This window comes from Amycolatopsis sp. cmx-8-4 (genome assembly GCF_046548675.1).
Classification (GTDB): Bacteria; Actinomycetota; Actinomycetes; order Mycobacteriales; family Pseudonocardiaceae; genus Amycolatopsis.
In genome coordinates this window covers 1-55,826 of record NZ_JAEBDZ010000008.1, presented here as the reverse complement: position 1 = coordinate 55,826, position 55,826 = coordinate 1, and the positions used below count along the sequence as shown (strand labels likewise).

Annotated in this window: 55 protein-coding genes (1 of these 55 running past the window's edge); 23 read left to right on the top strand and 32 right to left on the bottom strand. The window is 71.7% G+C overall.

The annotated features are described in order from the left end of the window. Positions 1 to 731 carry the 5' portion of a ferric reductase-like transmembrane domain-containing protein gene (locus ACLJQZ_RS18620; protein WP_410621247.1) on the bottom strand. 616 nt of this gene lie to the left of the window's left edge, so the window shows 731 of its 1,347 coding nt (coding positions 1–731); it begins with the start codon at positions 729 to 731; its stop codon lies beyond the left edge, outside the window. Positions 732 to 879: 148 nt separating this feature from the next. Between ACLJQZ_RS18620 and ACLJQZ_RS18615 the strand changes: the two genes are divergently transcribed. Further along, complete coding sequence (locus tag ACLJQZ_RS18615) at positions 880 to 1,596, top strand: response regulator transcription factor (protein ID WP_410621507.1); 717 nt, start codon at positions 880 to 882, stop codon at positions 1,594 to 1,596. Next, positions 1,593 to 3,020, top strand: coding sequence for a sensor histidine kinase (locus tag ACLJQZ_RS18610; RefSeq protein ID WP_410621246.1), 1,428 nt, complete (start codon positions 1,593 to 1,595; stop codon positions 3,018 to 3,020). The genes ACLJQZ_RS18615 and ACLJQZ_RS18610 overlap by 4 nt, the downstream gene beginning before the upstream one ends. A 32-nt stretch (positions 3,021 to 3,052) precedes the next feature. On the opposite strand, the gene ACLJQZ_RS18605 is transcribed toward ACLJQZ_RS18610, so the two are convergent. Both ACLJQZ_RS18605 and ACLJQZ_RS18600 read right to left on the bottom strand, forming a co-directional pair. After that, positions 3,053 to 3,646: a dihydrofolate reductase family protein gene (locus ACLJQZ_RS18605; protein ID WP_410621245.1), complete on the bottom strand. Its 594-nt coding sequence runs from the start codon at positions 3,644 to 3,646 to the stop codon at positions 3,053 to 3,055. Positions 3,647 to 3,711: 65 nt separating this feature from the next. Further along, complete coding sequence (locus ACLJQZ_RS18600) at positions 3,712 to 4,356, bottom strand: pyridoxamine 5'-phosphate oxidase family protein (protein ID WP_410621244.1); 645 nt, start codon at positions 4,354 to 4,356, stop codon at positions 3,712 to 3,714. A gap of 81 nt (positions 4,357 to 4,437) precedes the next feature. Between ACLJQZ_RS18600 and ACLJQZ_RS18595 the strand changes: the two genes are divergently transcribed. Continuing rightward, positions 4,438 to 5,811, top strand: coding sequence for a PLP-dependent aminotransferase family protein (locus tag ACLJQZ_RS18595; RefSeq protein WP_410621243.1), 1,374 nt, complete (start codon positions 4,438 to 4,440; stop codon positions 5,809 to 5,811). 278 nt (positions 5,812 to 6,089) lie between these two features. Next, positions 6,090 to 7,184, top strand: coding sequence for a D-alanine--D-alanine ligase family protein (locus tag ACLJQZ_RS18590; protein WP_410621242.1), 1,095 nt, complete (start codon positions 6,090 to 6,092; stop codon positions 7,182 to 7,184). Positions 7,185 to 7,245: 61 nt separating this feature from the next. Here the strand turns inward: ACLJQZ_RS18590 and ACLJQZ_RS18585 are convergent, their stop codons facing one another. Both ACLJQZ_RS18585 and ACLJQZ_RS18580 read right to left on the bottom strand, forming a co-directional pair. Then, positions 7,246 to 7,782 (bottom strand): DUF3515 domain-containing protein, encoded by a 537-nt coding sequence (locus tag ACLJQZ_RS18585; protein ID WP_410621241.1) that lies wholly within the window; start codon positions 7,780 to 7,782, stop codon positions 7,246 to 7,248. A gap of 19 nt (positions 7,783 to 7,801) precedes the next feature. Next, entirely contained in the window at positions 7,802 to 8,035 is a 234-nt protein-coding gene (locus ACLJQZ_RS18580; RefSeq protein ID WP_125306405.1) for an Lrp/AsnC family transcriptional regulator, read from the bottom strand. Between the two features lie 155 nt (positions 8,036 to 8,190). On the opposite strand from ACLJQZ_RS18580, the gene ACLJQZ_RS18575 reads away from it, so the two are divergent. Together ACLJQZ_RS18575 and ACLJQZ_RS18570 are read left to right on the top strand one after the other, a co-directional pair. Then, positions 8,191 to 9,147, top strand: a complete 957-nt coding sequence (locus ACLJQZ_RS18575; protein ID WP_410621240.1) for a thiamine-phosphate kinase — start codon at positions 8,191 to 8,193, stop codon at positions 9,145 to 9,147. 16 nt (positions 9,148 to 9,163) lie between these two features. After that, entirely contained in the window at positions 9,164 to 9,643 is a 480-nt protein-coding gene (locus tag ACLJQZ_RS18570; RefSeq protein WP_410621239.1) for a GNAT family N-acetyltransferase, read from the top strand. Here the strand turns inward: ACLJQZ_RS18570 and ACLJQZ_RS18565 are convergent. Next, positions 9,630 to 10,784, bottom strand: coding sequence for a glycoside hydrolase family 27 protein (locus ACLJQZ_RS18565; protein WP_410621238.1), 1,155 nt, complete (start codon positions 10,782 to 10,784; stop codon positions 9,630 to 9,632). The genes ACLJQZ_RS18570 and ACLJQZ_RS18565 overlap by 14 nt on opposite strands. A 92-nt stretch (positions 10,785 to 10,876) precedes the next feature. On the opposite strand from ACLJQZ_RS18565, the gene ACLJQZ_RS18560 reads away from it, so the two are divergent. From ACLJQZ_RS18560 to ACLJQZ_RS18550, 3 genes are read left to right on the top strand one after another with little or no spacing between them, the layout of a single operon-like run. After that, positions 10,877 to 11,407: a gamma carbonic anhydrase family protein gene (locus tag ACLJQZ_RS18560; RefSeq protein ID WP_410621237.1), complete on the top strand. Its 531-nt coding sequence runs from the start codon at positions 10,877 to 10,879 to the stop codon at positions 11,405 to 11,407. Between the two features lie 30 nt (positions 11,408 to 11,437). Continuing rightward, on the top strand, positions 11,438 to 12,115 hold the full coding sequence (locus ACLJQZ_RS18555; RefSeq protein WP_410621236.1) for a uracil-DNA glycosylase: 678 nt from the start codon (positions 11,438 to 11,440) through the stop codon (positions 12,113 to 12,115). Positions 12,116 to 12,171: 56 nt separating this feature from the next. Beyond that, complete coding sequence (locus ACLJQZ_RS18550; RefSeq protein WP_410621235.1) at positions 12,172 to 12,942, top strand: alpha/beta fold hydrolase; 771 nt, start codon at positions 12,172 to 12,174, stop codon at positions 12,940 to 12,942. 177 nt (positions 12,943 to 13,119) lie between these two features. On the opposite strand, the gene rpmB is transcribed toward ACLJQZ_RS18550, so the two are convergent. Continuing rightward, positions 13,120 to 13,311 carry a 50S ribosomal protein L28 gene (gene rpmB, locus ACLJQZ_RS18545; RefSeq protein ID WP_247062089.1) on the bottom strand — a complete coding sequence of 64 codons (192 nt, stop codon included), beginning with the start codon at positions 13,309 to 13,311 and terminating at the stop codon, positions 13,120 to 13,122. A gap of 135 nt (positions 13,312 to 13,446) precedes the next feature. On the opposite strand from rpmB, the gene ACLJQZ_RS18540 reads away from it, so the two are divergent. The 3 genes from ACLJQZ_RS18540 (at position 13,447) to ACLJQZ_RS18530 (ending at position 17,673) form a co-directional block, all read left to right on the top strand. Then, complete coding sequence (locus tag ACLJQZ_RS18540) at positions 13,447 to 15,021, top strand: DAK2 domain-containing protein (protein WP_410621234.1); 1,575 nt, start codon at positions 13,447 to 13,449, stop codon at positions 15,019 to 15,021. A gap of 2 nt (positions 15,022 to 15,023) precedes the next feature. Next, a complete protein-coding gene (recG, locus tag ACLJQZ_RS18535) occupies positions 15,024 to 17,177 on the top strand; it encodes an ATP-dependent DNA helicase RecG (RefSeq protein WP_410621233.1) in 2,154 nt (717 codons plus the stop codon). Between the two features lie 193 nt (positions 17,178 to 17,370). Beyond that, entirely contained in the window at positions 17,371 to 17,673 is a 303-nt protein-coding gene (locus ACLJQZ_RS18530) for a GNAT family N-acetyltransferase (RefSeq protein WP_410621232.1), read from the top strand. Here the strand turns inward: ACLJQZ_RS18530 and ACLJQZ_RS18525 are convergent. Beyond that, entirely contained in the window at positions 17,654 to 18,265 is a 612-nt protein-coding gene (locus ACLJQZ_RS18525; protein ID WP_410621231.1) for a TetR/AcrR family transcriptional regulator, read from the bottom strand. The two genes, ACLJQZ_RS18530 and ACLJQZ_RS18525, sit on opposite strands and share 20 nt — an antisense overlap. A gap of 98 nt (positions 18,266 to 18,363) precedes the next feature. Between ACLJQZ_RS18525 and ACLJQZ_RS18520 the strand changes: the two genes are divergently transcribed. The 3 genes from ACLJQZ_RS18520 (at position 18,364) to ACLJQZ_RS18510 (ending at position 24,071) form a co-directional block, all read left to right on the top strand. Further along, entirely contained in the window at positions 18,364 to 19,275 is a 912-nt protein-coding gene (locus ACLJQZ_RS18520) for a S8 family peptidase (RefSeq protein ID WP_410621230.1), read from the top strand. A 624-nt stretch (positions 19,276 to 19,899) separates the two neighbouring features. Continuing rightward, positions 19,900 to 23,277 (top strand): pyruvate carboxylase, encoded by a 3,378-nt coding sequence (locus ACLJQZ_RS18515; protein ID WP_410621229.1) that lies wholly within the window; start codon positions 19,900 to 19,902, stop codon positions 23,275 to 23,277. Positions 23,278 to 23,279: 2 nt separating this feature from the next. Further along, positions 23,280 to 24,071 (top strand): arginase family protein, encoded by a 792-nt coding sequence (locus ACLJQZ_RS18510; RefSeq protein ID WP_410621506.1) that lies wholly within the window; start codon positions 23,280 to 23,282, stop codon positions 24,069 to 24,071. A gap of 21 nt (positions 24,072 to 24,092) precedes the next feature. On the opposite strand, the gene ACLJQZ_RS18505 is transcribed toward ACLJQZ_RS18510, so the two are convergent. Together ACLJQZ_RS18505 and ACLJQZ_RS18500 are read right to left on the bottom strand one after the other, a co-directional pair. Then, a complete protein-coding gene (locus ACLJQZ_RS18505) occupies positions 24,093 to 24,455 on the bottom strand; it encodes a GntR family transcriptional regulator (RefSeq protein WP_410621228.1) in 363 nt (120 codons plus the stop codon). Next, positions 24,452 to 25,150, bottom strand: coding sequence for a hypothetical protein (locus ACLJQZ_RS18500; protein WP_410621227.1), 699 nt, complete (start codon positions 25,148 to 25,150; stop codon positions 24,452 to 24,454). The genes ACLJQZ_RS18505 and ACLJQZ_RS18500 overlap by 4 nt, the downstream gene beginning before the upstream one ends. Positions 25,151 to 25,445: 295 nt before the next feature. On the opposite strand from ACLJQZ_RS18500, the gene ACLJQZ_RS18495 reads away from it, so the two are divergent. Then, positions 25,446 to 26,723, top strand: coding sequence for a PucR family transcriptional regulator (locus ACLJQZ_RS18495; RefSeq protein ID WP_410621226.1), 1,278 nt, complete (start codon positions 25,446 to 25,448; stop codon positions 26,721 to 26,723). Here the strand turns inward: ACLJQZ_RS18495 and ACLJQZ_RS18490 are convergent. The 4 genes from ACLJQZ_RS18490 to ACLJQZ_RS18475 form a co-directional block, all read right to left on the bottom strand. After that, a complete protein-coding gene (locus tag ACLJQZ_RS18490; protein ID WP_410621225.1) occupies positions 26,720 to 27,094 on the bottom strand; it encodes a hypothetical protein in 375 nt (124 codons plus the stop codon). The genes ACLJQZ_RS18495 and ACLJQZ_RS18490 overlap by 4 nt on opposite strands. Positions 27,095 to 27,163: 69 nt before the next feature. Continuing rightward, on the bottom strand, positions 27,164 to 27,727 hold the full coding sequence (locus tag ACLJQZ_RS18485) for a hypothetical protein (protein WP_410621224.1): 564 nt from the start codon (positions 27,725 to 27,727) through the stop codon (positions 27,164 to 27,166). 8 nt (positions 27,728 to 27,735) lie between these two features. Then, on the bottom strand, positions 27,736 to 29,181 hold the full coding sequence (locus ACLJQZ_RS18480; RefSeq protein ID WP_410621223.1) for a DUF6801 domain-containing protein: 1,446 nt from the start codon (positions 29,179 to 29,181) through the stop codon (positions 27,736 to 27,738). 83 nt (positions 29,182 to 29,264) lie between these two features. Next, positions 29,265 to 29,903 (bottom strand): DUF6801 domain-containing protein, encoded by a 639-nt coding sequence (locus tag ACLJQZ_RS18475; RefSeq protein ID WP_410621222.1) that lies wholly within the window; start codon positions 29,901 to 29,903, stop codon positions 29,265 to 29,267. Positions 29,904 to 30,336: 433 nt separating this feature from the next. On the opposite strand from ACLJQZ_RS18475, the gene ACLJQZ_RS18470 reads away from it, so the two are divergent. Beyond that, positions 30,337 to 31,215 (top strand): RCC1 domain-containing protein, encoded by an 879-nt coding sequence (locus ACLJQZ_RS18470; RefSeq protein ID WP_410621505.1) that lies wholly within the window; start codon positions 30,337 to 30,339, stop codon positions 31,213 to 31,215. Between the two features lie 43 nt (positions 31,216 to 31,258). Here the strand turns inward: ACLJQZ_RS18470 and ACLJQZ_RS18465 are convergent, their stop codons facing one another. The 13 genes from ACLJQZ_RS18465 to ACLJQZ_RS18405 all read right to left on the bottom strand — a co-directional run bounded on the left by ACLJQZ_RS18465 (position 31,259) and on the right by ACLJQZ_RS18405 (position 44,426). Next, entirely contained in the window at positions 31,259 to 31,903 is a 645-nt protein-coding gene (locus ACLJQZ_RS18465; RefSeq protein ID WP_410621221.1) for a hypothetical protein, read from the bottom strand. An 80-nt stretch (positions 31,904 to 31,983) separates the two neighbouring features. Beyond that, entirely contained in the window at positions 31,984 to 32,709 is a 726-nt protein-coding gene (locus tag ACLJQZ_RS18460) for a hypothetical protein (protein ID WP_410621220.1), read from the bottom strand. Then, positions 32,709 to 33,215: a hypothetical protein gene (locus ACLJQZ_RS18455; protein WP_410621219.1), complete on the bottom strand. Its 507-nt coding sequence runs from the start codon at positions 33,213 to 33,215 to the stop codon at positions 32,709 to 32,711. Before ACLJQZ_RS18455 ends, ACLJQZ_RS18460 begins: the two co-directional genes overlap by 1 nt. Then, a complete protein-coding gene (locus ACLJQZ_RS18450) occupies positions 33,203 to 34,411 on the bottom strand; it encodes an MCE family protein (protein ID WP_410621218.1) in 1,209 nt (402 codons plus the stop codon). Before ACLJQZ_RS18450 ends, ACLJQZ_RS18455 begins: the two co-directional genes overlap by 13 nt. After that, the gene (locus ACLJQZ_RS18445) at positions 34,411 to 35,490 is read right to left on the bottom strand and encodes an MCE family protein (protein ID WP_410621217.1); all 1,080 of its coding nucleotides are present in this window, start codon (positions 35,488 to 35,490) and stop codon (positions 34,411 to 34,413) included. The genes ACLJQZ_RS18450 and ACLJQZ_RS18445 overlap by 1 nt, the downstream gene beginning before the upstream one ends. Then, entirely contained in the window at positions 35,487 to 36,518 is a 1,032-nt protein-coding gene (locus tag ACLJQZ_RS18440) for an MCE family protein (protein ID WP_410621216.1), read from the bottom strand. The genes ACLJQZ_RS18445 and ACLJQZ_RS18440 overlap by 4 nt, the downstream gene beginning before the upstream one ends. Continuing rightward, entirely contained in the window at positions 36,515 to 37,507 is a 993-nt protein-coding gene (locus ACLJQZ_RS18435; protein ID WP_410621215.1) for an MCE family protein, read from the bottom strand. Before ACLJQZ_RS18435 ends, ACLJQZ_RS18440 begins: the two co-directional genes overlap by 4 nt. After that, a complete protein-coding gene (locus tag ACLJQZ_RS18430; protein WP_410621214.1) occupies positions 37,504 to 38,508 on the bottom strand; it encodes an MCE family protein in 1,005 nt (334 codons plus the stop codon). The genes ACLJQZ_RS18435 and ACLJQZ_RS18430 overlap by 4 nt, the downstream gene beginning before the upstream one ends. Next, positions 38,505 to 39,779: an MCE family protein gene (locus ACLJQZ_RS18425; protein ID WP_410621213.1), complete on the bottom strand. Its 1,275-nt coding sequence runs from the start codon at positions 39,777 to 39,779 to the stop codon at positions 38,505 to 38,507. Before ACLJQZ_RS18425 ends, ACLJQZ_RS18430 begins: the two co-directional genes overlap by 4 nt. Then, a complete protein-coding gene (locus ACLJQZ_RS18420) occupies positions 39,776 to 40,627 on the bottom strand; it encodes an MlaE family ABC transporter permease (protein WP_410621212.1) in 852 nt (283 codons plus the stop codon). Before ACLJQZ_RS18420 ends, ACLJQZ_RS18425 begins: the two co-directional genes overlap by 4 nt. Positions 40,628 to 40,629: 2 nt before the next feature. Next, entirely contained in the window at positions 40,630 to 41,424 is a 795-nt protein-coding gene (locus ACLJQZ_RS18415; RefSeq protein WP_247062143.1) for an MlaE family ABC transporter permease, read from the bottom strand. A gap of 612 nt (positions 41,425 to 42,036) precedes the next feature. Then, positions 42,037 to 43,029 carry an LLM class flavin-dependent oxidoreductase gene (locus tag ACLJQZ_RS18410; RefSeq protein ID WP_410621211.1) on the bottom strand — a complete coding sequence of 331 codons (993 nt, stop codon included), beginning with the start codon at positions 43,027 to 43,029 and terminating at the stop codon, positions 42,037 to 42,039. A gap of 8 nt (positions 43,030 to 43,037) precedes the next feature. Next, positions 43,038 to 44,426: an FAD-dependent monooxygenase gene (locus ACLJQZ_RS18405; RefSeq protein ID WP_410621210.1), complete on the bottom strand. Its 1,389-nt coding sequence runs from the start codon at positions 44,424 to 44,426 to the stop codon at positions 43,038 to 43,040. Between the two features lie 62 nt (positions 44,427 to 44,488). On the opposite strand from ACLJQZ_RS18405, the gene ACLJQZ_RS18400 reads away from it, so the two are divergent. From ACLJQZ_RS18400 to ACLJQZ_RS18390, 3 genes are all read left to right on the top strand, one after another. Further along, entirely contained in the window at positions 44,489 to 44,692 is a 204-nt protein-coding gene (locus tag ACLJQZ_RS18400) for a hypothetical protein (RefSeq protein ID WP_410621209.1), read from the top strand. Between the two features lie 7 nt (positions 44,693 to 44,699). Then, the gene (locus ACLJQZ_RS18395) at positions 44,700 to 45,140 is read left to right on the top strand and encodes a Clp protease N-terminal domain-containing protein (RefSeq protein WP_410621208.1); all 441 of its coding nucleotides are present in this window, start codon (positions 44,700 to 44,702) and stop codon (positions 45,138 to 45,140) included. A 93-nt stretch (positions 45,141 to 45,233) separates the two neighbouring features. Next, a complete protein-coding gene (locus tag ACLJQZ_RS18390) occupies positions 45,234 to 48,965 on the top strand; it encodes a hypothetical protein (protein ID WP_410621504.1) in 3,732 nt (1,243 codons plus the stop codon). 303 nt (positions 48,966 to 49,268) lie between these two features. On the opposite strand, the gene ACLJQZ_RS18385 is transcribed toward ACLJQZ_RS18390, so the two are convergent. After that, on the bottom strand, positions 49,269 to 49,730 hold the full coding sequence (locus ACLJQZ_RS18385) for a MarR family winged helix-turn-helix transcriptional regulator (RefSeq protein ID WP_410621207.1): 462 nt from the start codon (positions 49,728 to 49,730) through the stop codon (positions 49,269 to 49,271). A gap of 135 nt (positions 49,731 to 49,865) precedes the next feature. Between ACLJQZ_RS18385 and ACLJQZ_RS18380 the strand changes: the two genes are divergently transcribed. Both ACLJQZ_RS18380 and ACLJQZ_RS18375 read left to right on the top strand, forming a co-directional pair. Next, complete coding sequence (locus tag ACLJQZ_RS18380; RefSeq protein WP_410621206.1) at positions 49,866 to 51,050, top strand: MFS transporter; 1,185 nt, start codon at positions 49,866 to 49,868, stop codon at positions 51,048 to 51,050. 23 nt (positions 51,051 to 51,073) lie between these two features. Then, positions 51,074 to 51,907, top strand: coding sequence for an aldo/keto reductase (locus ACLJQZ_RS18375; protein WP_410621205.1), 834 nt, complete (start codon positions 51,074 to 51,076; stop codon positions 51,905 to 51,907). Positions 51,908 to 51,956: 49 nt separating this feature from the next. Here the strand turns inward: ACLJQZ_RS18375 and ACLJQZ_RS18370 are convergent, their stop codons facing one another. The 3 genes from ACLJQZ_RS18370 to ACLJQZ_RS18360 all read right to left on the bottom strand — a co-directional run bounded on the left by ACLJQZ_RS18370 (position 51,957) and on the right by ACLJQZ_RS18360 (position 54,499). Continuing rightward, the gene (locus tag ACLJQZ_RS18370; RefSeq protein WP_410621204.1) at positions 51,957 to 52,796 is read right to left on the bottom strand and encodes an SAM-dependent methyltransferase; all 840 of its coding nucleotides are present in this window, start codon (positions 52,794 to 52,796) and stop codon (positions 51,957 to 51,959) included. Positions 52,797 to 52,930: 134 nt separating this feature from the next. After that, positions 52,931 to 54,028, bottom strand: a complete 1,098-nt coding sequence (locus ACLJQZ_RS18365; RefSeq protein WP_410621203.1) for a hypothetical protein — start codon at positions 54,026 to 54,028, stop codon at positions 52,931 to 52,933. Positions 54,029 to 54,091: 63 nt separating this feature from the next. Then, complete coding sequence (locus tag ACLJQZ_RS18360; protein WP_410621202.1) at positions 54,092 to 54,499, bottom strand: helix-turn-helix domain-containing protein; 408 nt, start codon at positions 54,497 to 54,499, stop codon at positions 54,092 to 54,094. Positions 54,500 to 54,654: 155 nt separating this feature from the next. Here ACLJQZ_RS18360 and ACLJQZ_RS18355 point away from each other — a divergent pair, with 155 nt between their 5' ends. Further along, positions 54,655 to 55,071, top strand: a complete 417-nt coding sequence (locus ACLJQZ_RS18355) for a hypothetical protein (RefSeq protein ID WP_247055397.1) — start codon at positions 54,655 to 54,657, stop codon at positions 55,069 to 55,071. Positions 55,072 to 55,175: 104 nt separating this feature from the next. Here the strand turns inward: ACLJQZ_RS18355 and ACLJQZ_RS18350 are convergent. Further along, positions 55,176 to 55,826, bottom strand: a 651-nt coding sequence (locus ACLJQZ_RS18350; protein WP_410621201.1) for a transposase, incomplete at its 5' end; no start/stop codon positions are given.

Here is a 55,826-nt window from a genome sequence, read left to right as displayed (position 1 = left end):
CCGCTCATGTAGACCGAAACCACGTCCGGGGCCTCGGAAACGACGGCGGTGACGCGCAGCCGGTGGCGCAGGTTCCGCCACAGCGGAAGCAGTACGCGCCCGGCGAGCACCGCGGCGCCGGCGCTGAGCCAGAGCGTCCACCAGTAGCCCTTCGCCATCGGCGAGCCGGCGAACGACGTCCCGAGCGCGATCTGGTGCGTGAACGCGAGGAACACCGCCGCGTAGGTGTAGAGGTGGATGAAGTGCCACGTCTCGTAGGCCAGCCGCCGGCGCGCGAACTTCGCCGACGCCGCCCCGACGATGAGGATCACCGCGAACGCGACCAGCGCGCGCAGGATGCCCTCCAGCTGGTTCGCCATGTCCACCAGCTCGTCGACGACGCCGTGGTGCTCGACCTCGGCGTACCCGAGCACGATGAACACCAGGTGCGCGAGCAGCGTCCACAGGATCGTGAAGCCGGTCCAGCGGTGCCACGTCGTGAGCCGGTCCATGCCGATGCGCCGGTCCAGCCAGGGCAGCCGGGCCACCAGCAGCAGCTGGAACGCCATCGCGAGCGCGCCGTACAGCCCGGCGAGCCTGCCGATGCTGATCAGCACGTCGTCGGAGAGCCCGGCCTGCGCGAACAGGGTGGTCACGGCGGCCACGTTGGCGCCCAGGAGGAGGAAGAGGCCGGATTTCGCGGCGATCCGGGGGCGGATCGCCGGGCGCGTGGCCTCGGCGGTCTGCGTCATGCTGGTCACACGGATCCCTCATCGGTTCGGTTCACGAAGGCCAGCCTCGCCACCGAGCCTGTGGCGAGTCTGGGTGCCGGCTGTCGGGTTCCTGTCGGCCCGCGTCACCGCCTCGCCGCCCGCTCGCGCGCCGGGAGAAGATGGGGTGGTGCAGCCCTCCGAACCCGTGCGCCTGCTCGTCGTCGACGACGAGCCGCACATCGCCGACCTCGTCGCCACCGTCGCCCGGTACGAGGGCTGGCAGGCGGTCACGGCCGGCTCTGGCAGGGCCGCGCTGAGCGAGGCGGCGGCGTTCGCGCCGGACATCGTGGTGCTGGACCTGATGCTGCCCGACTTCGACGGCTTCACCGTGCTCGACCGGCTGCGCGCGAACGGCAGCGCGGTGCCCGTGGTGTTCCTCACGGCCAAGGACGCGACGGCGGACCGGATCGCCGGGCTCACCCGCGGGGGTGACGACTACCTGGTGAAACCGTTTTCCGTCGAGGAGCTGATGGCGCGGCTGCGGGCGGTCCTGCGCCGCAGCACCGGCGCCGCGCTCCCGGCCGCCGCGCGCGGGGCCGTGCTGCGCGTCGGGGACCTGACGCTGGACGAGGACACCCGCGAGGTCCGCCGCGGCGACGGGGCGCCGGCCGAGCTGACGCCGACCGAGTACGAGCTGCTGCGCTACCTGATGCGCCGCTCGCCGTCGGTGCTGACGAAGGCGCAGATCCTCGACCACGTCTGGGAGTACGACTTCGGCGGCCGGTCCAATGTGGTCGAACTCGTCATCTCGCACCTGCGCCGCAAGATCGACGCGGGCGCGGGCGAACCGCTGATCCACACCGTGCGCGGCGTCGGGTACGTCGTGCGTCAGGTCAACCGGTGACGGGCTTCTTCCGCCGGTGGTACGGGGCCTGGCGGCGCACCCGGCTCGGCACCCGCATCACACTCGGCCTCGGCGCGCTCGCCCTGGTGGTGTTCGCCGCCGTCGGCGTCACGACCGTCGGGATCATGCACGGCTACCTCGACCGGCGCCTCGACGAGCAGCTGTCCAAGAGCCAGAACACCCAGGTGCCGACGCTGCGCGAGACGCACGGCTCGCCGCAGTCGGTCTACTCCTGGTACTCGGCGCTGTACTCGGTGCGCGACGGCGTCGCGACGCCCGAGCCGGGCGGGATGCTGCCGGGCGACGGCAAGCAGCTGGCGAAGATCGCCGCCGACGCCGTCGGCGGCGACGTCACCCGCGACATCTACCTCTACGACGACGGCCCCTACCGGGTGCGGGCCTGCCCGGTCGACACCGATTCAGTGCTGCTGAGCGCCGCGCCGCAGGGGGATCTGAACGGGACCGTCCGGCAGCTGGTCTGGGTCGAGGTGGGCGCGTTCGCGCTCGCGCTGGCGGTGCTCGTGGTCGTCGGCCGGCTGGTGCTGCGCCGCGGTCTGCGCCCGCTGGCCGACATGGCCGGCACCGCGCACGACATCGCGGCCCACGACCTCACCGCGAACCCCGACCTGCCGGTGCGCGCGTCGGGTAGCGGCGGCGGCGTCGAGGTGGAGGAGCTGCGGACGGCGTTCAACGTGATGCTGGCGCACATCGACACGTCACTGGCGGCCAAGACCGAGGCGAACGAGCGGCTGCGCCGGTTCGTCGCCGACGCGTCCCACGAGCTGCGCACCCCGCTGACGTCGATCCGCGGTTACGCCGACCTGTTCCGCTACGCGGCCGCGAACGAGCCGGCGGAACGCGAGGCGCACCTGAGCAAGATCCGCGAGGAGACGGCGCGGATGACCGTGCTCGTCGACGACCTCCTGCTGCTGGCCCGCCTAGACGCGCGGGCGGCCGAGACGCCGTTGCGTCCCGAGCGGACGGACCTGGCCGAGCTGGCCGGCGACGCGGCGGACGCGTTCGCCGCCGGCCGGCCCGACCACCCGGTGACTTCCGACCTGGACGCGGCGGTGGTGGACGCCGATCCGGTCCGGCTGCGGCAGGTGCTCGACAACCTGCTGGCCAACGCGGCCGTGCACACCCCGCCGGGGACCGCGGTGCACGTCGCGGTGGTGGTCGAGGGCGCCGAGGCCGTCGCGCGGGTCACCGACGCCGGGCCCGCCGCCATTGCGCCGGCCGACCAGGAGCGGATCTTCGACCGGTTCTTCCGCGTCGACGACTCCCGCACCCGCTCGGGCGGCGGCACGGGCCTGGGGCTCTCGGTGGTGCAGTCCCTGGTGACGGCGCACGGCGGCACGGTCTCGGTGGAGTCCGCCCCGGGCCGCACGACGTTCACGGTCAGGCTGCCGCTCGCCCGGTCGTGAGTGAGAAACAGTGTTCTAACACTGTTTCTCACTCACGAGGACTTGCGCCGATCGTAGTAGGCGATGATCACGCCCTTGGTGGTCGCGACGCTGCGGGTGAGCGTGAACTCGGTGAACGGCGCGTCGGCGTCGAACATGCGCGCGCCGCGGCCGAGCGTCAGCGGGTGGATCAGCAGCGTGTAGCGGTCGACGAGCCCGGCCGCGTGCAGGGCGCGCACGAGCGCGGCGCTGCCGATGACCGACAGGTCGTTGCCGGGCGTGGCCTTCAGCTTGGCCACGGTGCTCGCCGCGTCGCCCCGCAGCAGCACCGAGTTCTGCCACGCGCCGGCGTCGTCCAAAGTGGTCGAGACGACGTACTTGGTGGTGGCGTTCATGTGCGTGGTGAACGGGTTGCCATCGGTCTGCCCGGCCCACGCGCCGATGAAGTCCTCCCAGGTGCGGCGGCCGAACAGCATGTCGCCGGGCTTGCCCATGCCCTGGCTCATCTCCTGGCCCAGGACCTCGTCCTGGTAGCGGCCGCCCCAGCCGCCGTGGGTGAAGCCGCCGCGGGTGTCCTCGTCGGGCCGGCCGAGGCCCTGGACGACGCCGTCGAGGGTGACGTTCATGGTGACGCTGAGCTCGCGCATGGGGTTCCTTCCGCTTCGGTCTGTCGCCGCCTATACGAACGGCCACCGCGCGGATCGACAGCGTGCTACTCCCGATCGGTGACGTGCGGCGGAATCACCCAGCCGGGAGAGAGGTCGGCCGACGGCTCGGGCGCGCCGAAGACGGTCCGCACCGGCAGCACCCCGGCCCACGCGGTGTCCGCGCCGACGTCGTCCGGCTCGTCGTCGGGGCCTTCGGCGCGCATCTTCACCGACGCCTCGGCGAGGTCGAGGGAGAGCACTGACACCGCCGCGAACTCCTTGGCGTTGACCTCCCGCGCGTGCTGCCACGAACCCGGCGCGAGGTGGTCGGTGAGCACCTCGAGGCCGTGCATCTTCGCCTCGGCGTCGGTGACGAGCTTCGCTTTCCCGAGGATGACGGCGCTGCGGTAGTTCATCGAGTGGTTGTTCACCGACCGCGCGTAGACGATGCCGTCGAGCAGCGTGACCGTGACGCAGACGTCGAGGTCCGCCGACGCCGTGCGCAGGCTCGACGCGCCGGTGGAACCGTGCAGGTAGAGCGTGTCGCCGTCGCGGCCGTAGCCGGTGGGCAGGACCAGCGGGACGCCGTCGCGGACGACGCCGAGGTGGCAGATCAGGCCGTCGTCCAGCACGGCGTGCAGCACGGCGCGGTCGGTGACGGCCCGGTTCTTCTTGCGGCCGAGCGTGGTGCGGGGCGTGGTGGAAAGCATGCGACCAGCGTCTCTCCCGGCAGTGGCATCGGAAAACATCCACTTCTCGTACACTTGGGAAGTCCACTTGAGGAGGTCCCCGTGACCCACGCCGACACCGCGCTCCCGGTCAGCCTCGACCGCGCGTCCGTCACGCCGCTCGCCGTCCAGCTCGCGGACGCGCTGCGCGAGGCGGCGGCGTCCGGGCACCTGCGCGGCGGCGACCGGCTGCCGTCGACCCGCGCGCTGGCCGGCCGGCTCGGCGTCAGCCGCACGGTGACGTCGGCCGCGTACGAGCAGCTCCACGCGGAGGGCTGGATCGCCGGGCGGCACGGCTCGGGGACGTACGTGACGACGCCGCCGTCGTTTTCGGCTTCGGAGGTCCCGGCGCCGGGCGTCGCGCCTTCGGCCGAGGTCGAGCCGCCGTCACTGCTGGACCTCGGGCCGGGCACACCGTGGGCGGCCGGGCTGGATCGCGCGGCCTGGCGCCGGGCCTGGCGCGCCGCGGCCGACCCGGACCCGCTGATCCGCGCCCACCGCGCGGGCCTGCCGGAGTACCGCGCGGCGGTGTCGGAGCACCTGCTGCGCCACCGCGGCCTGGCGGCGGGTTCGGTGCTGGCCACCGGCGGGACGACCGCCGCGGTGGTCGAGCTGGCCTCGGCGGTGCTGGAACGCGGCGACGTCGTGGCCGTCGAAGAGCCCGGCTACCAGCGCGCGGTGCAGGCGTTCCTCCGGGCGGGCATGCGGGTCGTCGGCGTCCCGGTGGACGAGGAGGGGCTGCGGCCCGACGCGATCCCGGCCGGCGCGCGGGCGGTGTACTGCTCGCCGGCGCACCAGTACCCGATGGGCAGCCGGCTCAGCGCGGCGCGGCGGGTTTCGCTGGTCGAGCGGGCGCGGGCGTCGTCGATGCTGGTGATCGAGGACGACTACGACGGCGAACTCCGCTTCGACGTCGCGCCGCTGCCGATGCTGGCCTCGCTTGCCCCGGACGTCGTCGCGCACCTCGGGACGACGTCGAAGATCCTCACGCCGACGCTGGGCGCGGGCTGGATGGTGGCGCCGGAGGCGATCACGTCGGCGGTGCTGGCGTACCGCGACCTGACGGGCACGCGGCCGTCGCCGGCGGGGCAGCGGGTGCTGTACGAGTTCGCGCGCAACGGAGATCTGGGAAGGCACCTGCGCAAGATCCGCCGCGAGATGGCGGAGCGCCGAACGCTCTTGGCGGGCGCCTTGGCCACGGCGGGCATCCCCCTCCGCGGCGACGACGCCGGGGCGCACCTGGTGGTCCCGTTCCCGTCGGCCGAGGTGGAGGCGTCGGTGATCGCGACGGCGGAGCGGCGGGGGATCCGGCTGGACGGGCTGGCGCGGCACTTCGCCGGCGTCCCGACGGCGCACGGCGTGGCGATCGGGTACGCGGGGTGCACGCGGGAGGCACTGGTGTCGGCGCTGCCGACGCTGGTCTCGCTGCTGCGCTGAGGCGATGTTGTCCACAGCCCGGCCGTGATGTGGACAACGAGTCCGCGCGGCGGCTGTTTCCGGCGTTTCGTCGGACGGCCCCGGTACGCTGGAAGCGGGGCCGGTCCCCCGGAGAGGGTGGGGGCTGCTTTCCGGAGGTTGTTCGGCGGCGGGCGCACTTGTGCCTCGAAGTACCAGACGTGCCACCGGCTGCCGGGGTTGCGTTCGGCGCTCGGGGCGTCTCGCCCGTCGCACGGGGCTGGGCTGTTCGCCGAGGTCACCGGGTACGGTGGCTCACCATGAGCAAGAAGATCCGGGTGGCGGTCGTGTTCGGCGGGCGCAGCAGCGAGCACACCATCTCCTGCCTGTCCGCGGGCAGTGTCCTGGGGAACCTCGACCCGGAGCGGTTCGAAGCCGTCCCCGTCGGCATCACGCGCGAAGGGCGCTGGGTGCTCGGTACCGGCGACTCCGCGCAGCTCGCCATCCGCGGCCGTGAGCTGCCGTCCGTCGAAGACGGCAAGAACCTCGTGCTCGCCGGGGATCCCTCCAGCCAGGGGCTCGTCGCCGTCGAGCCGGGCCGGGAAAGCGAGCTGCTGTCCCAGGTGGACGTCGTCTTCCCGGTGCTGCACGGCGCCTTCGGCGAAGACGGCACCATCCAGGGCCTGCTCGAGCTCGCCGGCATCCCGTACGTCGGCCCGGGCGTGCTCGCCAGCGCGGCCGCCATGGACAAGGAGACCGCGAAGAAGCTCCTGGCCGCCGAAGGACTTCCGGTCGGCACCTTCGCCGCGCTCCGCCGGGGTCAGTCCACTTTGGACGAGAGCGGCAAGACCAAGCTCGGCCTGCCGGTGTTCGTGAAGCCGTCGCGCGCCGGGTCGTCGGTCGGCATCAGCCGCGTGACGTCCTGGGACGACCTGGACGCCGCCATCGAGCTGGCCCGCGCCACCGACCCGAAGGTCCTCGTCGAGGCGGCCGTCGTCGGCCGCGAGGTCGAGTGCGGTGTCCTGGAGTTCCCGGACGGCCGCGTCGAAGCGTCGCTCCCGGCCGAGATCCGCGTCCTGTCCGAGGACGAAAACGCTTGGTACGACTTCGAAACCAAGTACCTGGGTGACGACGCCGAGCTGGACATCCCGGCCAAGCTCGACGACGCCGTCACCGAGAAGCTCCGCGCGATGGCCGTCGAGGCCTTCCGGGCGCTGGACTGCCAGGGCCTCGCCCGCGTCGACTTCTTCGTGGGCCCCGACGGCGAACCGAGCATCAACGAGGTCAACACGATGCCCGGCTTCACGACGAAGTCCGCCTACCCGAAGATGTGGGAGGTCACCGGCGTCGACTACCCGACCCTGCTGACCACGCTCATCGAGACCGCGATCGCCCGCGGCACCGGCCTCCGCTAGCCCAAAGCCGTGAAGGCCTCCTTACCGGCTCTTATGGCCGGGAAGGAGGCCTTCACGGCTTTCAGGAGAACCGCAGCGGACGCGCGGGCAGCTTCGCGGCCACCGTGTCCGAGATCTGCTGCAGCGGGCCCGTTCCGGCGCTGTCCGGCACCGTGAGGGCCGAGTAGACCTCGCGGTCCACCACATACCACGTCGACGCGCCGTCGCCCGGGACCTGCAGCCACTGGACGCCGTTCACCAGCCTCAGCTGCGCCGTCGGGGTCAGCTCCGGCGGGCGGTCCAGCCCGCACCGGAGCACCAGCGGGTCGGCCGTGCCCCAGGCCACCGTCGCCGGCGGGGCCGGCTCGGCCAGGGCGCGCAGCGACAGCGAAGACCCGTTCGACGTCAGCTCGGTCGGCACCGCGCCCAGCAGCGTCTTGCAGGCCGGGGACGCCGCCGCCGGGGCGGGCACGGAGACCAGCGGCAGCGGGCCGGCCGCGGGATCCGGAGAACGGTGAGTCAGGGCGAAGACGGCCACGGCGACCGCCAGGGCCACGGCGAGCGCGGCCGCGGTGACGAGCACCACCCTGGGTGGGGCGCCGGTGTCGGAGTCAGGCACTGCACCACTACACCACTGCTCAGAGATGCACGACCGGGCAGGTCAGCGTCCGGGTGATGCCTTCCACGTTCTGCACCTTCGCGACCACGAGCTGGCCCAGCTGGTCCACGCTGTCGGCGGCCGCGCGCACGATGACGTCGTACGGGCCGGTGACATCCTCCGAGCTGGTCACACCAGGGATGCTCGAGATCTCGGCCGCCACCGCGGCCGCCTTGCCGACCTCGGTCTGGATGAGGATGTATGCGTGGACCACGGCGCGCCCTTTCGTCGGGATCGATCGGCTCAGGGTAGGAACTTGGGAGCAGGAACGTTCTCAGCCAGCAACGTATCGCCAGCTCACGCAAAAACATAGGGCATCCGACTATCGGTGATCGATCTTTATCCCGGTAGAGAAAGCAGAGGTGACCGGTGTCACCGAACGACGCAACGGTCGCCGAGACCGGGGAGTTCGCGCTCATCCGAGCCGTCACGGAAGGACGCCGCCAGCCCCCGGGCACACTGCTCGGCCCCGGCGACGACGCCGCCGTGATCGCCGCCCCCGACGGGCGCGTGGTCGCCAGCACGGACGTCCTGGTGCAGGGGGTGCACTTCCGGCTCGACTGGTCCGCCCCGGAGCAGGTCGGGCGCAAGGCCGTCGCGGTCAACCTGGCCGACATCGCCGCCATGGGCGCCACGCCGACGTCCGTTCTCGTCGGCATCGCCTGCCCGCCCGACACCCCGCGTGCCGTCGTCACCGCGCTGGCCGACGGCATGTGGGCCGAGGCCGAACGCGCCGGCGTCGGCGTCTCCGGCGGTGACATGGTCCGCGCCGACCAGCTCGTGATCAGCGTCACCGCGCTCGGCGACCTCGGCGACCGCGAACCGGTGACGCGCTCGGGTGCCCGGCCCGGCGACGTCGTCGCGGTCTGCGGGAAGCTCGGCTGGGCCGCCGCGGGCCTGGCCGTGCTCGGCCGCGGCTTCCGCTCCCCGGTCGGCGTCGTCAACGCCCAGCGCGCTCCGGAGCCGCCGTACGAAGCCGGTCCGCGCGCCGCGCTCGCCGGGGCCACGGCCATGATCGACGTCTCCGACGGGCTCCTGGCCGACCTCGGGCACATCGCCGAGGCGTCCGGCGTCGGCATCGACGTCCGCACCGCCGACCTCGACGTCCCCGCCCGGCTCACCGAGGTCGGCGCCGCGCTGGGCGCGGACCCGCTCGACTGGGTCCTCACCGGCGGCGAGGACCACGCCCTGGTGGCCACGTTCCCGTCGTTCGCCGAGCTGCCGGAGGGCTGGCGCACCATCGGCGTCGCGACCATGCCGGACTCGGGGATCACCGTGGACGGCAAGCCTTCTACACGCGAAGGCGGCTGGACGCACTGGCGCTGAAGTAGGCTCCACGGACGTGAGAATCGTTCCGGTCCCCTACGACCACCCCGACGCGGCCAAGCTCATGGCCGCGGTGCAACAGGTTTACGTCGAGCGCTACGGCGACGAAGACGCCACCCCGATGGACCCCGCGCAGTTCGACCCGCCGCAGGGCCTGTTCCTCATCGGCTACCAGGGCGACGAAGCCGTCGCTTGTGGAGCGTGGCGCGCGCACGACGGCCCCGCCCCCGACTTCCAGGACGGCGACGCCGAGTTCAAGCGGATGTACGTCGCCGATTCCGCGCGGGGCCGCGGGTTCGCGCGGATGATCCTGTTCGAGCTCGAGCGCACGGCGGCGCTGTCCGGCCGCAAGCGCGCGGTGCTGGAGACCGGCACCAAGCAGCCGGAGGCGACCGCGCTCTACGCGTCCTCCGGCTACGTCGAGATTCCCGGCTTCGGCATCTACAAGAACGAGCCGGACAACCGTTGTTACGCCAAGGACCTCAGCGGGGCGTGAGCTTCAGCAGGGCCGCGGCGTGCGGCCGCAGGGACGCGGAGATCGCCGTTCCCACGTCCTGATGGGCCCAGAGATCCCGGACGTTCCAGGCGCCCGGGACCGGCGCGGACACGGTCGCGGTGGTGGTGCCGGTGTTGAGCAGCACCACCGCGAACCCGCCGCCGGACAGGGGTTTGCCCCACACCTGGTAGCCCGGCCCGGCCGCGAGCTGCCGGCCCTGGCCGCCCGCGAAGTCCTGGTCGACGGCGATCGCCTCGGGGTTGCCCAGCGTCGCGAGGTCGTCGTCGCCCAGCTTCGCCGGATCGGTCCCGGCGAACAGCGGCGCGTTCAGCACGGCCCAGACGCTGAAGTGCGCGCGGGCCTCGTCGGCGGTCAGCGTGCCGTTGCCGACCTGCAGCATGTCCGGGTCGTTCCAGCCGCCGGGCGAGCCACTGTGGACGGCGACGGCGGCCTGCTGGTCGATCGTCGCGAGCACGGAGTCCCAGGTCGGGGTCAGGTCGTAGGTGGTCCGCCACAGGTTCGCCACCGGCCGCGCCCAGGTCCACGGGCTGGAGACGCCGTATTCGGAGATCGCGTAGACGATCGGGCGGGGGAGCGCGGCCAATGCGTCGCGCATCTTCTCGAACGCCGCCCGCCGGTCGAGGCCGTCGACCGTGTCGGCGTTGCACCAGTCGTACTTGAGGTAGTCGACGCCCCAGCGGCCGAACGTCTCAGCGTCCTGCTGCTCGTGGCCGAGCGAGCCGATGCCGGCCGCGGGGTAGGCGTCGTTGGCCATCGCGCAGGTCCGGCTGCCCGGCACGGCGTAGATCCCGAACAGCAGGCCGCGCGAGTGGACGTAGTCGGCGAGGTCGGCGATGCCGTGCGGGAACCGCGTGGGATCGGCCCGCAGCGAGCCGTCGGCGGCGCGCGCGGGGGCCTGCCAGCAGTCGTCGACGACGACGTAGCGGTACCCGGCGTCGCGCAGGCCGTCGTCCGCGAGCGCGTCGGCGGCCTGCTTGACGACGTCCTCGGTGAGGTCGTAACAGCGGACCTGGTTCCAGCTGTTCCAGCCCATCGGCGGCGTCGTGGCCAGGCCGTTCGCCAGTGCCGGCGACGCGACGGGCGCGCTCAACAGCCAGGTCAGCGCGACGAGCAGGAGCACGAGGAGCGTGCTTCTCGGACGGGTGTGCTGCCTCGGGTCGATGCCGTGATCCAATCGCAGAGCACGTGAAACCGCGGTCACCCGGAGGCGGCATGCCGATCTACGCGCTCGGTTCGCTCGAACCGGCGATCCACCCCGACGCCTACGTCCACCCGGACGCGACGGTCATCGGCGACGTCCGGATCGCCGCCCACGCGTCGGTGTGGCCGCAGACCGTCCTGCGCGGCGACCACGGCCACATCGAGATCGGCGAGCGGTCCAACGTCCAGGACGGCTGCGTCCTGCACTGCACCGAGCAGCACCCGACGATCCTCGGCCCGTCGTCGGCGGTGGGGCACGCGGTGCACATCGAGGGCGCGAAGATCGGCACCGGCTGCCTGATCGCGTCCGGCTCGGTGGTGCTCAACGGCACGGTGATCGAGGACGGCGGCATGGTCGGCGCGGGCGCGGTGCTGTCGTACGGCTCGTACGTCAAGACCGGCGAGATCGCCCTCGGCGTGCCCGCGAAGACGCGGGAGAACAAGTCCTTCGGGCCGGAGAGCATCGCTCTCGTGGTGAATTCGTACGTCGAGCGGGCGCAGCGGTTCCGCGTCGAACTCCGGCGGCTCGACCCGCGCGAGTGACGGTGGCCACGGCCGGTAAGCTCGCCGCCCGTGACCGCACGAGCGCTGCAGGACATCGTCGAGGCAGGCTGGGCGAAAGCCCTCGAACCGGTGGCGCCGCAGGTCGCCGCGATGGGGGAGTTCCTCCGCGCGGAGATCGCCGCGGGCCGGACCTACCTGCCGGCGGGTGAGCACGTGCTGCGGGCGTTCCAGCAGCCGTTCCACGACGTCCGGGTGCTGATCGTCGGCCAGGACCCGTACCCGACGCCTGGGCACGCCGTGGGCCTGAGCTTTTCGGTGGCGCCGGACGTCCGGCCGATCCCGAAGAGCCTGGTCAACATCTACAAGGAGTACGCCGAGGACCTCGGCCACCCGCTGCCGTCGAACGGCGACCTGACGCCGTGGGCCGACCAGGGCGTCCTGCTGCTCAACCGGGCGCTGACGGTACAGCCGGGCAAGTCGAACTCGCACCAGGGAAAGGGCTGGGAAGACGTCACCGAGCAGGCGATCAAGGCCCTCGCGGCCCGGTCGGAGCCGATGGTGGCGATCCTCTGGGGCCGCAACGCCCGCAACCTGCGCCCGATGCTGGGCGAGGTGCCGTGCATCGAGTCGGCGCACCCGAGCCCGCTGTCGGCGCACAACGGCTTCTTCGGGTCGCGCCCGTTCAGCCGCGCCAACCAGCTGCTGGAGCAGCAGGGCGCGGCGCCGGTCGACTGGAAACTCCCGTAGGTTCGGTGTCCGGATCGGGGTGACGGCTCCGACCAGGGGGAAACCTTGGAGGAATCATGAACGTCACATCGGCCGACGGCACGACCATCGCCTACGACCAGCGCGGCACGGGTGCGCCCGTGATCCTGGTCGGCGGCGCGTTCAACGACCGGACCACGGTCGCCGGCCTGGCCGAGGTCCTGGCCGCGGACTTCACGACGATCGCGTACGACCGTCGTGGTCGCGGCGACAGCGGTGACACCGGTCCCTATGCGGTGGAGCGGGAGATCGAGGACATCGCGGCGCTGATCGCCGAGGCCGGTGGGACGGCGTCGGTGTTCGGCCACTCGTCGGGCGCGGTGCTGGCCCTGGAGGCGGCCGGAGCGGGCCTGGCGATCGAGAAGCTGGTGGCGTACGAACCGCCGTACGCGACCGACGCGGAGTCGCGCCCCGACGTCACGGAGAAGGTGGCCGCGCAGATCGCCGCGGGCGACCGCGACGGCGCGGCGGCGACGTTCCTCGAGGTCGCGGGCACCCCGCCCGAGGTGATCGAGGGGATGAAGCGGGCCCCGGTGTGGGACTGGTTCACCTCGCTGGCGCACACGCTCCCGTACGACCTGACGATCTGCGGCCCGGGCGCCCGCCCCCGCAAGGACCACCTGGCCCGGATCACGGCCCCGACGTTGGTCATCGGCGGTGGCGCCAGCCCCGAGAAGCTGCAGTCAGGAGCCCGCGTCGCGGCGTCGGCGGTCCCCGGCGCCCGCCACGAGACCCTCCCGGGCCAGGACCACGGGGTCCTGCAGCACCCGGAGTCCCTGCGCGACCTGCTGGTCGGCTTCCTCAAGTAGCCCCGAGCGCCCCAATGTGGCGTTGGGTGCGTTCAACGCACCCAATGTGGCGTTCGGTGCGTCAGACGCACCCAACGCCACATTGGGGCGCCGGCGACCTGGCAACAGCGGGAGCCGGTCGGGCACAAAAAAATGGCGGGTGCTCCGGAGAGCACCCGCCATTCGAAAATTCTCGCGTCAGCCCCGGACGACCTTGCCCGCCTTGATGCACGAGGTGCACACGTTCAGGCGCTTGCGCTGGGAAATACCCACCTTGGCGTGGACGGTCTGGATGTTCGGGTTCCACCGGCGGTTGGTACGCCGGTGGGAGTGCGAGACCGACTTGCCGAAGCCGGGTCCCTTGCCACAGACGTCGCACACGGCAGCCACGTCGAACTCCTTTGGATCTGGGTCATAGAGATGAGCCCAGACGCACTGGGCAACTCGACCATAGTAACCAGTGGCTCAGCCGGGTTCCGCACGGGGTCGATACGCTCGCCCCGGGAACGGCGAGGAGGTCACGGGGTGCGGGTGCTGGACGCGGCGGCGGTGTCGGCCTGGGCTGCGGGTTGTGTGCGCAGCCTGGCGAGCCTGCGGCCGGCCATCGACGGGATCAACGTCTACCCCGTGGCGGACTCCGACACCGGCTCCAACATGCTCTTCACGATGACCGGCGCGGCCGCCGAACTCGACGTCGCCGCGCCGGAAACCGCCGCCGACGCGCTGAAGGTCCTCGCGCGCGGTGCCGTCGCCTCGGCCAAGGGCAACTCCGGCGTGATCCTCTCCCAGGTCGTGCGCGGGCTGGCCGACCGGGCCGAGGGCGAGCTGGACGGCGCGTGGCTGGCCGCCGCGCTGGGGCACGCCGACGAGGTCGCCACCGGCGCCGTGAGCCGCCCGGTCGCCGGGACCATCCTGACCGTGCTGCACGCCGTCGCCCTCGCCGTCCGCGGCGACACGCGTCACCTCGGTGAAGTGGCGCGAACCGCCGCGAAGGAAGCCGCGCACGCGCTCGAGAAGACGCCGCTCCAGCTGCCCGCGCTCGCCAAGGCCGGGGTCGTCGACGCCGGGGCCCGCGGGCTCGTCGCCGTGCTCGACGCGCTGGTCGGGGTGCTCACCGGCACCGCGGTCGAGCAGGATCACGCGCTCGAAGTGCCGGTGGTGGCGGAAGAGGTCTACGCCTGGGAGGTCATGTACCTGCTGGACGGCGTCGACGAGGAGAGCCTGCCGACCCTGCGCAAGGAGCTGGGCGGCCTCGGCGACAGCGTCACCGTGGCCGGCGACGGCTCGGGCAGCCACGCCGTGCACGTCCACTGCGCCGACATCGGCGCCGCCATCGAAGCCGGGCTGACGCTGGGGCGGCCGCGCCGGATCCGCGTCGAACCGCTGCTCACGCCGACGCCGATCGAGCCGGGCGGCGGGATCGACCGCACGGTCGTCGCCGTCGTGCACGGCGGCGGGCTGGCGGAGGTGCTGCGCGCCGAGAGCATCCCGGTCCTCGAAGTGCCCGAAGGCACCACACCGAGCGTCGAGGACATGATCGGCCTGCTCAACGAGGCCGCCGGGCGGCACGTCACGGTGCTGCCGGGCGGGGTCGCGCTGACCGCGGCGGCCGACGCCGCGGCGGGGCACGCGATGGCCGCCGACCGGGACGTCGTGGTCATCCCGTGCACGTCGCCGGTGCAGGTGCTCGCGGCGCTGGCCGTGCACGACGCCGGGCGCCGCACCAACGACGACGTCGTCGCGATGGCCGAGGCGGCCGCCGCGACCAGGCGTGGCGAACTGCGGATCGCGCAGGAGGAGTCGCTAACCTGGGTGGGCCGGGCCCAGTCCGGCGATGTGGTCGGCCTGGTCGACGACGAGGTGGTGCTCATCGAGGCCGCCCCGGCGTCGGAGACCAACCTCGTCGCGGCGGCGATGAAGGTGCTGAACCGGATGCTGGCGCTGGGCGGGGAACTGGTGACGGTGCTGAGCGGGGCGGCCGCGCCGCCGGGGGTCGCCGAAGAGCTCGCGGAGCAGCTTCGGGTGGAGCACCCCGAGGTGGAGCTGGCCGGGTACGCGGGCGGGCAGGCGGACGCCGTGCTGCTGATGGGAGTCGAATAGCGATGGCCGGACTGCGCGACAAGCTGCCGTTGCTGCTGGGTGCCAAGACGGCGAAGGCGCTCGCCACGGCGTTGGACATCGAGACGGTCAGCGACCTGCTGCGCCACTACCCGCGCCGCTACGCCGAGCGCGGCGAGCTCACCGACATCGCCGGCCTCGAGCTGGGCGAGCACGCGACCGTGCTGGCGCGCATCGAAAAGGTGAGCAAGCGCCGGATGAAGGCCCGCAACGGGACCATCATCGACATGGTGATCACCGACGGGAAGCGCCGGCTCACGTGTGCCTTCTTCAACCAGGCCTGGCGGGAGAAGGACCTGGTGCCGGGCAAGTCCGGCCTGTTCGCCGGCAAGGTCTCGGCGTTCCGCGACACCCTGCAGCTGACCAACCCCGAGTACGAGCTGTTCGAGGCCGACCGCGAAGCCGAGGCGATGGACGACTTCCTGGCCGCCATCATCCCCGTCTACCCGGCGGCGCAGGGCATGCCGACGTGGTCGATCGCCAAGTGCGTGCGCCAGGTGCTCGACGTCCTCGAGGTCGACGAGGACCCGATGCCGCCGGAGCTGCGGCGGCTCTACGCCTTGCCGGACCTCGAAAACGCGCTGCGCGGCATCCACCGCCCGGAGAACTGGGCGCACCTGGAGGCGTCGCGCAAGCGGCTCAAGTGGGACGAAGCGATGGCCGTGCAGCTGATCTTCGCGCAGCGCCGGCATTCCGCGATCTCCCGTCCGGCCAAGGCGAACCCGCACGTCGACGGCGGGATCATGGACGCCTTCGACAAGCGGCTCCCGTTCGACCTCACCGCGGGCCAGCGCGGCATCGGCGACGAGATCGCCACCGACCTGGCGACCGAGCACCCGATGAACCGGCTGCTGCAGGGCGAGGTCGGGTCGGGCAAGACGATCGTCGCGCTGCGGGCGATGCTGCAGGTGGTCGACAACGGGCGGCAGTCCGCGCTGCTGGCACCGACCGAGGTGCTCGCCGCGCAGCACGCGCGGTCGCTGCGCGAGATGCTCGGCGACCTGGCGCAGGCCGGCGAGCTGGGCGCGGCCGAGAAGGCCACCCGCGTCACGCTGCTCACCGGGTCGATGGGCGCGAAGGAACGCAAGAAAGCGTTGCTGGAGGCCATGAGCGGCGAGGCGGGCATCATCGTCGGCACGCACGCGCTCATCCAGGAGACCGTGCAGTTCGCCGACCTCGGCCTGGCCGTCGTCGACGAGCAGCACCGCTTCGGCGTCGAGCAGCGCGACGCCCTGCGCACCCGCGGCAGCGAGGGCACCAGCCCGCACGTGCTGGTGATGACCGCGACGCCGATCCCGCGCACGGTCGCCATGACCGTCTACGGCGACCTGGAGATCTCCGCGCTGCGCGAGATGCCGGTCGGCCGGTCGCCGATCAGCACGACCGTCGTCCCGGTGGCGGAGAAGCCGGCCTGGATGGACCGCGTCTGGCAGCGCGTCACCGAAGAGGTGTCCAAGGGGCACCAGGCCTACATCGTGTGCCCGCGGATCGGTGACGAGCCGCCGTCGGACAAGAGCGACAAGCGGCCGCCGGTCGCGGTGCTCGACATCGCGCCGCAGCTGGTGGAGGGGCCGCTCAAGGGCTTGCGCATCGCCGTGCTGCACGGCCGGATGCCCGCGGACGACAAGGACGCCGTGATGCGCGCCTTCGCCGCCGGGGAGCTGGACGTGCTCGTGGCCACCACCGTGATCGAGGTCGGCGTCAACGTGCCGAACTCGACGGCCATGGTGATCATGGACGCCGACCGGTTCGGGATCAGCCAGCTGCACCAGCTGCGCGGCCGCGTCGGCCGGGGCAGCGTGCCGGGGCTGTGCCTGCTGGTCACGGAAGCCCTCGACGGCACGACGACCCGCGAACGCCTGGCGGCGGTCGAGTCGACCACGGACGGTTTTGAGCTGTCCCGCCTCGACCTGGAGCTGCGCCGCGAGGGTGACATCCTCGGCGCCGCGCAGTCCGGGAAGCGGTCCACGCTCAAGCTGCTTTCCCTGCTGCGGGACGAAGACGTCATCGCGGAATCACGGGCGCGGGCGCAGGAGATCGTCGAGAAGGACCCGGCGATCTCGAAGTTCCCCGGCCTGGCCCAGATGGTCGCCGACGTCGTCGACGTCGAGCGCGCGGAGTACCTGGAGAAGTCGTGACCGCCGTGGTCCGGCCCGCCACCGAGGCGGACGCGGGCGCGATCGGCGAGATCCACGTGCGCTCCTGGCAAGCGGCGTACGACGGCTTGATGCCGGCGGACTTCCTCGCCCGCATCCCGGTCGAGGACCGGACGGCGGGCTGGGCCCGCACCCTGCGCGGCGGCGGCCGTGTGCTGGTGGTGGCCGACCGGAGGTGGTCGGCTTCGCCGCGTTCGGACCGCGCCGCGACGGGCCGGACGAGGGTGAGCTGTACGCGATCTACCTGCACCCGCGGGTGTGGAGCCGCGGCCTGGGCCGGCTGCTGCACGCTTCGGTGCTGACGTCGCTGGCCGCGAGCTGGCCGGCCGCGGTGCTGTGGGTGCTGGCGACGAACGAGCGCGCGAAGTCGTTCTACGAGCGCGCGGGCTGGTCCCTCGACGGCGGTTCGCGCACCGAAACGATCGCCGGTGGCACGGTTTCGCTGGAGGAGCTGCGGTTCAGGCGTCCGTTGCCGTGACGAACACCCCGGCTTTGGCGGCGGCCGCGCCTGCCGCGGCGGCGACGTCGGCGTCTCGCGGGGTCACGCCTTCGCGGGAGACGAACAGGCGGTAGAAGACCGGCCCGCAGGCGACGCGCACGACCTCGACCGCGTCCGTCCCGGCCGGAACCTCGCCGCGGGCCACGGCTCGCTCGACGATCGGGGCCGAGCGCGCGTGGCGGTCGACGTAGAACTCCTCCAGGGCGTCCGCCGCGCGGGTCGAGAGGAACGCCGCCGAGATCGACGCGATCGGCAGCTCGCGCAGGCCCGGCTCGGTGAAGAAGTGCACCAGCTCCCGGTTGACCTCGCGCAGGTCGCCTTCGAGGGACCCGGTGTCCGGCGCGGCCCACTCCTGCTCGGTGCCCATCAGCAGCGCCGCCGCGACCAGGCCTTCGGCGGACTCCCAGCGGCGGTACAGCGTCGTCTTGTGCACGCCGGAGCGGTCGGCCACGGCCTCGACCGTCAGCTCCGCGTACCCGCGCTCGCCGAGCAGTTCCAGGGTCGCGTCGAGGGCGGCGCGACGGGTCCGCTCGGTGCGGCCGCCCGGGCGCTGCGTGCCGATGGTCTCCAAGTGCCACTCCCGTTGCGTTAGTGCCGTCAGTGTAGATCAGCCGATCGGGCGACAGCCCTGAGTTGTCGCGGCTCCGGCTCGCGGGTACCACGCTGATCATGAGGAAACGACGGGGTGTTCTCGCGGCCGTGGCCATCGTGCTCGCCGGGCAGGCGCCGGCGGCCGCCGCCGGTGGAGTGCAGCAGGATCCGCCCAGCTGGGGGCTGGACCGGATCGACCAGCGCACCGGGCTCGACCACGCCTACCGCTACGGCGACGACGCCGCGGGCGTCACGATCTACGTGATCGACAGCGGCGTCGACGCGCAGCACCCCGACTTCCAGGGCCGCGTCGCGCCGGGGCGGGACTTCCTCGGCGGCGGCACCGACACGGCCGACACCAACGGCCACGGCACCCGGCTCGCCGGGATCGCCGCGGGCCAGGCTTACGGCGTCGCGAAGGGTGCGCAGATCGTGCCGGTGCGGGTGCTCGACTCCGGCGGCGGCGGCGCGACCGAGGAGATCATCGCCGGGCTCGACTGGGTCGCGCAGAACGCCCGGCAGCCCGCGGTCGCCGTCCTCGGCATCGGCGGCGTCCCGAACGACCAGCTCGACGCGGCCGTGAAGCGGCTGGCCACGGTGCTGCCGATCGCCGTCCCGGCCGGCAGCGAGACGGCGGACGCGAGCGGCTTCTCGCCGGGCCGGGTGAGCGAGGCGCTGACCGTCGGGGCGATCGACGACCAGGACCACCCGGACAAGGCGTCCAACTTCGGCCAGGACATCGACCTGTACGCGCCGGGCGTCGCCGTCCCGAGCCCGATCGCGGGCGGCACGACGGCGGGCCCGGAGTCGGGCACGTCGGTGGCCGCGGCGTTCGCGGCCGGCGCGGCGGCGATCTACCTGGCCCAGCACCCCGGCTCGACCCCTGCGCAGGTGGACCAAGCCCTGGTGCGGGCCGCGACGCCGGACGCGCTGAAGGGCGTCCCGGAAGGCACGGCCAACCGCCTGCTCTACGTGCCGCCCGCATCCTGACCGGCTGGTTCGAACCGGTGATCCACAGGCTCGCCGAGATGTGGACAACCGGGCCCGGCCCGCGGCTTTCCCGGCTCTTCGCCGGGCACCGCCGATATGCTGGACAGGGGACGCCCCCCCGGAGAGGGTGGGGGCCGCCTGGTGGCGCGGGGGCACGGCCACGGAGAGGGCCAGAGCCCGGGCGAAGTCGTCACCCGGAGCGGGCCGGCGACGACGGCAACGGCCACCACGCCGACCGGAATGGCCACCACAGCGTCGGGAGTGGCCACCATGCCGACCGGAGTGGCCAACACACCGACGGGAGCGGCCACCATGCCGACCGGAGTGGCCAACACACCGACGGGAACGGCCAACACAGCGACTGGAACGGCCAACACGCCGGCAGGCGGGTTCGCCAGCGGGCGCGGTGTGCCGTGGTGGCTACTCCGGGTGGTGTGGTGGCCACGTCCGCCGAGCGGGAGCCGTGCCCTCGGCGTCCTGAAACCTCGCCAGGGAGGTGCCACCAGGGCTGATCGGCCAATCTTTCCACGCGCATGATGTCCATCACCTGGTATGCAGCTCCCGCCCACCGGGAAAAACCGGGTAACGTGCGCTGACTACCGATCCAAACGGGAAGGACCGGGCATGTTCCGCAAGGTGCTGGTGGCCAACCGCGGTGAGATCGCGATCCGCGCGTTCCGCGCCGGCTTCGAACTGGGCGCGGGCACGGTCGCCGTGTTCCCCCACGAAGACCGCAACTCGCTGCACCGGCTGAAGGCCGACGAGGCGTACGAGATCGGCGAGCCCGGTCACCCCGTGCGCGCCTACCTCTCGGTCGACGAGATCGTCGCCGCGGCCAAGAAAGCCGGGGCCGACGCCGTCTACCCGGGTTACGGCTTCCTGTCGGAGAACCCCGATCTCGCGCGCGCGTGCGAGGAAGCGGGGATCACCTTCGTCGGCCCGAGTGCCGACATCCTCGAGCTCACCGGCAACAAGGCCCGCGCGGTCAAGGCCGCGCGCGAGGCCGGCGTCCCGGTGCTCGGCTCGTCCGAGCCGTCCAGCGACATCGACGCGCTGGTCGCGGCGGCCGACGAGCTGGGCTTCCCGGTGTTCGTCAAGGCCGTCGCCGGTGGTGGCGGGCGCGGTATGCGCCGCGTCCTGGAGCCGGCCCAGCTGCGCGAGTCCATCGAGGCCGCGGCGCGTGAGGCGGAGTCCGCCTTCGGCGACCCGACGGTGTTCCTCGAGAAGGCCGTCGTGGAGCCACGGCACATCGAGGTGCAGATCCTCGCCGACGCCGTGGGCAACATCATCCACCTCTACGAGCGCGACTGCTCGGTGCAGCGGCGCCACCAGAAGGTCGTCGAGCTGGCCCCGGCGCCGAACCTCGACCCCGAGCTGCGCGACCGGATCTGCGCCGACGCGGTCAAGTTCGCGAAGCAGATCGGCTACCGCAACGCCGGCACCGTCGAGTTCCTGCTCGACAAGCAGGGCAACCACGTCTTCATCGAGATGAACCCGCGCATCCAGGTCGAGCACACGGTCACCGAAGAGGTCACCGACGTCGACCTCGTGCAGTCGCAGCTGCGGATCGCCTCCGGCCAGACCCTCGACGACCTCGGCCTGAGCCAGGACAAGATCTACCTGCGCGGCGCCGCGCTGCAGTGCCGCATCACCACCGAAGACCCGGCCAACGGCTTCCGCCCGGACACCGGTATGATCTCCGCCTACCGCTCGCCGGGCGGCTCCGGCATCCGGCTCGACGGCGGCACCGCCTTCTCCGGCACCGAGATCAGCGCCCACTTCGACTCGCTGCTGGTGAAGCTCACCTGCCGCGGGCGCGACTTCGAGACCGCCGTCGGCCGCGCGCGCCGCGCCGTCGCCGAGTTCCGGATCCGCGGTGTGGCCACGAACATCCCGTTCCTGCAGGCCGTGCTCGACGACCCGGACTTCCGCGCCGGGCGCGTCACGACGTCGTTCATCGAGGAACGTCCGCACCTGCTCACCGCGCGGCACTCCGCCGACCGCGGCACGCGGCTGCTGACCTACCTCGCCGACCAGACGGTCAACAAGCCGCACGGCGAGCGCCCGAAGACGCCCGACGCGACGCTGAAGCTGCCGAAGCTGGCGAAGGACGCCCAGCCGCCCGCCGGCTCGAAGCAGAAGCTCGTCGAGGTCGGTCCGGAAGGCTTCGCCCGCTGGCTGCGGGAGTCGCCGCACATCGGCGTCACCGACACGACGTTCCGCGACGCGCACCAGTCGCTGCTCGCCACCCGCGTCCGCACGAAGGACCTGCTGGCGGTGGCGCCGATCGTCGCGAACACCGTGCCGCAGCTGCTGTCCCTGGAGTGCTGGGGTGGCGCGACCTACGACGTCGCGCTGCGGTTCCTCGCCGAGGACCCGTGGGAGCGGCTCGCCGCGCTGCGCGAGGCCGTGCCCAACATCTGCCTGCAGATGCTGCTGCGCGGGCGCAACACCGTCGGCTACACGCCGTACCCGACCGAGGTGACCAACGCCTTCGTCCAAGAGGCCACGAAGACCGGCATCGACATCTTCCGGATCTTCGACGCGCTGAACGACGTCGAGCAGATGCGCCCGGCCATCGAAGCCGTGCGCGAGACCGGAACCGCGGTCGCCGAGGTGGCGCTCTGCTACACCTCGGACCTGTCGGACCCGGGCGAGAAGCTCTACACGCTCGACTACTACCTCAAGCTGGCCGAACAGATCGTCGGCGCCGGGGCGCACGTCCTGGCGATCAAGGACATGGCCGGGCTGCTGCGCGCACCCGCGGCGACCCGGCTGGTCACCGCGCTGCGCAAGGAGTTCGACCTGCCGGTGCACATCCACACCCACGACACCGCGGGTGGCCAGCTGGCCACCTACCTCGCGGCGATCAACGCGGGTGCGGACGCCGTCGACGGCGCGGTGTCGTCCATGGCGGGCACGACGTCGCAGCCGTCGCTGTCGTCGATCGTGGCGGCCACCGACCACTCCGACCGCACCACCGGGCTGAGCCTGGACGCGATCGGCGAGCTGGAGCCGTACTGGGAGAGCGTGCGCAAGATCTACGCGCCGTTCGAGGCCGGGCTGGCCTCGCCCACCGGGCGCGTCTACCACCACGAGATCCCCGGCGGGCAGCTGTCGAACCTGCGCACCCAGGCCATCGCGCTGGGCCTGGGCGACCGGTTCGAGGACATCGAGGCGATGTACGCGGCGGCCGACAAGATCCTCGGCCACCTGGTGAAGGTGACGCCGTCGTCGAAGGTCGTCGGCGACCTCGCGCTGCACCTGGTCGGCGCGGGCGTCTCCCCGGCCGACTTCGAGGCGGAGCCGAACAAGTTCGACATCCCCGACTCGGTGATCGGCTTCCTGCGCGGCGAGCTCGGCGACCCGCCGGGCGGCTGGCCGGAGCCGTTCCGCACCAAGGCCCTCGAAGGCCGCGCGGACCCGAAGCCGGTGCAGGAACTGTCCGAAGAGGACCGCAAGGCCCTCGGGGAGAACCCCCGCCGGACGCTGAACCGGCTGCTGTTCCCCGGCCCCACCAAGGAGTTCGAGGCGCACCGCGAGGCCTACGGCGACACCTCGGTGCTGCCCACCAAGGACTTCTTCTACGGCCTGCGCCCGGGGGAGGAGTACGCCGTCGACCTCGAGCCGGGTGTGCGGCTCCTCATCGAGCTGGAGGCGATCGGCGAGGCCGACGAGCGCGGCCTGCGCACGGTGATGTCGACGCTCAACGGCCAGCTGCGCCCGATCCAGGTCCGCGACACCTCGATCGCGTCGGACATCCCGGCGACCGAGAAGGCGGACAAGGGCAACCCGAAGCAGGTCGCGGCGCCGTTCGCCGGCGTGGTCACGCTGCAGGTCAACGAGGGCGACACGGTCGAGGCCGGTGCCACGGTCGCGACGATCGAGGCGATGAAGATGGAGGCCTCGATCACGGCGTCCGCGGGTGGCAAGGTGTCGCGCCGCGCGATCAACGCCGTCCAGCAGGTCGAGGGCGGCGACCTCCTGCTCGTCCTGGAGTGACCCTGCTGATCAACGCGGTACCGCAACGGCAAGGTGCGGTAAGCCCTCGGGCGGGTGACCTGCCCGGGGGCTGCGTCGCCCTCGCGGAGCTGGCCGGGCACGTGCTCGGCCGGCCCGTGCACCACGTCCCGCAGTCCCGTGAACTGTCCGAAGTGGACGCCGGGATCGCCAACCGCGCGGTGCTGACCGGGCCGAACCGCGCGGCGCAGCTGGCCGCGCTGGAGGCCCCGGGCGGCCCGGTCCTGACGATCGGCGGTGACTGCGGCGTCGAGCTGGTCCCGATCGGCGTCGCCCGGTACCGGTACGGCCCGGGCCTGGGCGTCGCGTGGTTCGACGCGCACGCGGACCTGAACACGGCGGCGACGTCGCCGTCAGGGGCGTTCCACGGGATGGTGCTGCGGTCGCTGCTCGGCGAGGGCGACCCGGAGTTCGCGGCTGCGCCGGCTCTGGAGCCGGGACGCGCGGTGCTGATCGGGACCCGGGTGTTCGACCCGGAAGAGTGTTCGGCGGTCGCGCGGGGGCTGGCGGTCACGTCGGTCGATGCGTTGGCGGGCGCGGAGAAGCTGTACGTGCACGTGGACCTGGATGTGCTGGATCCGACGGAGTTCGGCGGGCTCAACTACCCCGAGCCGGGCGGCTGGACGATCGCGCGGCTGGTGTCGTCGCTGGACGCGCTGGCGGCCTACGACGTCATCGGCGCGGGGATCACCGAGTGTGTGGGCAACCCGCGCGAGGTCGAGGTGCTCGAGCCGGTGCTGGCCGCGTTGGGTCGGCTTCTCGTGAGTGGTAATTAGGGTTCTAACCCGAATTACCACTCACGACGGGTAGGCCTTGCGGACCGCGTCGAGGGCGATGTCGAGGTTCGCGCCCAGGTCCTGGGCCCGGGTCGCGTAGTCGGCCGCCGCGGCCAGGAGCAGGGCCGCCGGGTCCGGGCGGTTCGCGGGGATCGTGATCACCGTGCCGCGGGCCCGCGCGGTCTCCACCCAGCCCGCCGTCTCCAGCTCGCGGTACGCGCGGGCCACCGTGCCCGACGCCAGGCCCAGGTCGCGGGCCAGCTGGCGGATCGGCGGCAGGCGCGTCCCCTCGGGGAGCGCGCCCGCCGTGGCCGCGCGGATGATCTGGTCGTGCACCTGCCGCCAGGGCGCCAGGCCGTTCTCGGTGTCGACGACGATCTTCACGCGAGCGCCGGGAGCCTCTTCAGCGGGGCGGTGACGGCCAGGAACGCGGCGATGCCCACCACGACGATCAGGAGCGACGCGAGGTTGCCCTGCGTCCAGCTGTCCGCCGTGCAGGTGGCGATGCCCAGCCCGATCGCGACGCGGGCGCTGCGGCAGCGCAGGGCCAGGTCGGCGCGCGGCTCCCCGGCCGGCGGGCGCCGCACGGCCAGCAGGGTGATCGCCCAGCAGACCAGCGTCGTGCCGACGGCGACCGCCAGCAGCGGCCACTGCCGGGTCAGGGCCAGGTGGACGATCGCGGCCGCCGACGCCAGCCCGCTGAGCACCAGGGCCCAGGCGGGGACGACGTCGCGCAGCGTCCGCCGGACGAGGACGGCTTCCCGCTGTGGCCCGCGGGTGGGCCGCTGGGCGAGCAGCTCGGCGATCAGGCCGCCGAGCAGCAGGGTGCCGACGATCGCGGCGCTGCCGTCGTTGCTGCCGAACAGCTGCGGGAGCCCCAGGTAGAGCCACGGGTACCAGAACCGGCGCCGCTTGAGGTAGCGGACGGCGATGGCCACCTCGGCGGCGTCCGGGTCCGGCACCCCCCAGCGCACGAGCAGGCGGGCCCCGCGCTTGTCGTTCGGCCACAGGATGATCAGGATCACCAGGCCGCCCAGGCCCATGACGAGCCCGACCGCGAGCATGTTGTCCCACGCCATGTCGTACCTCCCGCTTGTATCAACCACACGATACAAGCGACCGGGTCCGGGTGCGCGCCGGGCGGGTGGTTCGTCCGTTCGTACGTACATCCGGGTGCAGTCGGCGGGGTACTTGTCAGCATTTCTCATGAGTGCCTCGTGAACTTGTCACGAAGATGACAAGAAATCGGTTTCCCTTCGAAGGTGTGACACGTTCCGGGCTAGTTTTTCGATGTGTCCGGTGTCACCCCGCACCAGGCGCGGGGTGCTCGGCCGCGCGTCCGCGGGGCCTCTGGGGCGGAGCAAAGGAGCTGCGATGTCGGTGGAGCGCGGATTCGACCACCCCGCACCGCCGGCCGGACTGCCCCGCAAGCTCGCCGACATCCTCCGGCCCGAGCTGGCCAGCCTCGCCGCCGAGATCGTCGACGAGATCCGCGCGACCATCCCGGCCTACGCCCGCCCGCTCGACGGGCCCTACGGCAAGTCGATCCGCGCCGGCGTCGAATACGCGATCACGCTGTTCGTCGCGCAGATCGCCGACCCGACGGTGTCCAAGGAGCAGTCCCACGACGTGCACCACCGCCTCGGGCAGAACGAGATGCGCGAAGGCCGCAGCCTCGACACGCTGCAGTCGGCCTACCGGGTCGGCGCGCGGGTGTCGTGGCGGCGGATCATGCGTGTCGGACGGCGGAGCGGGCTCTCGTCGGCGGTGATGTCCCAGCTGGCCGACGCGATGCTGGCGTTCATGGACGAGCTCGCCTCCGTCGCGCTCGACGGCTACCTGGAAGCGAAGGCGCGCACGGCGGGCGCGCTCGACACCTGGCGCCGCAAGCTGCTCCACCTGATCCTCGAGACGCCGCCCGCGTCACCGAAGGCGATCGCCGAGCTGGCCCAGCTGATCGGCTGGACGGTCCCGACCGACGCGACCCCGGTGGCCGTCTGCCCGGCCGACGGCGTCGCCCCGGCCCGGCGCCACGCGGGCCTGGACGCCGACGTCCTCGCCGAGCTCGACACCCCCGACCCGAAGCTGGTCGTGCCCGGCCAGCTGGGCAGCGCCCGCCTGGCGACGCTGCAGGTGGCGCTCCCGGACTGCCGTCTCTCGATCGGCCCGTGCGTGCCGCTGGCCTCGGTCGCGGACTCCCTGCGCTGGGCCCGGAACGCGCTGCAGCTCACCGAACGCGGCGTCCTGGTGCCCCGCCCGGTGCTGCGGGCCGAGGAGCACCTGGCGACGCTGCTGGTCAACTCCGACACGGGCCTGGTCGGCACGTTGCGGCACCGGCTGTTCGCGCCGCTGGCGGACATGACGGGCAAGCAGCAGGAGCGGCTGCTGGAGACACTGCGGGCGTGGCTGGACAGCCAGGGCAACGTGGTGGAGATCGCGGAACGCCTCGGCGTCCACCCCCAGACGGTCCGCTACCGCATGCGCCAGCTCCAGGCGACCTTCGGCGACAGCCTGCGCGACCCGGGAGCCCGGTTCGAGATGGAGCTGGCGTTGCGCGCAGGCGCGGCCCCGTTGCCGTTGCGCTACCCGGTGAGCGACCTGCTGCCGGTCCCGCGCGCGGGCGCGATCCGTCCACAGTGGACGCCGAGCTAGCCGATCGGCATCGTGGGCGAGAAGCCGGCGTTCTGGCCCGGGGTCTGCGCGCAGACCAGGGTCGGGCCCGCGGGGGCGCCGTCCGGACGGTGCAGGGAAAGGATCAACGCCAGCCGGTCCGCGCGGAACGTGACGGTTCCCGATGCGGCCGCCTTGTGCGTCTGCCGGCCCCCGGCGAAGTCGATCGCCACCGGGTCGGGGCCCCACATCGCCGGTACGTCCGGTGCGGAGACGGTCGACGAGCGCGGCGCGTTCGCGGCCTCGACGAACGCCGCGGTGAAGCCGCCGGTGAGGCCGTCGTTGCCGCCGGCGGTGAGGTTCGCGTGGGCGGCCGGGGACAGCGTGACGCTGCCGGAGACGCCGGAAATCACGAAGGCGGCGCCGGGGCGACCGAGTCCGGGCCGGTGAACCGCTGCACCAGGGTGACGCGCTGCAGCGAGTTAGGTGATCGGGACGCTCGGGGTGAACGCCGGGTTCTGCGCCGGGCTGGTGACCTTGAGCGTGCAGTTCGACGTCCAGGGGACCCACGTTCCGCCGGCGCGGTGGAACTCCAGGGCCTCGGTGACGGTGGGACCCAGCGTGAACCCGACCGCGAACGCCGCGCCGGCGGTGAACACCTGGGGTGAACCGGTCACCGAGAAGGTGGTGATCGGCTGGGCGGGGAAGCCGCCCGCGATCGTCCCGGACGCGGGTGTCGCGCCCGAGACGGTGAACGTCGCGGCGATGGAGCCGCGCACCTGGTCGTAGCCGGCCGCGGTCAGCAGCGTGTGCACCGCGGCCGAGAAGGCCTGCGTCGCGGACGGCGTGACCGTGAAAGCCTGCCCGGTGTGGGGATCGGTCACCGAGAGGTGGGCCGTCAGCGTCGCCGGCTGCGGCGAGATTCCCGGGTACGTGCAGGTGTAGGTCAGCGCACCCGTGTTCGTGATCGTCGTCGCCCTCGCGGTTCCCGCCGTCACGCCCGTGACGAGCAGAGCCGCCGCGACGGCCGTTCCGATTCCCCTCATGAGTTCCCTCAGTTCGGCTTCTTGACCGCCTTCTGCGTGTTCTGGGTCTTCTGTGCCGTGGCGCTGCCGGGCGGTGGCGGGTTGGAGCCGTCCGGGCACTGGGTCTGGTCGGGTTCGGTGCAGGGCACCAGGTTGTAGGTGTCGACGAACGCCTGGTTGCCCGGGCCGGAGCTCATCCCGGTGAGCAGCGGGTTCAGGTCCTGGCCGCCGGCGCCGCAGCCGCGGAACGCCGGCAGCACGAAGCCCTTCGCCGGGTCGGTCCGGATGTGCCCGACGCTGAACGGGTCGTACGGGCCGCTCAGATCGAGCGACACCGGCGTCGCCGTCACGCAGTCGGGGCCGAGGTCGAGCGGGACGCCGTTGATCTTCGCTTCGCTCAGCCGCGCGATCACCGACAGCTGCGTGTCCAGCACGGGTTCGCCGGTGACCGGGTCGTCGTGCAGGCCGCCGGAGATGTCGATGAGCTTGCTGTCCTGGTAGTCGAGCGGCAGGAACTCGATGGTCGCCGTCACCGGCACGAACCCGAAACCGAGGAACGTGGCGGTGGCCGGCTTGAAGACGGTCGACCCGGTGACCTTGCGGTCGACGATCTCGCCGGTGTCGGGGTCGAGCGCCAGGATGAACAGCCCGTTGATCAGGAACGCGGGGTCGCTGACGACGGTGGCACCGAGCTTCGCGACGGTCGACGTCGTCAGGACGCTGACCAGGGCCAGCGGTGTGGGGATCTCCAGCGGCGGGGCCGGGTCGTCCAATGTGGACACTCCACCCGGGCCGGTCTGCTGCTTCTGCTTGGTACCCGGCGCGGCCTTCGGAAGCACCAGGATCTTGCCCAGCGTCGCCGGCTGGCCCGGGTCCAGGGTGCACGCGATGCCGGGTGCGGGCTGGGTGCTCGCGGTCGCGTCCGGTGGCGGGACGGCGGCCAGCGCGAGCGTCGGCGCGGTGACGTCGAGGGTGACCGGGCCGACGGTGTTGATCGCGATCCGCGGGACCGTGCCGGTCGCCGTCAAGGTGACGTCACCGGTCTCCGGCAGCGGGGTGGCCGCCACGGTCAGCGGGACCGGGACCTTCTCGGCGCGGTCGCTCTGGTGCACGGAGATGGTCGTGGCGACGGTGCCCTGGAGCGATCCGGCGGTGGCGCCGGCGGGGAGGAGAGCGAGCGCGACGTCGCGGGGGAGCGTGAACTTCGCGGAGAAGTCGCTGATCGTCGCGGCGGAGCTGGTCTTCGCCTGGGCGGGCAGCGTCGCCGACGTCTCGACGGTGAGCGCGCGCGAGCCGATCGGGTCGGCGAAGGGACAGGTCACCGAGACCGACGCCGTCGCTTTCGTGTCCGGCGGGACCGCCGGGGCGGGGGCGGCCGAACCGACCCCGGTCAGCGCGCCGTTCGCCGCGGACAGCAGGCCGGCGGCCGCCAGCGCGGACACCGTGACGGTGCGGGGCCGGACTCGACGTGGCATCGGGTTCCTCGGGTGTTCGGGAGCGGGAAACCGGGAAAGTCCCGGTGCGGACCCGTCGAGGGGGCCCGCACCGGGACGTCCGGTCAGGAGACGGTGATGCTCGGGCTGAACGAGGTGTTCTGCACCGGGCTCGTCGCCTTCAGGGTGCAGCTCATCGCCCACGGCGTCCAGGTGTTCGTGGACTTCTTGTGGAATTCCAGTGCCGCCGACAGCGAGCTCGTCAGCGACAGCGTGGCGGTGCCCGCGGCGGACGGCGCCGTCCAGTTCGGGATGCTGGACGTCGCGACCTGCGCGATGTTCACCGTGATCGCCCCGCCGGTCGGGTAGATCACCTGCGGGATGTTCAGCCCGGTCGCCGCCGGCTGCGACAGCGTGCCCGAGGACGCGCTGACCGGCACGCTGGCCGTGCCCCGGATGCCGTCGTAGCCGACCGCGGTGAGCAGCGAGTGGACGGTCGAGGAGATCGTCGCGGTGCCGTTCACGTTGCTCGGGGTGACGGTGGTGCTGTGCACGACCGAGCTCGGCGCGTCCAGGTGCGCGACGACCGCGACCGGCTGCGGCGAGATGCCCGGGAAGGTGCAGTTGTACGTGACGGGCGTCGTGCCGCCGGCGGTGTAGGTGATCGTCGCGGCCGACGCGACGCCGGCCGTCAGCACCGCGATGGCGCCGATGGCGGTCGCGGTGGTGGCGATACCGGCGGACAGCCTGCTGAGTCGGGACATGCCTTCATCTCCTTTGATTCAGTTCAGTCTCGGCTTTGGCTGATCGATTTTCTCGCCGCCGTGCCCCCATCGCGTTCACCCGACCCCATTGCCCCGGGTGGCGGGACGCGATTCACCGGCGTGCGAGGTGGAGGTCCATCTGCCGAAATCGAGGCTACTCGCCAGTTCAGTACGGAACAAGACTTCGTCCTTGCGTGGGTGAGGGCCCGTGCGGGTGTATCGATTTCTTGTGTCCCGCCGCGTAGGCTCGCCGAAGGATTTGGCGGATTGTGACAAAGAGCGGTCACGACGGCGAACCGCTGTGCCGAACGGTCTACCATTTGTGATCTTGCCGGGCAATGCCGGATAACGAAACCGGAGAAATGAGGCTACCGTGCCGGGTACTTCCCGTTGTGGACGGGTATCACTGAAGGGAGCCGCATTCGCGGTGGCCGTGGCGACGACCGCTTCGTTGTGCGCGTCGCCCGCGTACGCGGCCGGTGTCGGCGGCGTCATCGGCTGGGGCAAACCGGACTACGACGTCACGATCCCGCCGCCGGCGACGCTGGACGGGGTCACCGCCGTGTCGGCGGGCAGCACGACCGCGCTGGCGCTGAAGGGCGGCGCGGTCCTCGCGTGGGGCGCGAACAACTGGGGCGCCAACCAGGTACCCGCGGCGGCGACGTCCGGGGTCAGCCAGATCGCCTCCGGCTGGGGCCACGAACTGGCCCTCAAGAGCGGCAAGGTCCTGGCCTGGGGCAACAACTGGTACGGCCAGACCACCCTGCCCGCGTCGGTGGGCAGTGGCGTCATCGCGATCTCGGCGTCCAACATGCACAGTCTCGCCCTGAAACAAGGCGGGCAGGTGATCAGCTGGGGGACGCGGACCGACGTGCCGGCGGCCGCGCAGTCCGGCGTGAGCGCGATTTCCGCCGGTGGCGACCACAACCTGGCACTCAAGAACGGCGGCGTGCTGGCCTGGGGGAGCAACACCTACGGCCAGGCGACCGTGCCGGCCGGCCTGTCGTCCGGGGTCACGGCGGTCTCCGCCGGGTACCAGCACAGCCTGGCGCTGAAGGGTGGCCGGGTCTACGCGTGGGGCCGGGACAACTACCTGCAGGTCGACGTGCCGCCGGAAGCCCTGTCCGGCGTCGCGGGCATCGACGCCGGGTTCAACCACAACCTGGCGTACAAGACGAACGGGGACATCATCGTCTGGGGCTCGAACATCGTCGGGGAGTCGTCGCCGCTGACCTGCGGCCCGGTGTTCGCGGTGTCCGCCGGGGACAACGACAGTTTTGTGCTGAAGGCGGATCCGAACGCGGCTTGCTGAGCCGGCGGGTGGCGGGCCCGGAAGCCCGCCACCCGCGCTCGGATCAGGTGGCGTCGTTGGCGAGGTCGAGCGAAATCGTGTTGCCCGGCCCGGAAATCAGGGCGCCGAGCGCGATGTCGGCGATGAAGCAGTTGGTGAACTCGGGGATCGTGTAGGTGCCCTTGACGGTGAACGCGGGCGCGGTGATGTCGATGTCCTGCGCGCTCAGGTTCAGGTCGAGCGGGGTCTTCGTCTTGCAGCTGCCCGGCACGGTCGGCAGCGGGATGATCGGCACGATCGGACCGGCCCAGATGTCGTAGATCTCCATGTTGGCCTTGGCCTTGGTGACGAGGTTGCCGTCGGCGATCGAACCGGTGACCGGGCCGAGCGGCGTGACCTTCACCTTCGCCTTGATCCGGAAGATCCCGGACAGCAAGGAGATGTCGGCCTGCGCCGGCGGCAGCGTCAGGTTCGCGCTGAGCCCGACCGACCCGGTCTGGTCGTCGATCAGCAGGTTGCCCTTGAGGCTGCCGGGGCCGAGCTTCAGGGCGCTGCCGGTCTTCTTGACCGTGGAGGAGCCGGTGACCTTGTAGGACACCGCGATGGGAATGATGTCGGCCGACGCGGGTGTCACGGCGACCCCGGTCAGGACGACGGCCGCCGCCGACGTGAGCACAGCCAGTCTCTTCAGCTGCGTTGCCATGGACATAGTTGTTCTCCCTTGCGATTTTCCCGGCCGGTTCCGGATGCTTCCGGAACCGGTGAAGTGCGCTATTCGGTGGAACGGCGTCAGCGCGGTTCGAGTTCGGTGACGACCCAGCCGTCGCCGGTGTGTTCCGCGGTCACGGAAAGCTGGGCCGCGGCGCTGTCGGTTGCATTGTTGTCGGCGCGAACGGCTGATTGATCGAGAAAGACGAGTAACCGCGCGTGACCATTCCGGAGATCCTGCACGGCGATCGCCGAAACGCGAGAGGTGAGCACCAGTTTCTGCTGGGGCGCTTTCTCGCGGACCTGGGCGAAGAGCTTGTCGTAGGAATCCTTCGCGGCACCGCGCAGCACGGCCGCGGCGGCCTTCTCGGTGACGTCGGTCTTGTCGTAGGAATAGGAGAAGATCCGGTTCATGGCGAGCGTGACGGCCGAGGTGACGTCGGCGGTGGCGCCGACGTCGGTGAGGGCGAGGTTGCCGGCGGCCGGGTTCCCCGACGCGGACCGCGCTTCGAGGGTGAACCAGACGCCGGCCCCGGTCAGCAGGAGGGCGGCGGCCAGCAGGAGCGCGGGCAGCCGCAGCCAGGCCGGCCGCGGGGTCGGAGCGGCACTTTCACGTGAAAGTGCCGCTTCGGCGGAATCCGCTTCGTCCGCATCAGCTGCCTCGGGGACGACCTCGGGCTCGTCGGTCTCGGTCTTGGTCGCGACGGCGACGGCGACGGCGACGGTTTCGGTGTCGGTTTCGGGCTCGGCGACGAGGTCACGCTCGTCGGCTTCGTCGATCGCCGCGATCTCTTCCGTCCGGCTCATCACGCACCCACCGGCAGCTGGTCGAGCGCGCTCAGCTTCCAGCCGTCCGGAGTGCGCGTCAGCGCCGCCGCGAACCGGTTGCGCTTGACCGCCGGGGCCGTTCCCTGCTTCGCCATCGTGATCTCCACCGAGGCCAGGAGCTTCGCTGTGCCCGCGTGCTCGTCCAGCTCGCTCAACGCCGCGTCCAGGACGCGGCCCGTCGCCACCGTGGCGTTCGCCGCGAGGGTCTTCTTCGTCGTGTCGTCGGTGTGGGCCAGCTGGTCGTGCAGCGGGCCCGTCGACGCCGCCAGCCAGCGGCCGAGACCGCCGTCGACGTCGTGGTAGTCGAGGCTGCTCAGCTCCGTCACCAGCGTCCGGCCGCTGGACAGGGCGTCGTCGCGGGCGGCGCCGTAGGTCAGGGCCGGGTCGTTCGACGCCGAGTACCACGCGTAGCCCGACCCGCCCGCGAACACCGCCGCCGCCGCCACGAGCACCAGCGGCAGGTACTTCCGCTTCACCGCAGCCACAGCATCTCCTCGAGGCTCGTCGACGTCGCCTGGGTGCCGAACCCGAGCGGGCCGGTCAGCCCGCCCGGCACGGCCGGGGCCGGCACGGCCGGGTGCGGCGCGTTCTGCGTGCCGCGCACCGAGCTCTCGTTCCCGTACGGCAGCGTGCACGCCGCGTCGGTCCGGAACGGCAGCGGCGAGACGTCGGTGCTCGCCCGGTGCGGGGTGTCCTCGTAGCCCTGCCGGCACGGCGGCGGGTTGTCGAAGTTCAGCACCAGCCCCATCCGCAGCGCGTCACCCCGGTCGTTCAGCGCCGAGCCGACGGCCGCGACGGCCTTGGGCGTGTTGACCAGGAACTGCTGCTCGGCGTCGGTGCGGGTGGCGAACACCCGGGACGTCGTCAGCAGGTTGGCCAGCAGGATCGGCAGGCCCGGGTCGTTCTCCTTCAGCAGGCTCGAAAGCTCCGACGCCGCGGGCGGCGCGGTCGCGATCAGCCGCCGCAGGTCGCCGTCGGAGCTGGCCAGCTGCTGGGCGAACACCTTGGCGTTGCTGCTGAACGAGCGCCACTCGGCCGCGGAGTCGACCTGGGTGCGCAGCACGGTCGCGCCGTCGCCGATCAGCTTCGACGTCTGCGGCAGGTGCGTGCTCGCTTCCTGGGTGAACGTCGTCGCCGAGTCCATCAGCGTCTGCAGGTCCGGGCCGGCGCCGCGCAGGGCGTCGTCGAGCTCGTTCACCACCGTGCGCAGGTCCTGCGTCGGCACGGACGCGGTGAAGGAGTCCAGGTCCGTCAGCAGGTTGTTCACCGGCAGCGGCAGCGTCGTCGACTCGCGCCGGATCACCGAACCCTGGGCCAGGTACGGCCGGTCGGACGTGCGCGGCTGCAGGTCGACGTACTGCTCGCCGACCGCGGACCGGTTCGCCACCACGGCCTGGGAGTTCTCCGGGATCGGCGGGGCGCCGTCGTCGATGAGCAGGTCGGCCTCGGTGCCGGTGGTGGTGAGCCGCAGCTCGCCGACCCGGCCGACGGCGACGCCGCGGTAGGTCACCTCGCCGTTGGTGAAGAGACCGCCGCCTTCGGCCAGTTCCAGCTTGACCGTGTAGCTGCCGGAGCCGAACAGCCGGCCGAGGCCCGCGTAGTTCGCGCCCACGAACGCCGTGGTGGCCAGGGCGATGATGACGAACAGGACCACCTGGACCCGCACTCTGCGCGTCAGCATCAGCGGCCTCCGGAGACGCGGGCTTCGCCGCTCGGCAGCGGGAGCGTCGGCAGGCCGGGCGGGACGCCCTGGCCGGACGGCGGCAGCGGCACGCCGGCCGCCGGGATCATCGACGTGTAGACGTTGATGTAGTCGCCCTTCACCGCGGGGAGCACCGAGTCGGGGAACGGGAAGGTCGGCAGCATCTGCAGCGACTGCGGCAGGTCGTCGCCGGCCTTGGCCAGCTGCTGCAGGATCGGCGCGAGCGAGCGCAGGTCGGCGACCAGGTCGTCGCGGCTGCGGTCGACGACGTCGGTGGCCACCGTCGAGAGCCGGTCGAGCGACTGCAGCATCGAGACGAGCTGCGTGCGCTGCTCGGTCAGGGACTGCAGGCCCGGCGTCAGGTCGGTCAGCGCGCCGGACACCTGCTCGTGGCGGTTGGCCAGCGTCGCCGACAGGCGGTTGAGGCCGTCGAGCGCCTCGGTGATGTCCGAGCGGTGCGCGTCCAGGTCGGTCATCAGGCTGTCGACGCCGCCCAGGAACGAGCGGATCTGCTCCTCGTTGCCGTCCATCACCTTCGACAGCTCGCGGTTGATCGTCTGCAGCTGCCCGATCCCGCCGCCGTTGAGCAGCAGGGACAACGCGCCGAAGATCTCTTCGAACTCGGGGTTGCGGTTGGTGCGGTCCAGGGTGATCGTGGCGCCGTTCCCGAGCCGCGGGCCGCTCTGCGCGGCCGTGGTGTCGTCCGGCGGGGCCAGCTCGACGAACTTCTCGCCCAGCAGGCTGGACTGGCGCAGCCGCGCAACGGCGTTCGCGGGCAGCACGACGTCGCCGTTGACCTCGAGCACGGTCTCGGCCGTCCAGCCGTCGGTCCCCAGCCGGATCTCCCGGACGCGCCCGACCGGGACGTCGCCCACCTTCACCGCGGCCTGCGGCACGAGGTCGAGGACGTCGGCGAACTGCACGGTCACGTCGTACGGGTGGGCGCCGACGTCGGCGCCACCGGGCAGCGGCAGGTCGTAGACGCCCTTGAACTCACCCGACGAGCAGCCGGTGAGCAGGAGGCAGCCGACGACCGCGGCGGCGAGGGCCCGCTTCATCGCCCACCCCCGTTGGTGTAGATATCGCCGGTGACCGGCAGCGGAAGCTCCTGGTAGTAGTCGAGGTTCGCCCGGCCGAGCAGCCGTCCGGTGTTCGGGTCGACCGCGTTGAGCACGTTCGTCACGGCCAGCGGGACGGCGTCGAGCGTGCCGGCCAGCGACGCGCGCTGGTCGACGAGCGTCTGCGTCGTCGTCACCAGGTTGTCCACATTGGCCTTGAGCGCGCCGCGGTTGTCGCGGATGAACCCCTGGATGTCACCGAGCGCGCGGCCGAGGCCGTCGAGGGCGTGGGCCAGCTCGCCGCTGTTGGCGGCCAGCGTGCTCGACACCTGTGAGAGCTGCTGGTTGACGCTGCTGACCTGCTGGTCGTTGGTCGAGAGCATGGTCGTGAACTGCTGCAGCTCGTCGACGGTGCCGAACAGGTCACCCGAGTTGCCGGCCAGCGTGCGGGCCAGCTGGGCGAAGTTCTTGACGCTGTCGTTGAACGCCTGGCCGTTGCCCTGCAGGTTCGCCGCGCCGGTCTTCAGCAGGTCCGACAGCGCGCCCTGGGAGTTGGCGCCGTTCGGGCCGAGGGCCTTGGTCAGCGAGTCGAGGCTGGCGTAGAGCTGGTCGAGCTCCACCGGCGTCGCCGTGCGCTGCACCGGGATCGACGCGCCGTCCGGCAGCCGCGGCCCGCCGCGGGCCGGCTTGGCGAACTGGACGTAGCGGTCGGCGACGACGCTGGGCGCGATCACCAGGACCGTCGTGTCCTGCGCGACGCCGACCGAGCCGTCGACGCTCATGTCGACCTGCACCTGCTCGCCGCGCGGGGTGACGGCGTCGACCTCGCCGATCCGGACACCGAGTACGCGGACGTCGGAGCCGGGGTAGACGCCGACCGCGCGCGAGAAGAACGCCGTGACGTGGTGCTGGCCGCTGCCGGCGAACACCCACCACAGCGCGGCCGTCACGACCAGCGCGAGCAGCAGGGCGGCGGCGATGAACCGGCTGGTCAGGACCCCGGCCCTGGTGGTGGTCAGTGCGCTCACTTGGTCCCTCCCGGGTTCTTCGGCGGGACGCACGGGTCGTGGTTCTCGGGCAGCAGGCCGCAGAGGTAGGCGTCGATCCAGTGGCCGTTGCCGGTCGTGTTGGTGACGACGCGGAAGTACGGCCCGGCCAGCTGCAGACCCTTGGTCAGGTTGTCGTTCTGCCGCTTGAGCAGGTCCGTCACCTGCTTGAGCGCCTCCAGCGCCGGCTTGAGCTGCGCGGTGTTGTCCTGCACCAGCCCGCTGAGCTGGTCGGCGAGCCGGGCCGAGCCGGTGAGCAGGTCGTGGATCGCGTCGCGGCGCCGGTTCAGCTCGGTGAGCAGCAGGTTGCCGTCGTCGATCAGCTTCTCGAAGTCGTCGTTCGAGTTCGCCAGGGTCGTGGTCAGCGTCCGGGCGTTGGCCAGCAGCTCGGAGATCTGGCTGTCGCGGCTCGACACCGTCTTCGACAGCTGGGACAGCCCGTCGAGCGCGCTGCGGACGTGCTCGGGGGAGTTGCGGAAGGTGTCCGACAACGTCGTGAAGCTGTCCGCGAGCTGCTTGGTGTCGATCGAGCCGACGGTGTTCGCGAGCCCGTTGAAGGCGTCGGTGACGTCGTAGGGCGTGACGGTCCGGGTCCGCGGGATCGCCTGGTCCGGGTTCTGCACGGCGTCGCCGCTCGGATCGAGCGCGAGGAACTTGCGGCCCAGCAACGTCTTGATCTTGATCTGGACGGACGTGCGGTCGCCGACCCAGGCGTCCTTGACCCGGAACGACACGAGCACGTGGTCGTCGGCCAGCGCGACGTCGCGCACCTCGCCGACCTTGATGCCGGCGATCCGGACCTCGTCGTCGGCCTGCAGGCCGGCCGCCTCGGAGAACTCGGCCTCGTACGTCGTGCCGCCGCCGACGATCGGCAGGTTGTCGTAGTTGAACGTGACGGTGAGCAGCGCGGCCAGCGCGACGCTGCCGAGCACGCCGAGGACGAGCGGGTTGCGCTCCTTGAAGGACTTCACGACTCACACCTCGGCGTCGGGACGTAGACACCGCGCTGGGGCGTGGTTTCCAGGGTGGCGCGGCAGAGGAAGAAGTTCATCCACGAGCCGTAGGAGGCGACCCGGCCGATCTCGGTGAACTTGACCGGCAGGTTCGTCAGGAAACCGTCCACATCGGACTGGTTCTGGGCCAGGTTCCCGGCGACGCCCTGCAGCCCGGCGATGCTGGCCTTGAGCGGCGGGCGGGCCTGCTCGAACAATCCGGCGGTGGACTGGGTGAGGTCGCCGATGCCGCTGATGGCGTCGCCGATCGCGGCGCGGTCGCCGGCCAGTCCGGACACCAGCTGCCGCAGCGTGGAGACCAGGTTCGCGAGCGCGTCACCCTTGCCGTTGACCGTCTTCAGGACCGTGTTGAGGTTCCCGATCACCTCGCCGATCACCTGGTCGCGCCCGGCGAGGGTGGTGGTCAGCGAGCCGGTGTGGGCGAGCAGGCTCTCGACGGTGCCGCCTTCACCCTGCAGCACCTGGACGATCTCGCCGGAGAGCTCGTTGACGTCGTTGGGCGAGAGCGCCTGGAACAGCGGCTTGAAGCCGTTGAACAGGTCGGTGAGGTCCAACGCGGGCGTCGTGCGGTCCAGCGGGATCTCGCCGCCCTCGGGCAGCAGGTCCCGCGTCGCGGTGGTGCCGCGTTCGAGCGCGATGTAGCGCTGCCCGACCATGTTGCGGTACTTGATGACCGCGTGGACGTCGGCGGGCAGCCGGCGGCCGCTGTCGAGGGAGAACCCGATCCGCGCCCGGTTGTGGTCGCTGATGTCGAGTGACTCGACCTGGCCGACCCGGACGCCGGAGATGCGCACGTCGTCGCCGACGTTGAGCGAGGTGGCGTCGAGGAACTTCGCCGAGTACGGCTTCGCGTCGCCGAGGCCGGAGTTCGTGATGGAGATGGCCAGCAGCGTCGTGGCGAGCGCGGTGACGACGATGAAGATGAGGCTCTTGATCAGCGGGGAGGCGATGTTCCTCACTTGAGCTTCACCTCCGTGCCGCGGTAGAGCGGGCCGACGAGCACGCTGCTCCAGCCGGGCACCTGCGCGTCCGGCACGCCGATCGACGGCGCGACGAGCGTGGCGAGCAGCTGCTGTTCCTGCGGCGAGTTCGCGACGCCGAGGTCACCCTGGCCACCGGGCAGCAGCGGGTGGCCGGCGGCACCGGGGGTGGCCGCGGCGGTGCCGGCGGTCGGGGCGACGCCGGAGGGGTAACAGCGGGGCTCGCCGCCGTCGGTGAAGCGCGGGTCGTCCTTGCCGGGCAGGTACTTGCCGCTGTCGGCGGTCACCGCGACCTCGGCGTGCAGGCCCGGTTCGTTCGTGCCCGCGCCGAGCACCTTGTCCATGGATCCCCTCAGGGCGTTCAGCGAAGCGAGGGTGCAGGCGAAGCTGGGGGAGTACTTCGCGGCGATCTCCAGCGGCGCGCGGCTGTCGGCGGCCAGGGAGATGAGGTTGTCGTGGTTGTTCTGCAGGAACGTCGTGATCTCCTGCGACGACGACGTCACCTGCTGGTAGACCCCGGCCAGGTCGGCCTGCTTCTCCTTGACCGTGTTGAGCGTGACGGCGGAGGCGGTGAGCGCGTCGAGCAGGTCGGGCGCGATGTCGCCGTACACCTGGGAAACCGTGGCCAGGTCCCGGATGTCCGAGGTGAGCTGCGGCAGGTTGGGGTTGAACTCCTTGAGGTAGCTCGCGGCCGTGTCGATCGTCTGCCCGAGCTGCTCGCCGCGGCCCTGCAGCGCCGTCGACACCGCGGTCAGCGTCGTCGCGAGCTTCTGCGGCTGGACGGCCTTGAGCAGCGGCAGCAGGTTGTCGAACACCCGCTCCAGCTCGATCGCGTTGGCCGAGCGGTCCTGCGCGATGACGTCACCCGCGCTCAGGTGCGGGCCCTGGTCGCCGTCCGGGATGGACAGCTGGACGTACCGCTCGCCGAACAGCGTCTTCGGCACCAGCAGCGCGGAGACGTCCTTGGGCAGCAGGGAGACCTTGTCCGGCTCCAGCGCCAGCGCCACTTCGGCGCCCTCGGGCGTCGCCTTGACGTCGCGGATCTCGCCGACCAGCACGCCGCGGGCCTTGACCTGGCCGCCGGGGGAGAGCTGGTTGCCGATGCGGCTCGCCTTGAGCGTCACCGGCACCGTGGCGACGAAGTCCTTGTCGTAGACCTTGATGGACAGCGTGACCAGCACGCCCATCACGACCAGGAACAGCACCCCGGCGGTGCGGACCCCGGCCTTCCGGCGGGTATCGCGTCTCATCCGGCCACCTGCACGGTGGTCGTCGCGCCCCAGATGGCCAGGGACAGGAAGAAGTCGAGGACGCTGATCGCGACGATCGCGGTGCGCACCGCGCGGCCCACGGCGACGCCGACACCGGCCGGGCCGCCGCTCGCGCGGAAGCCGTAGTAACAGTGCGCCAGGACCACGACGACGCTGAACACCAGGACCTTGCCGAACGACCAGAGCACGTCGCCGGGCGGCAGGAACAGCAGGAAGTAGTGGTCGTAGGTGCCCGCGGACTGGCCGAAGAACCACACGGTGATCTGCCGCGAGGCGAGGTAGCTCGAGAGCAGGCCGATCGCGTAGAGCGGGATGACGGCGAGGAAACCGGCGATCACCCGCGTCGTCACCAGGTACGGGACGCTCGGGATGCCCATGACCTCGAGCGCGTCGATCTCCTCGGAGATGCGCATCGCGCCGAGCTGCGCGGTGAAGCCGCAGCCGACGGTGGCGCTCAGCGCGAGACCGGAGACGAGCGGCGCGATCTCGCGGGTGTTGAAGTAGGCCGAGACGAACCCGGCGAACGCCGACGTGCCGACCTGGTTGAGAGCGGAGTAGCCCTGCAGCCCGACGACCGTGCCGGTGGCGACGGTCATCCCGATCATCACGCCGATCGTGCCGCCGATGACGGCGAGCGCGCCGCTGCCGAAGCTGACCTCGGCCAGCAGCCGGACGATCTCGCGCAGGTAGCGGCGGATCGCCCGCGGGATCCAGGCGATCGCGCGCAGGAAGAACAGGATCTGGTCGCCGAGGGTGTCGAGGAACCCGAACCGGCGGTCGACGGCTTCGCGCACCCGCGCGGACTTGGGGACTTCCGTGGTGGTCACGTTCAGCTCCCCTTGGGCGGCACGAGTTGCAGGTAGACGGTGGTGAGCACCAGGTTCAGCACGAACAGCAGCAGGAACGTGATGACCACGGACTGGTTGACCGCGTCGCCGACGCCCTTCGGCCCGCCCTTGGGGTTGAGCCCGCGGTAGGAGGCGACGACCCCGGCGACGAAGCCGAAGATGAGCGCCTTGATCTCACTGATCCACAGGTCGGGCAGCTGGGCGAGGGCGGAGAAGCTCGCCAGGTACGCGCCCGGGGTGCCGTGCTGCATGACGACGTTGAAGAAGTAGCCGCCGAGCACGCCGACGACGCTCACCATGCCGTTGAGGAAGATCGCCACGCCCATCGCGGCGAGCACCCGCGGCACGATCAGGCGCTGGACCGGCGAGACGCCGAGCACCTCCATCGCGTCGATCTCTTCGCGGATGGTCCGCGAGCCCAGGTCGGCGCACATCGCGCTGCCGCCGGCGCCGGCGATGAGCAGGGCCGTCACGATCGGGGCGGCCTGCTGGATGATGGCCAGCACGCTCGCCGCGCCGGTGAACGACTGTGCGCCGATCTGTGTGGTGAGGGACCCGATGTGCAGCGCGATGACCGCGCCGAACGGGATCGACACCAGGGCCGTCGGCAGGATCGAGACGCTCGCGATGAACCAGAACTGCTGGATCAGCTCGCGCGTCTGGAAGGGACGCCGGAACGTCAGCCGGACGACGTCGAGGCCGAGCGCGTAAAGCCGCCCGGTCTGCCGCAGTGCGGCGGCCCCGGGGAACGACGTCGTCGTCGTCCGTTCGGCCATTCGAGTGCCTCCCCAGTGTTTCGCGGGCACGACGAATACACCCGAGGTGAGTAAATGAACTGGTCCGAACGGGCTATCTCATGTCGGCCATTCACGGTCTCGGGGGTCACCGTGCCGTTTCCTACTGGTCGGTACGCTAACCACGGCCCTGCTGGGAGACAAGAACTTGAGCATGATCACGCGGTCACGGCCTGGTAACCGCGCATTTCTTGTCAATTACTGACAAACGGCCCGGATCTTGTTGTCAACCGAGGAGAGGAAATTCCCGCCCCGGGCGCAAGCACTGTTCACCCCTGCGCAGTCCGGCCCATTCCCGGCACCCACGTCTACCCGAATGGACGACACATCAACCCTGCCGGACGACCCGCCCGGCAGGGTATGTGCAAGAGCGACGTCCGTCCAGGCACGCGACCCGACCCTCCAGGCACGCGAACCGACCCTTCCAGTACGCGTGTTCGCCGGAGTTGTCCGGAACGCCGACACGCGTGATCGCGAAGCCGACACGCGTGATCAGGAGGTCGACACGGCGGCACCGGTAACGCCACGCCGTGTCGACCCTTCAGTCACGCGTGTCGACCCGCGGATCACGCGTGTCGACCCTTCAGTCACGGGTCAGGACTTGAGGCCGGCGATCAGCTCGTAGGAGCGGACGCGGTCCGCGTGGTCGTGGACCATCGTCGTGATCATCAGCTCGTCGGCGTCCGTGTCGTCGAGGAGCTGCTGGAGTCCCTTGTGGACCGTCTCCGGCGAGCCGATGATGCTCGAGCCGAAGCGGTCGGCGAGGAACGCGCGGTCCATCTCGGTGTACGGGTACTCCGCCGCCTCCTCGGGCGTCGGCATGGCGATCGGCCGGCCGCGGCGCAGGCTGAGGAACGTCAGGCCGGACGGCCCGGCCAGGAACTGGGCGCGCTCGTCGGTCTCGGCGGCGACCACGGACGTCCCGAGCATCACGTACGGCTCGTCGAGCGCACCGGGCCGGAAGTTGTCGCGGTAGAGCTGCACCGCCGGGATCGTGTTCTCCGCGGCGAAGTGGTGCGCGAAGGAGAACGGCAGCCCGAGCCGCCCGGCGAGCTGCGCGCTGAAGCCGCTCGAACCCAGCAGCCAGACCGGCGGCTGGTTGCCCTCGGCGACGGCGGCGTTGACCCCGCGGGCCTCCGAGTGGGTGAAGTAGCCGATCAGCTCCTGCAGGTGCTCCGGGAAGTTCTCCGCCGACAGCCCGCCCGGCCCGCGCAGCGCGAGCGCCGTCCGCTGGTCGGTGCCCGGCGCGCGGCCGATGCCCAGGTCGATGCGGCCCGGGTGGAACGCCTCCAGGGTGCCGAACTGCTCGGCGACGACCAGCGGCGCGTGGTTGGGCAGCATGACCCCGCCGGAGCCGACGCGGATGCGCTCGGTCGCGTCGGCGACGTGCCCGATCAGCACCGCCGTCGCCGAGCTGGCGATGCCGGGCATGTTGTGGTGCTCGGCCAGCCAGTAGCGGTTGAAGCCCAGCCGCTCGGTGGCGCGGGCGAGGTCGAGGGTGTTGCGCAACGTCTCCCCGATGCTGATCCCCTCGGACACCGGGGACAGATCGAGCACGGACAGCGGCACTTCAGGCAGTGAGCTCACAACCGGGGTCAACGCCCCGGTGCGCCGATAACTTCCCGCAACGCCGCCGGATCGCCGCCGCGCCAGGCGACGACGCCGTCCGGGCGCACGAGCAGCGCGTCCTCCGTCGCCTCCGCACAGGTGGCTGTGACGATCTTCACGCGCGATCCGGCGGCTTCCCGCAGGTCGGCGCGGTCCGTGAAGTCGAACAGCACGGTCCGGGCGGCCCGCATGATCTCCGCCACGCGAGTCGTCTCACCGTCGACCGTCAGCGCCAGATCGGGGACGTACGGCAGGTCGTCGGCGTCCCGCAGCAGCCCGGCGAGGTGCCGCGTCGGCTCCTCGAACGCGGCCAGCTCGCCGAAGAGCGTCCGCAGCGCGTCGCCGTCCTCGCCGGTCAGCCGTTCGAGCAGGGCCTGGACGCGGGTCTGGGTCACCGTCCGCGCGGCCACCGGGTGCCGTTCGTCGTGGTAGCTGTCGAGCAGGTCGTCGCCGGCTTCGCCGCGGACGACGGCGGCGAGCTTCCAGCCGAGGTTGACGGCGTCCAGCAGCCCGACGTTCAGCGCTGAGCCCCCGGCCGGGAAGACGTGCGCGGCGTCGCCGGCCAGCAGGAACCGCCCGGCCCGGTAGCGCTCGGCGAGCCGAGCCTGGCTGACCGTCCGCGACAGCCAGAGCGGCTCGCCCAGCGGCAGTTCGGCGCCGAGCACCCGCCGGACGCTCTCGCGGAACTCGCCGAGCGTCGGCTCGCCGGACGGCTCCGGCGCCACCTCGCGGACGCCGGCGATGACCACGCCCGGCGTCAGCGACGTCACCAGCACCCGCCCGGCCGGACGGCGATTCCAGCCCCGCTGCAGACCGTGAGCTGTGGTGAAGAGGTCGAACGGCTGGTCGGTCCGGAAGTGCCCGAGCCGCAGCAGCTCGTCGTCGGTCGTGCCAGGGAAGCCGATGCCGGCCAGTGCGCGGACGCGGCTGTGCGCGCCGTCGCAGCCGACGACGTACTTCGCGGCCAGCCGGTACTCGCCGTCCGGGCCGCGAACGGTGTCGACGTCCAGGAGTTCGTGCCCGCGCCGGATCTCGACGCCGAGTTCGACGGCGCGTTCGGCCAGCAGCGTCTCCATCTTGGGCTGTTGCAGCATCAGCCCGCGCAGCGGCGGCTTGCCGAGCTTCGTGAAGTCCAGCGGCACCGGCCCGAACGGGAACCCGGGGAACGGCCCGGCGAAGGCCGCCGCGGCCGTGAACCGCTCGAGCAGCCCCCGGTGGTCCAGCTGCTCGACGATCCGGCCGCCGAGCCCGTTCGCGCGCGGCCGCTCGTCCGGGGTCGCTCGCCGGTCGAGGACCACGGCCGTGACCCCGCCGAGCCGCAGCTCCGCCGCCAGCATCAGGCCCACCGGGCCCGCTCCGATCACTGCGACATCCATGACGCCTCCTTCTGCTCTGTCAGTTTGAACTGACGTCCTGTGTCAGGCTAGACTGACATGCCATGGAGGCGGAAGAGCTTTCGGGCCGGGTTTCCGAAACCGACCCCGCGGTCGCGCTGCGGGCCGTCGGCGCGCTGCACCGGCTCGCCGAGCAGGTCGAGGCGGCGGCGATCGCGCACGCCCGGGACCGCGGCTGGTCGTGGGAGCAGATCGGCGACGCCCTGGGCGTGGCCCGGCAGTCGGTGCACACGAAGCACGGGAAGTGAGGGCCGGATGATCGCCAAGAGCCCGTTCGCCTCGGTCGTCGCGGAGGCCCTGGAGGAGTCCCGCCGTCGCGGCGACCGCCGTCTCGGCACCGAACACCTGCTGCTCGGCCTGCTCCACAACGCCGACTGCGCCCACGCCCTCGGCGTCGACCTGGCCGCGGCCCACGCCGCCCTCGACCGCCTGGACCGCGAAGCCCTGACGGCCCTGGGCATCGACGTCGAAGGCCTCCGCCCGGCATCCGCCCCCCGGCGACGCGCGAAGCTGACGCCGGGAGCGCTGACGTCGAACGCCCGGGCGGTGGTCAACGAAGCGATCCGCGGCGTGCCGCGGCGCCGGGATCCGGTGGAACTGCTGCGGGCGCTGTTGTTGGTGGCCCGGCCGGATCCGGCCGCGGACTTGTTCGCCGCGCTCGGCGTCGACCAGGAAGAAGTCCGGCGCCGATTGTGAAATCCGCCTTTTCCCTCTGAGTGATGTCCGACCGGATACCGTGTGGCGCACCGGAACCGCAAAGGAGGACGGGTGCCGCGTCCGGAGCGACCGCTGGATCCCGGGGACGACCTGCTCACCGACTTCGCCGCCGATCTCCGGCGATTGCGCGAGAGCGCCGGGAATCCCACCTACCGCGAGCTCGGCCGGCGCGCGCACTACTCGGCCGGCACGCTCTCCGAGGCCGCCGGCGGGCGGAAACTCCCCAGCCTGGCCGTGACTCTGGCCTACGTCCGCGCCTGCGGCGGCACCCCCGATGACTGGGAAAAGCGCTGGCACGAGGTCGCGGACGACCGGAGCGGTGCCGATTCACCAGTCGAGCCGGAAGCGGGGGAATCGCCGCCGTACGTCGGCCTGGCCGCATTCGGGGCCGCCGACGCGAGCCGGTTCTTCGGCCGGGAACGACTGGTCGAAAAGCTCACGACACGCCTTTCGAGACAGCGTTTTCTCACCGTCCTCGGCGCGTCCGGTTCGGGCAAGTCCTCCCTGCTGCGCGCCGGCCTCCTCCCCGCCGTCCGCGGCCACGTCGTGCTGCTCACCCCGGGCGCCCGGCCGCTGCAGGAGTGCGCCGTCAAGTTCGCCGCCGCGCTCGGTGTCGCGCCCGGCGCGCTGCTCGACGACTTCACCGCCCACCCGCGCAACCTCGGCCTCGCCGCACGGCAATTGGCCGACGGCGGCGAAGAAGACGTCGTCCTGGTCGTCGACCAGTTCGAAGAGGTCTTCACGCTCTGCCAGGACGCCGGCGAGCGCGCCGCGTTCCTCGCCGCGCTGGTCACCGCGACCACCGAACCCGCCAGCCGGACCCGGGTCGTGCTCGGCATCCGCACCGACTTCTACACCCACTGCGCGCGCCACGCGGACCTCGCCGAAGCCATGCAGGACGCGCAGGTCCTCCTCGGCCCGATGACGACCGAAGAGCTGCGGCAGGCGATCTCGCGCCCCGCCGTCGACGCCGGTTACCGCGTCGAGAACGCGCTGGTGTCCCGGCTGGTCGCGGACGCCACCGGCCAGCCCGGCGTGCTGCCGCTGCTCTCGCACGCGCTGCTCGAGACGTGGCGACGCCGTCGCGGCACCACCCTCACCCTGGCGGGTTACGAGTCCACCGGCGGCATCGAACGGGCCGTCGCGCAGACGTCCGAAGGCACGTTCGCCACGCTTTCCGCGCGCCAGCAGCGTTTGGCGCGGCAGATCTTCCTCCGGATGACCGCGCTCGGTGAGGGCACCGAGGACACCAAGCGCCGGCTCAGCCGCGACGAGCTCGACACCGAGGACGACGACACCGCCGTCGTCCTCGCCGAACTGGCCGCGGCCCGGCTGGTCACCCTCGACGACACCGGCATCGACATCGCGCACGAGGCCCTCATCCGCGGCTGGCCGCGGCTGCGCGAATGGCTCACCGAAGACCGCGAAGGCCTGCGCGTGCACCGGCAGCTCACCGAGGCGACCGACGCCTGGGAATCGGTCGAGCGCGACCCCGGCTGGCTCTACCGCGGCACCCGGCTCGCGATCGCGCGGGAATGGGCCGCGCGCCAGGACTCGGTGCTGTCCCAACGGGAACGGCGGTTCCTCGACGCCAGCCTCGCCGTCGAGCACGCCGAGCAGCAACGCGAACGGCGTCGCACGCGGCGGCTGCGTCAGCTGGTCGCGCTCTTGGCCGTGCTGCTGGTCTTCGCCGTCGGCGCGACGGTCTACGCGGTGCGCGCCGAGTCCACGGCGACCGGCCAGCGCAACAGCGCGCTCGCCCAGAAGGTCGCCGGCCAGGCGCTGGCCATGCGCGCCACCAACCCCGCGCTCGCCGCGCAGCTCGCGCTCGCCGCGTACCGCCTCGACCCGGCCGCCGACGCGCGCGGTGCCGTCCTCGGAATGTTCGCGACGCCGTATTCGACGCGGCTCACCGGGCACACCGGCCGGATCAACACCGTCGCCCTGCGGCCGGACGGGCAGGTGCTGGCCACCGCGAGCTGGGACGGCACGGCCCGGCTGTGGGACGTCCACGACCCGCACCACCCGGCGCCGCTCGCCACGCTGAGCGGGCACACCGGCAACGTCAACAACGTCGCCTTCGCCGCCGACGGCCGGACCGTCGCCACCGCGGGCTTCGACGGGACCGTCCGGGTCTGGGACGTCACCGACCCGCACCGGCCCGGGCCCGGCGTCATCGTGGAACGCCACGAGGGCAAGGCGTACGCGGTCGCGTTCAGCCCCGCCGGCCTGCTGGCCACCGGCGACGTCGACGGCACGCTCCGGCTGTACGACACCGCGAGCCGCAAGCAGGTGGGGGAGCTGGCTGGGCACACGTCGTACGTCAACAACCTGGCCTTCAGCGCCGACGGCAAGCTGCTGGCCTCGGCGTCGGCGGACAAGACGGCGCGGCTCTGGGACGTCGCCGGCCGCCGCCCGCTCGGCGTCGCGACCGGGCACACCGACGTCGTGCACTCGGTGGCCTTCAGCCCCGACGGCCACACGCTCGCGACGGCGAGCGCCGACCAGAGCGCGCGGCTGTGGGACGTCACGGATCCGACGCGGCCGGCGCAGCTTTCCGCGCTCCTCGCGCACAAGGCGATCGTGCGGTCGGTCGCGTTCACCCCCGACGGGCGCACCCTCGCGACCACCGGGTTCGACCGCACCGCGCGGCTGTGGGACGTCGCCGACCCGCGGCGGCCGCGCGAGCTGGCGCCGCTGCCGGGGCACACCGGCGCCGTCGGCTCGGCGGTGTTCAGCCGGGACGGCAGAACTCTGGCCACGGCCAGCGACGACCAGACCGCCCGGCTCTGGGACCTGCCCGGGCCCGCCGTCCCCGCGCACACGGACAAGGCGTGCGACGTGGACTTCGGCCCCGGCGGCCTGCTCGTCACCGGCGGCTACGACAAGACGGTGCGGCTGCGCGACCTGGGCACGGTGCGCCCCCTGGCCACGATCGGCGGCTTCGGCGACGCGGTCTGCGGCGTCGCGATCAGCCCCGACGGCCGGACGCTGGCCACCGGCAGCTGGGACCACACGATGACGCTGCGGGACATCACCGACCCGGCGAAACCCGGGCCGCCGGTGGTGTTTTCGCGGCCGGGCGACGACATCGACGCGGTCGCGTTCAGCCCGGACGGCCGGCTCCTGGCCACCGCGGGCGAAGGGCACACGGCCCGGCTCTGGGATCTCGCCGACCGCGCGCACCCGGTCGAGATCGCGCGGCTCGAGGGCCACGCCGACGACGTCCACACCCTCGCCTTCAGCCCCGACGGCCGGACCTTGGCCACCGCGGGCTGGGACCACACGGCGCGGCTGTGGGACGTCTCGGCGCCGCGCGCGCCGAAGCCGCTGGCCAAGCTCGAAGGGCACACGGACACGATCTTCTCGATCGCCTTCAGCCCCGACGGCAAGCGCGTCGCCACGGCGAGCGCCGACCGCACGGTCCGGCTGTGGGACGTCGCACCCGCGCGCCCGGCAGCGGTGCTGACCGGGCACACGGACATCGTCATGGCGGTGTCGTTCAGCGGCGACGGCCACACCCTCGCCTCCGGCGGCTACGACCGCACGATCCGGTTGTGGGACGTCGACACGGCGGCGCCGCGCGCGGTCCTGCCCGAGGAACGCGACCGCGTCTACGCCGTGCGGTACGCCCCGGACGGTCACACGCTCGCCGGAGCCATCGCGGACGGCACGGTCCGGGTGCAGGAAACGGATCCCGGCCGCGCGGCCGAGCGGATCTGCGCGATCGCGGCCCCGCGCATCACCCCGGACGAGTGGACGGCGAGCCTGCCGGGCCTGGACTACGCGCCGCCCTGTCCTTGACTTGCGCTGCCCCTGAACGGCGTAACGACGTTGTTCGGCGTTGTTGTTCGGTAGCCGATCGCGGACACCGAACAACCCGGATCGGCTAGACATGGCCTCGGACGGACGCGTCCCACGAACGTTTCGCTCACCGGGGGTCTGAAGGGCTCCTTCAAGGGCACGGGAAGTCGCCTCCCGCCCCTCGAAGGAGCCCTTCAGCGTGCCTGAGCTCAAACGCCCCAATGTGGCGTTGGGTGCGTCCAGCGCACCCAATGTGGCGTTGGGTGCGTCCAGCGCACCCAACGCCACATTGGGGCGCTCGGGTCAGACGGTGCGGGCGCCGGGGAACGTGAGTGTGCCGAGGGCGCCGACGAGCGGCGCGAGCTCCGGCAGCGCTTCGGCTTCGGCGAGAGCCTCGGCCAGCGCCGTGTCGTGGGTCGGGCGGGCCGCCGTGAGCAGGGCCCGCCCCGCCGGCGTCACCTCGGTGTAGATCCCGCGGCGGTCGTCCGCGCAGAGGTAGCGCGCCAGCAGCCCGCGATCCTCCAGTCGCGTGACCAGGCGCGTCGTCGCGGACTGGCTGAGCACCACGGCGTTCGCGAGCTGGTTCATCCGGAGGTGGAAGCCGTCCTGGCGGCCGAGGACGTCGAGCACCGTGTACTCGCTCACCGAAAGCTCGTGGTCGCGTTCGAGCGCGCGCTGCAGCCGGTCCTCGATCCGCGCGTGCAGCGCGGCCAGCGTCCGCCAGCCCTGCGCGCGCGCTTCGACGGCGTCGTCGTCCAGTGACACGGTTCACCTCTCCCCGGCTTGCACGCACACCGTTGCACGCTGCACCATCAAGCTTGTGCAATATACGGCGTCTGCAACTATCTCGGACGCTCGTAGTTGCTGACGCTGCTGACCACTCTACCCAGAAGGAAGTCCATGCCCGCCGCTCTGCTCGCACTGGCGATCAGCGCTTTCGGGATCGGCACCACCGAGTTCGTGATCATGGGCCTGCTGCCCGAGGTCGCGGGCGACTTCGGGGTTTCGATTCCCTCCGCCGGCCTGCTCATCTCGGGCTACGCGCTCGGCGTCGTCGTCGGTGCTCCCGTGCTCACCGCGCTCGCCTCGCGGGTGCCGCGCAAGACCGTGCTCGTCGCGCTGATGGGCCTGTTCATCGCGGGGAACGTGCTCTCGGCGCTGGCCCCGAGCTACGGCCTGCTGATGACCGGCCGGGTGGTCGCCGCCCTGGCGCACGGCGCGTTCTTCGGCGTCGGCTCGGTCGTCGCTGCCTCGCTCGTCGCCCTGGCCAAGCAGGCCGGCGCCATCGCGCTGATGTTCACCGGCCTGACCGTGGCGAACGTCCTCGGCGTGCCCGCCGGCACCGCGCTCGGCCACGCCTTCGGCTGGCGCTCGACGTTCTGGGTGGTCAGCGCCCTGGGTGTGGCCGGCGCGATCGGCATCCTGGCGCTCGTGCCGCACCAGCGGCCCGCCCCGGGCGCGGGCCTGCGCGGCGAGCTCGCCGTGTTCCGGCGCCCGCAGGTGTGGCTCGCGCTGGTGACGACGGCCCTCGGCTTCGCCGGGGTGTTCGCGTCCTTCACCTATATCGCGCCGATGATGACCGAGGTCGCCGGCTTCTCCAGCGGCGCCGTCACCTGGCTGCTCGTGCTCTTCGGCGCCGGCCTGTTCGCCGGCAACCTGCTCGGCGGCAAGGCCGCGGACCGCAAGCTGATGCCCAGCCTGTACGTCATCCTCGCCGCGCTGGCCCTGGTGCTCACGGCGTTCGTGTTCACCGCCCACGCGCAGGTGCCGGCCGCCATCACGATCGTGGTGTTCGGCGCGGCCGGCTTCGCGACCGTGCCGCCCTTACAGGCCCGCGTGATGGCCAAGGCCGAAGGTGCCCCGGCGCTGGCGTCGGCCGCGAACATCGCCGCGTTCAACCTCGGCAACGCCGGCGGCGCGTGGCTCGGCGGCCAGGCCATCGAGTCCGGCCTCGGCTACACCGCCCCCAGCTGGATCGGCGCCCTGCTCGCCGCGGCCGGCCTGGCCGTGGCGCTCGGCTCCGGCCTGCTCGATCGCAAGTCCCGGGTTAGTTTCGAACCCGGGGAACGGGTACCCGCCCGATGAACCACCCACCGAAAGGAACCTTCGTGACCAGCGTGCCCGTGATCGAACTCAACAACGGCGTGCGGATGCCGCAGCTCGGCTTCGGCGTCTTCCAGGTCCCGGACGCCGAGACCAAGGCCGCGGTGCAGGCCGCGCTCGAAGCGGGTTACCGCAGCATCGACACCGCCGCCGTCTACGGCAACGAGGCCGGCGTCGGCCAGGCCCTCGCCGAGTCCGGCGTCGCCCGGGACGAGCTGTTCATCACCACCAAGCTGTGGAACTCCGCCCAGGGCTACGACGCGACACTCGAGGCGTTCGACTCCAGCATGAAGAAGCTGGGGCTGGAGCAGCTGGACCTGTACCTGATCCACTGGCCGACGCCCGAGCGCGACAAGTACCTCGACACCTGGAAGGCGTTCGAGAAGCTCTACGCCGACGGCCGCGTCCGCGCGATCGGCGTGTCCAACTTCCAGCCCGCGCACCTCGAGCGGCTGCTCGAGCACGCCGAGGTCGCCCCGGCGCTCAACCAGGTCGAACTGCACCCGTACCTGCAGCAGCGGGAGGTCCGCGAGTTCGACGCGAAGCACGGCATCGCGACCGAAGCGTGGAGCCCGCTCGCCAAGGGCGGCTCGCTGCTGGGCGACCCGATCGTCGCGGAACTGGCGGTCAAGCACAGCCGCACGCCCGCGCAGATCGTGCTGCGCTGGCACCTGCAGCTGGGCAACGTGGTGATCCCGAAGTCCGTTACTCCGTCACGGATTCAGGAAAACTTTGACCTGTTCGAGTTCACCCTCACGGAGGAGGAAGTGGAGTCGCTGACGCCGCTGAACCGCGACGAGCGCACCGGTCCGGACCCGGACACCTTCAACGCCGCCTGATCTTTTTCGCCCCGAGCCCGGCACTTTCACGTGAAAGTGCCGGGCTCGGTCACAGCTTGCGGGCGACCCCGCCCAGCGTCAGGAAGTTCAATTCGCTCAACGAGTGGATGCGCGGGCCGTCCGGCCACCATTCGTGCAGGTAGACCAATCCCGGCCGGAGCAGTTCGAGGCCGTCGAAGAACGACGCGATCTGCTCCCGCGACCGGTGGACGCTGCCCAGCCCGGTGCCCTGGAAACTGGTCTCCAGCAACCGCGCCAGTTCCTGGCGCGGCGAGTCCTCTTCCGGGTCGAAGTTGTGCGTGAGCAGCAGGTACGACCCGGGAGCGAGCGCCGCGACGTACTCCGAGACGATCTTCTTCGCCCGGTCGTAGTCGTCGATGTGGTGCACGATCGACGTCAGGATCAGCGCCACCGGCCGGGTGAAGTCCAGGTGCTCCCGGACGACCGGGTCGGCCAGGGTCTCCGCGGGCTTCGTCAGGTCCGCGCCCGTGACGTGGGTGAGGTAGTTCTCCTCCAGCAATGCTCGCCCGTGCACCTGCACGACCGGGTCGATGTCGACATACACCACCTGCGCGTCCGGATTGTACCGCTGGGCCACCTGGTGGGTGTTCTCCGCGGTCGGCATGCCCGAGCCCAGGTCCAGGAACTGGTCGAGGCCACGCTTTCCGGCCAGGAACCGCACCGCGCGGACCAGCCAGTCGCGGTGTTCCTTCGCCATCGCGCGTGCGCCGGGCGCGATCGCCAGGAGCCGCCGCATCGCTTCGCGGTCGACTTCGTAGTGGTCGTGCCCGCCGAGCAACGCGTCGGACAGCCGGGCCAAGCTGGCCTTGCTGAAATCGAGGGCGGCGGCGCCTCCCTCGGCCCCGGACCGCAGGTCCCCAGGCGTCATCGACTCTCCCTCGTCGAGCGGCGGACGAGCCCCTGCCCCGGGCTCGGCCACCGTGTCCGGCAACGGACAGTGCTCAGACTACGACATGGCGTTCATCAAGTGAACCGCGCAAGGGCCTTGCCTGCCAGGGACAATCAGCCGAACAGGAGTTCGTGCCACGTCGTTCCGCCGTCCGTGGACCGGTACACAGCGGAGCCGTCGGCCGCGTCGGGCTGGCCGTCGACGACCACCCCGGTGCCGCGGCCCGGGAAGTCCAGATCGGTCAGACTGAGCCCGCGTTCCGAGAGGACGGTCGTCGTCCAGGTGCGTCCGCCGTCCGTCGTGCGGTGCAGGAAGCCGACGCCGCCGCCCTCCGCCGCGATCGTCGCGGACGCCGGCGACGCCGCGCCGAAGCCCTGCGTGATCCCGACGACCGGGGCCGCGTCGGTGCCGCTGAACGTCCCGCCCAGGCGCGGCGCGTGCCGCAGGCTCCGTTCCGTCGAGCCCGGCTGGGGCGAGCCGGGACTGCTGCTGCACAACGCCACGACCTGCTTGTCCCGGACACCGGCGAGTGACGCGACCGTCCCCGTCGGGCACGGCGGCGCGGCCGGGGTGAAGCGGACGCCGTCACGCGAGGTCCAGTACTTCTCGTCGCCGTAGTTCGCACCGAGCGCGATCTGCAGGCCGCCGCCGACGGCGACGTCGCCGTAGGTGATGTCCCCGGTGACCGCGAAGCCCGGCATCGGGACCAGCACCGGCGAGCCGGCGGCCGCCGAGTACAGCCGCGTCGAGCCGCGGCCCTCGCCGTAGGTGCTGAGTACGGCGAACACGCGGCCGCCGGTTTCGGTGATCTTCGAGACGTAGAAGGGTTCCCGCGCGTCGACGAGGCCGACCGGGTGCCAGGTCGCGCCGCCGTCCCGCGTCGTCCGCACGTGCACGCCGTCGCTCACGTAGGCGACGCGATCGCCGACGAACGTCAGCGCGACGTGGTTGTGGTTGTCCGGCAGCGGCATCGAGGGCGCGCCGAGGCGCCGCCAGTGCCGTCCGGCGTCGGTCGTGCCCAGCAGCGCCGGGCACCACGACTTCGCGCAGGGAGAGTAGCCGAGGACGTAGCCGGTGTCCGGGCCGGTCCAGCTCGTCGACGCGGGCTGGAACCCTTTCGGGACAACGGTTTCCGCGGAAGCGGGCGAGGCGGGGACGGCCAGGGCGGTGAGGACGGACAGCGTCAGTGCCGTACGCCGGAGGAGTCTCATGATCACCTGGACGTGCCGTGGCGGCCCGGGTTGCCCGCCCCGGGCGAGGTTCAGCCGCCCGGCTCAGCCCAGGCCTTCGACGAACCCCGCGACCATCCGCAGCAGGTCCGCGCCGGCCGCGAGGTCGCCGAGCACGATGAGCTTCAGGAGAGACTTCTCCTTGTCGTAGATCGTTTCGACGCGCAGGGACTGCGGTCCCTGCAGCGACGCGTGGACCAGGGTGGCGATCCGGTCCGCCGTCGCCCGGTCGACGTCCTCGATCTCGACCACGCCCGACAGGTCCGCCTTCTTGACGGCCGGCGCGGCGGCCGGGAGCCCGGTGAAGGCCGCGAGGTCGGCCGCGGTGATCCGGTACTGCTTGCCGATCCGGACCGCCTTCAGCCGCCCGTCCCGCACGTAGTTCCGGACGGTCCGGACGTGCAGCCCGAGCTGCGTAGCGACCTGCTCGACGGAGTAGACCTCCTGCGCCATGACCCTCCTCGATTTCCGCAAAGTACCCTATCATGCCCCATGTTTCGGAAGTTTACGGAACACCGGGTTTGCCGGCCCCGGCACCGGGTACTTCCCCCTGGCACCGCACGCCCCAGATCCGTCCACAGAGGACTGTCGAAAGGACGGCGCCGACGATGCCGTATCCCCCTCCCCCGGAGCAGCCCTACGATCCGCGGTACGAACCCGCCGCCACCGAAGAAGTCGTGGAGCGAACCCCCGCCCGCCTCCGGATCGTGCGCACGGTCAACGCGCTCATCCACCTCGTGTGCGCGGTGTTCGCACTGGTCCTCGCCGTGCACATCGTGCTGGTCTTCGGCGAGGCGAACGCGGCTAACGGCTTCGCGCACCTCATCTCCGAATGGTCGGCCGGCGTCTCCCTGGGCCTGCGCGACCTCTTCACGCCGGACTCCGAGAAGTTCCGGGTCTTCTGCAACGACGGCCTGGCCGCGGTCATCTGGCTCGTCATCGGCGCGGTGCTGACCGACGTCATCACGCGCATCGGCGCGCCCGGCCCGAGGCGGGTCTGGTACCGCCGCCGCAGCTACCGCTGACCGAGCCGCCCGCTGCTCACGAAGAAGCCCTCTCCGGTCCGCCGGAGAGGGCTTCTTTCTTGCGCCCGGAACGGCACTCGAAAGACATCCCAGGAGTGTAGATGTCAAGCAGCAACGTGCTCAGCGTGATGCGGCCAGGCAGTGTGCTCGTCGTAGACGATGCCGGTTTTGAGGCATCCGTGGAGAATGCCGACGAGTCGGTTGGCGAGCTGCCGCAGTGCGGCGTTGTGGCCGGCGCCGCGGGCTTTCTGCCGGTCGTAGTAAGCGCGGGCGCCGGGCGAGTGCAGCAACGCGCTCTGTGCCTGGCTCATCAAGGCGTCGATGAGCCGGTCGTTGTGCACGAACCGCGCCAAGGCGACCTTCTTCTTGCCCGAAGCGCGGGTGATCGGGGAGGTCCCGGCGTAGTTCTTGCGGGCCTTGGCCGAGGTGTAGCGGTTCGGGTCGTCGCCGAACTCTGCGAGCACCCGGGCACCGAGAACCGATCCCAGACCAGGCTGGGAGAGGATGGTCTCAGCGGCCGGGTGCCGCCCAAAATAGGCCTCGACCTGCCCCTGCAAGACCTTGACCTGAGCGTCCAGGACGGTCAGGACCGCCAGCAGCGCCTGGACCGAGGCGGCGTAGGCGCCAACCACGACATCAGGCTGGGCAAGGTGCTCGGCGCGCAGAGCGGCCTGGATCACCGCCGCCTTCCCGGCGATGTTGCGGCGCCGCGCGCGTGTCAACGCGGCGCTGATCTGGGCGATCGTCAGCCGGGC

Coding starts and splice junctions, on each gene's coding strand:
- ACLJQZ_RS18605 (WP_410621245.1), bottom strand. CDS start 3,646: ATGCGCGAGCTCAGCGTCACCATGAACGTCACCCTCGACGGCGTCGTC.
- ACLJQZ_RS18600 (WP_410621244.1), bottom strand. CDS start 4,356: ATGCTTTCCACCACGCCCCGCACCACGCTCGGCCGCAAGAAGAACCGG.
- ACLJQZ_RS18590 (WP_410621242.1), top strand. CDS start 6,090: ATGAGCAAGAAGATCCGGGTGGCGGTCGTGTTCGGCGGGCGCAGCAGC.
- ACLJQZ_RS18560 (WP_410621237.1), top strand. CDS start 10,877: ATGCCGATCTACGCGCTCGGTTCGCTCGAACCGGCGATCCACCCCGAC.
- ACLJQZ_RS18550 (WP_410621235.1), top strand. CDS start 12,172: ATGAACGTCACATCGGCCGACGGCACGACCATCGCCTACGACCAGCGC.
- recG (WP_410621233.1), top strand. CDS start 15,024: ATGGCCGGACTGCGCGACAAGCTGCCGTTGCTGCTGGGTGCCAAGACG.
- ACLJQZ_RS18520 (WP_410621230.1), top strand. CDS start 18,364: ATGAGGAAACGACGGGGTGTTCTCGCGGCCGTGGCCATCGTGCTCGCC.
- ACLJQZ_RS18515 (WP_410621229.1), top strand. CDS start 19,900: ATGTTCCGCAAGGTGCTGGTGGCCAACCGCGGTGAGATCGCGATCCGC.
- ACLJQZ_RS18500 (WP_410621227.1), bottom strand. CDS start 25,150: ATGGCGTGGGACAACATGCTCGCGGTCGGGCTCGTCATGGGCCTGGGC.
- ACLJQZ_RS18495 (WP_410621226.1), top strand. CDS start 25,446: ATGTCGGTGGAGCGCGGATTCGACCACCCCGCACCGCCGGCCGGACTG.
- ACLJQZ_RS18485 (WP_410621224.1), bottom strand. CDS start 27,727: ATGAGGGGAATCGGAACGGCCGTCGCGGCGGCTCTGCTCGTCACGGGC.
- ACLJQZ_RS18480 (WP_410621223.1), bottom strand. CDS start 29,181: ATGCCACGTCGAGTCCGGCCCCGCACCGTCACGGTGTCCGCGCTGGCG.
- ACLJQZ_RS18475 (WP_410621222.1), bottom strand. CDS start 29,903: ATGTCCCGACTCAGCAGGCTGTCCGCCGGTATCGCCACCACCGCGACC.
- ACLJQZ_RS18465 (WP_410621221.1), bottom strand. CDS start 31,903: ATGTCCATGGCAACGCAGCTGAAGAGACTGGCTGTGCTCACGTCGGCG.
- ACLJQZ_RS18460 (WP_410621220.1), bottom strand. CDS start 32,709: ATGAGCCGGACGGAAGAGATCGCGGCGATCGACGAAGCCGACGAGCGT.
- ACLJQZ_RS18450 (WP_410621218.1), bottom strand. CDS start 34,411: ATGCTGACGCGCAGAGTGCGGGTCCAGGTGGTCCTGTTCGTCATCATC.
- ACLJQZ_RS18445 (WP_410621217.1), bottom strand. CDS start 35,490: ATGAAGCGGGCCCTCGCCGCCGCGGTCGTCGGCTGCCTCCTGCTCACC.
- ACLJQZ_RS18425 (WP_410621213.1), bottom strand. CDS start 39,779: ATGAGACGCGATACCCGCCGGAAGGCCGGGGTCCGCACCGCCGGGGTG.
- ACLJQZ_RS18415 (WP_247062143.1), bottom strand. CDS start 41,424: ATGGCCGAACGGACGACGACGACGTCGTTCCCCGGGGCCGCCGCACTG.
- ACLJQZ_RS18405 (WP_410621210.1), bottom strand. CDS start 44,426: ATGGATGTCGCAGTGATCGGAGCGGGCCCGGTGGGCCTGATGCTGGCG.
- ACLJQZ_RS18400 (WP_410621209.1), top strand. CDS start 44,489: ATGGAGGCGGAAGAGCTTTCGGGCCGGGTTTCCGAAACCGACCCCGCG.
- ACLJQZ_RS18395 (WP_410621208.1), top strand. CDS start 44,700: ATGATCGCCAAGAGCCCGTTCGCCTCGGTCGTCGCGGAGGCCCTGGAG.
- ACLJQZ_RS18380 (WP_410621206.1), top strand. CDS start 49,866: ATGCCCGCCGCTCTGCTCGCACTGGCGATCAGCGCTTTCGGGATCGGC.
- ACLJQZ_RS18370 (WP_410621204.1), bottom strand. CDS start 52,796: ATGACGCCTGGGGACCTGCGGTCCGGGGCCGAGGGAGGCGCCGCCGCC.
- ACLJQZ_RS18365 (WP_410621203.1), bottom strand. CDS start 54,028: ATGAGACTCCTCCGGCGTACGGCACTGACGCTGTCCGTCCTCACCGCC.
- ACLJQZ_RS18360 (WP_410621202.1), bottom strand. CDS start 54,499: ATGGCGCAGGAGGTCTACTCCGTCGAGCAGGTCGCTACGCAGCTCGGG.
- ACLJQZ_RS18355 (WP_247055397.1), top strand. CDS start 54,655: ATGCCGTATCCCCCTCCCCCGGAGCAGCCCTACGATCCGCGGTACGAA.